This is a genomic window from Novosphingobium mississippiense (assembly GCF_044029535.1).
GTDB lineage: Bacteria > Pseudomonadota > Alphaproteobacteria > Sphingomonadales > Sphingomonadaceae > Novosphingobium.
The window spans coordinates 1,479,551-1,537,221 of the sequence record NZ_CP147001.1; the positions used below are offsets into that span (position 1 = coordinate 1,479,551).

Annotated in this window: 46 protein-coding genes, 1 tRNA gene and 1 pseudogene (2 of these 48 running past the window's edge); 20 read left to right on the plus strand and 28 right to left on the minus strand. The window is 64.6% G+C overall.

The window, feature by feature from the left end; translation table 11 throughout:
* Nucleotides 1-1,607 carry the 5' portion of a DEAD/DEAH box helicase gene (locus tag WBP06_RS06945; RefSeq protein WP_395333172.1) on the minus strand. It extends 196 nt beyond the left edge of the window, so 1,607 of the gene's 1,803 nt are visible here — the first part of the coding sequence; the start codon lies at nt 1,605-1,607; its stop codon lies off the left edge, out of view.
* A gap of 260 nt (nt 1,608-1,867) precedes the next feature.
* Between WBP06_RS06945 and WBP06_RS06950 the strand changes: the two genes are divergently transcribed.
* The 5 genes from WBP06_RS06950 to WBP06_RS06970 all read left to right on the plus strand — a co-directional run bounded on the left by WBP06_RS06950 (nt 1,868) and on the right by WBP06_RS06970 (nt 6,685).
* Nucleotides 1,868-2,656 (plus strand): DUF2334 domain-containing protein, encoded by a 789-nt coding sequence (locus WBP06_RS06950; RefSeq protein ID WP_395333174.1) that lies wholly within the window; start codon nt 1,868-1,870, stop codon nt 2,654-2,656.
* 201 nt (nt 2,657-2,857) lie between these two features.
* On the plus strand, nt 2,858-4,048 hold the full coding sequence (locus tag WBP06_RS06955) for a glycosyltransferase (protein WP_395333177.1): 1,191 nt from the start codon (nt 2,858-2,860) through the stop codon (nt 4,046-4,048).
* A 28-nt stretch (nt 4,049-4,076) separates the two neighbouring features.
* The gene (locus WBP06_RS06960; protein ID WP_395333179.1) at nt 4,077-5,003 is read left to right on the plus strand and encodes a hypothetical protein; all 927 of its coding nucleotides are present in this window, start codon (nt 4,077-4,079) and stop codon (nt 5,001-5,003) included.
* Nucleotides 5,000-5,506, plus strand: a complete 507-nt coding sequence (locus WBP06_RS06965; RefSeq protein ID WP_395333181.1) for a DUF2141 domain-containing protein — start codon at nt 5,000-5,002, stop codon at nt 5,504-5,506. The genes WBP06_RS06960 and WBP06_RS06965 overlap by 4 nt, the downstream gene beginning before the upstream one ends.
* A 27-nt stretch (nt 5,507-5,533) precedes the next feature.
* Nucleotides 5,534-6,685, plus strand: a complete 1,152-nt coding sequence (locus WBP06_RS06970; RefSeq protein ID WP_395333183.1) for a glycosyltransferase — start codon at nt 5,534-5,536, stop codon at nt 6,683-6,685.
* A gap of 96 nt (nt 6,686-6,781) precedes the next feature.
* On the opposite strand, the gene WBP06_RS06975 is transcribed toward WBP06_RS06970, so the two are convergent.
* The 5 genes from WBP06_RS06975 to WBP06_RS06995 are packed head-to-tail and all read right to left on the minus strand — an operon-like array spanning nt 6,782 to nt 11,868.
* Complete coding sequence (locus tag WBP06_RS06975; RefSeq protein ID WP_395334071.1) at nt 6,782-8,173, minus strand: efflux transporter outer membrane subunit; 1,392 nt, start codon at nt 8,171-8,173, stop codon at nt 6,782-6,784.
* 41 nt (nt 8,174-8,214) lie between these two features.
* Complete coding sequence (locus WBP06_RS06980; protein ID WP_395333185.1) at nt 8,215-9,177, minus strand: efflux RND transporter periplasmic adaptor subunit; 963 nt, start codon at nt 9,175-9,177, stop codon at nt 8,215-8,217.
* Complete coding sequence (locus tag WBP06_RS06985; RefSeq protein WP_395333188.1) at nt 9,174-9,389, minus strand: DUF1656 domain-containing protein; 216 nt, start codon at nt 9,387-9,389, stop codon at nt 9,174-9,176. The genes WBP06_RS06980 and WBP06_RS06985 overlap by 4 nt, the downstream gene beginning before the upstream one ends.
* Nucleotides 9,386-11,434 carry an FUSC family protein gene (locus WBP06_RS06990; RefSeq protein WP_395333190.1) on the minus strand — a complete coding sequence of 683 codons (2,049 nt, stop codon included), beginning with the start codon at nt 11,432-11,434 and terminating at the stop codon, nt 9,386-9,388. Before WBP06_RS06990 ends, WBP06_RS06985 begins: the two co-directional genes overlap by 4 nt.
* Nucleotides 11,431-11,868, minus strand: a complete 438-nt coding sequence (locus WBP06_RS06995; RefSeq protein WP_395333193.1) for a MarR family winged helix-turn-helix transcriptional regulator — start codon at nt 11,866-11,868, stop codon at nt 11,431-11,433. Before WBP06_RS06995 ends, WBP06_RS06990 begins: the two co-directional genes overlap by 4 nt.
* Before the next feature lie 249 nt (nt 11,869-12,117).
* Between WBP06_RS06995 and WBP06_RS07000 the strand changes: the two genes are divergently transcribed.
* The 4 genes from WBP06_RS07000 to WBP06_RS07015 all read left to right on the plus strand — a co-directional run bounded on the left by WBP06_RS07000 (nt 12,118) and on the right by WBP06_RS07015 (nt 19,527).
* Complete coding sequence (locus tag WBP06_RS07000; protein ID WP_395333195.1) at nt 12,118-13,854, plus strand: gamma-glutamyltransferase family protein; 1,737 nt, start codon at nt 12,118-12,120, stop codon at nt 13,852-13,854.
* Between the two features lie 46 nt (nt 13,855-13,900).
* Nucleotides 13,901-15,682, plus strand: coding sequence for a sulfotransferase (locus tag WBP06_RS07005; protein WP_395333197.1), 1,782 nt, complete (start codon nt 13,901-13,903; stop codon nt 15,680-15,682).
* Between the two features lie 166 nt (nt 15,683-15,848).
* Nucleotides 15,849-18,212, plus strand: a complete 2,364-nt coding sequence (locus WBP06_RS07010) for a TonB-dependent receptor (RefSeq protein ID WP_395333199.1) — start codon at nt 15,849-15,851, stop codon at nt 18,210-18,212.
* Between the two features lie 55 nt (nt 18,213-18,267).
* Complete coding sequence (locus WBP06_RS07015) at nt 18,268-19,527, plus strand: amino acid permease (protein WP_395333201.1); 1,260 nt, start codon at nt 18,268-18,270, stop codon at nt 19,525-19,527.
* Here the strand turns inward: WBP06_RS07015 and WBP06_RS07020 are convergent.
* On the minus strand, nt 19,471-20,115 hold the full coding sequence (locus WBP06_RS07020; RefSeq protein ID WP_395333204.1) for a TetR family transcriptional regulator C-terminal domain-containing protein: 645 nt from the start codon (nt 20,113-20,115) through the stop codon (nt 19,471-19,473). The genes WBP06_RS07015 and WBP06_RS07020 overlap by 57 nt on opposite strands.
* A 36-nt stretch (nt 20,116-20,151) precedes the next feature.
* On the opposite strand from WBP06_RS07020, the gene WBP06_RS07025 reads away from it, so the two are divergent.
* The 3 genes from WBP06_RS07025 to WBP06_RS07035 all read left to right on the plus strand — a co-directional run bounded on the left by WBP06_RS07025 (nt 20,152) and on the right by WBP06_RS07035 (nt 24,123).
* The gene (locus tag WBP06_RS07025) at nt 20,152-21,318 is read left to right on the plus strand and encodes an aromatic ring-hydroxylating dioxygenase subunit alpha (RefSeq protein ID WP_395333206.1); all 1,167 of its coding nucleotides are present in this window, start codon (nt 20,152-20,154) and stop codon (nt 21,316-21,318) included.
* Nucleotides 21,315-22,916 carry a phytoene desaturase family protein gene (locus WBP06_RS07030; RefSeq protein WP_395333208.1) on the plus strand — a complete coding sequence of 534 codons (1,602 nt, stop codon included), beginning with the start codon at nt 21,315-21,317 and terminating at the stop codon, nt 22,914-22,916. Before WBP06_RS07025 ends, WBP06_RS07030 begins: the two co-directional genes overlap by 4 nt.
* Nucleotides 22,917-23,040: 124 nt before the next feature.
* Complete coding sequence (locus WBP06_RS07035) at nt 23,041-24,123, plus strand: acyltransferase (protein ID WP_395333210.1); 1,083 nt, start codon at nt 23,041-23,043, stop codon at nt 24,121-24,123.
* 106 nt (nt 24,124-24,229) lie between these two features.
* Here WBP06_RS07035 and WBP06_RS07040 read toward each other — a convergent pair whose 3' ends face one another.
* The 7 genes and pseudogenes from WBP06_RS07040 to WBP06_RS07070 all read right to left on the minus strand — a co-directional run bounded on the left by WBP06_RS07040 (nt 24,230) and on the right by WBP06_RS07070 (nt 33,046).
* Nucleotides 24,230-25,516: an amidohydrolase family protein gene (locus tag WBP06_RS07040; RefSeq protein WP_395334073.1), complete on the minus strand. Its 1,287-nt coding sequence runs from the start codon at nt 25,514-25,516 to the stop codon at nt 24,230-24,232.
* A 2-nt stretch (nt 25,517-25,518) separates the two neighbouring features.
* Nucleotides 25,519-25,800 carry a M20/M25/M40 family metallo-hydrolase gene (locus WBP06_RS07045; RefSeq protein ID WP_395334075.1) on the minus strand — a complete coding sequence of 94 codons (282 nt, stop codon included), beginning with the start codon at nt 25,798-25,800 and terminating at the stop codon, nt 25,519-25,521.
* A gap of 76 nt (nt 25,801-25,876) precedes the next feature.
* A pseudogene (locus WBP06_RS07050) lies at nt 25,877-26,929 on the minus strand (M20/M25/M40 family metallo-hydrolase); the annotation flags it as partial.
* Nucleotides 26,930-27,072: 143 nt separating this feature from the next.
* Complete coding sequence (gene acpA, locus WBP06_RS07055) at nt 27,073-28,731, minus strand: acid phosphatase (RefSeq protein ID WP_395333212.1); 1,659 nt, start codon at nt 28,729-28,731, stop codon at nt 27,073-27,075.
* 106 nt (nt 28,732-28,837) lie between these two features.
* The gene (locus WBP06_RS07060; protein ID WP_395333214.1) at nt 28,838-30,457 is read right to left on the minus strand and encodes an alkaline phosphatase D family protein; all 1,620 of its coding nucleotides are present in this window, start codon (nt 30,455-30,457) and stop codon (nt 28,838-28,840) included.
* Nucleotides 30,458-30,483: 26 nt separating this feature from the next.
* Entirely contained in the window at nt 30,484-32,784 is a 2,301-nt protein-coding gene (locus WBP06_RS07065) for a TonB-dependent receptor (RefSeq protein ID WP_395333217.1), read from the minus strand.
* 115 nt (nt 32,785-32,899) lie between these two features.
* Nucleotides 32,900-33,046 (minus strand): hypothetical protein, encoded by a 147-nt coding sequence (locus WBP06_RS07070; protein ID WP_395333219.1) that lies wholly within the window; start codon nt 33,044-33,046, stop codon nt 32,900-32,902.
* Nucleotides 33,047-33,130: 84 nt separating this feature from the next.
* Between WBP06_RS07070 and WBP06_RS07075 the strand changes: the two genes are divergently transcribed.
* From WBP06_RS07075 to WBP06_RS07090, 4 genes are all read left to right on the plus strand, one after another.
* A complete protein-coding gene (locus tag WBP06_RS07075) occupies nt 33,131-33,952 on the plus strand; it encodes an alpha/beta hydrolase (RefSeq protein ID WP_395333221.1) in 822 nt (273 codons plus the stop codon).
* 165 nt (nt 33,953-34,117) lie between these two features.
* Complete coding sequence (locus WBP06_RS07080; protein ID WP_395333223.1) at nt 34,118-34,888, plus strand: ImuA family protein; 771 nt, start codon at nt 34,118-34,120, stop codon at nt 34,886-34,888.
* Nucleotides 34,788-36,323, plus strand: a complete 1,536-nt coding sequence (locus WBP06_RS07085; protein ID WP_395333225.1) for a Y-family DNA polymerase — start codon at nt 34,788-34,790, stop codon at nt 36,321-36,323. The genes WBP06_RS07080 and WBP06_RS07085 overlap by 101 nt, the downstream gene beginning before the upstream one ends.
* Nucleotides 36,320-39,547, plus strand: a complete 3,228-nt coding sequence (locus WBP06_RS07090; RefSeq protein ID WP_395333227.1) for an error-prone DNA polymerase — start codon at nt 36,320-36,322, stop codon at nt 39,545-39,547. Before WBP06_RS07085 ends, WBP06_RS07090 begins: the two co-directional genes overlap by 4 nt.
* Before the next feature lie 82 nt (nt 39,548-39,629).
* Here the strand turns inward: WBP06_RS07090 and WBP06_RS07095 are convergent, their stop codons facing one another.
* Nucleotides 39,630-39,818 (minus strand): hypothetical protein, encoded by a 189-nt coding sequence (locus WBP06_RS07095; RefSeq protein ID WP_395333230.1) that lies wholly within the window; start codon nt 39,816-39,818, stop codon nt 39,630-39,632.
* 71 nt (nt 39,819-39,889) lie between these two features.
* Nucleotides 39,890-40,441 (minus strand): winged helix DNA-binding protein, encoded by a 552-nt coding sequence (locus WBP06_RS07100; RefSeq protein WP_395333233.1) that lies wholly within the window; start codon nt 40,439-40,441, stop codon nt 39,890-39,892.
* A gap of 495 nt (nt 40,442-40,936) precedes the next feature.
* On the opposite strand from WBP06_RS07100, the gene WBP06_RS07105 reads away from it, so the two are divergent.
* Nucleotides 40,937-41,013 (plus strand) — tRNA-Arg (locus tag WBP06_RS07105).
* 97 nt (nt 41,014-41,110) lie between these two features.
* Here the strand turns inward: WBP06_RS07105 and acs are convergent.
* Nucleotides 41,111-43,060, minus strand: coding sequence for an acetate--CoA ligase (gene acs / locus WBP06_RS07110; protein WP_395333235.1), 1,950 nt, complete (start codon nt 43,058-43,060; stop codon nt 41,111-41,113).
* 383 nt (nt 43,061-43,443) lie between these two features.
* Between acs and WBP06_RS07115 the strand changes: the two genes are divergently transcribed.
* Both WBP06_RS07115 and WBP06_RS07120 read left to right on the plus strand, forming a co-directional pair.
* On the plus strand, nt 43,444-43,959 hold the full coding sequence (locus tag WBP06_RS07115) for a GNAT family N-acetyltransferase (protein WP_395333237.1): 516 nt from the start codon (nt 43,444-43,446) through the stop codon (nt 43,957-43,959).
* A 95-nt stretch (nt 43,960-44,054) separates the two neighbouring features.
* Entirely contained in the window at nt 44,055-44,366 is a 312-nt protein-coding gene (locus tag WBP06_RS07120; protein ID WP_395333239.1) for a PilZ domain-containing protein, read from the plus strand.
* A gap of 73 nt (nt 44,367-44,439) precedes the next feature.
* Here the strand turns inward: WBP06_RS07120 and lpdA are convergent, their stop codons facing one another.
* From lpdA to WBP06_RS07135, 3 genes are read right to left on the minus strand one after another with little or no spacing between them, the layout of a single operon-like run.
* The gene (gene lpdA, locus WBP06_RS07125; RefSeq protein ID WP_395333241.1) at nt 44,440-45,855 is read right to left on the minus strand and encodes a dihydrolipoyl dehydrogenase; all 1,416 of its coding nucleotides are present in this window, start codon (nt 45,853-45,855) and stop codon (nt 44,440-44,442) included.
* A gap of 4 nt (nt 45,856-45,859) precedes the next feature.
* Nucleotides 45,860-46,252, minus strand: a complete 393-nt coding sequence (locus WBP06_RS07130) for an acyl-CoA thioesterase (protein ID WP_395333243.1) — start codon at nt 46,250-46,252, stop codon at nt 45,860-45,862.
* A gap of 1 nt (nt 46,253) precedes the next feature.
* A complete protein-coding gene (locus WBP06_RS07135; protein ID WP_395333245.1) occupies nt 46,254-47,576 on the minus strand; it encodes a pyruvate dehydrogenase complex dihydrolipoamide acetyltransferase in 1,323 nt (440 codons plus the stop codon).
* Nucleotides 47,577-47,761: 185 nt separating this feature from the next.
* Between WBP06_RS07135 and WBP06_RS07140 the strand changes: the two genes are divergently transcribed.
* Nucleotides 47,762-48,217, plus strand: a complete 456-nt coding sequence (locus WBP06_RS07140; protein WP_395333247.1) for a universal stress protein — start codon at nt 47,762-47,764, stop codon at nt 48,215-48,217.
* A 52-nt stretch (nt 48,218-48,269) separates the two neighbouring features.
* On the opposite strand, the gene rnr is transcribed toward WBP06_RS07140, so the two are convergent.
* The 8 genes from rnr to WBP06_RS07180 all read right to left on the minus strand — a co-directional run.
* Nucleotides 48,270-50,537 carry a ribonuclease R gene (rnr, locus tag WBP06_RS07145; RefSeq protein WP_395333249.1) on the minus strand — a complete coding sequence of 756 codons (2,268 nt, stop codon included), beginning with the start codon at nt 50,535-50,537 and terminating at the stop codon, nt 48,270-48,272.
* Between the two features lie 115 nt (nt 50,538-50,652).
* On the minus strand, nt 50,653-51,498 hold the full coding sequence (locus WBP06_RS07150; RefSeq protein WP_395333251.1) for a sulfite exporter TauE/SafE family protein: 846 nt from the start codon (nt 51,496-51,498) through the stop codon (nt 50,653-50,655).
* Nucleotides 51,499-51,685: 187 nt separating this feature from the next.
* On the minus strand, nt 51,686-53,041 hold the full coding sequence (locus WBP06_RS07155) for a M20/M25/M40 family metallo-hydrolase (RefSeq protein ID WP_395333253.1): 1,356 nt from the start codon (nt 53,039-53,041) through the stop codon (nt 51,686-51,688).
* Nucleotides 53,042-53,091: 50 nt separating this feature from the next.
* The gene (locus WBP06_RS07160) at nt 53,092-53,676 is read right to left on the minus strand and encodes a DUF805 domain-containing protein (RefSeq protein ID WP_395333255.1); all 585 of its coding nucleotides are present in this window, start codon (nt 53,674-53,676) and stop codon (nt 53,092-53,094) included.
* Nucleotides 53,677-53,710: 34 nt separating this feature from the next.
* Nucleotides 53,711-55,249, minus strand: a complete 1,539-nt coding sequence (gene proS / locus WBP06_RS07165; RefSeq protein ID WP_395333257.1) for a proline--tRNA ligase — start codon at nt 55,247-55,249, stop codon at nt 53,711-53,713.
* A 99-nt stretch (nt 55,250-55,348) separates the two neighbouring features.
* Entirely contained in the window at nt 55,349-55,906 is a 558-nt protein-coding gene (gene phaR / locus WBP06_RS07170; protein WP_395333259.1) for a polyhydroxyalkanoate synthesis repressor PhaR, read from the minus strand.
* A 107-nt stretch (nt 55,907-56,013) separates the two neighbouring features.
* Complete coding sequence (alr, locus tag WBP06_RS07175) at nt 56,014-57,072, minus strand: alanine racemase (protein WP_395333261.1); 1,059 nt, start codon at nt 57,070-57,072, stop codon at nt 56,014-56,016.
* Nucleotides 57,047-57,671, minus strand: the 3' end of a protein-coding gene (locus WBP06_RS07180; protein ID WP_395333263.1) for an MFS transporter. 1,022 nt of this gene lie beyond the right edge of the window; 625 of the gene's 1,647 nt are visible here — the last part of the coding sequence; its start codon lies beyond the right edge, outside the window; the stop codon is at nt 57,047-57,049. Before WBP06_RS07180 ends, alr begins: the two co-directional genes overlap by 26 nt.

The following is a 57,671-nucleotide window of genomic DNA, read 5'->3' on the forward strand; positions in this document are numbered from 1 at the left end:
TCGCGCGGGGTGTCCTGCGCCTGCACGATGCGGATGGTGTTCTCCACATCGCCGCTGTCGTCATGCGCGGTGCGTTCCACGGCGCGGACGAACTGTTCGGCCTGCGCGCGCGGGATCTGGAAGTAGGTTTCGTTGGCCATGATGCGGATCTGGCCAACCGCGTTGCGGGTGACGTGACCGCGGCGGCACAGCAGCGGCAGGATCCAGCGCGGATCGGCGTTCTGCTGGCGACCCACGTCCATGGTGAACCACACGACATCGTCGAAGCCCGGACGCTGGCGCGCTTCGCGTGCTTCGGGGCTGTTGCCGATGAGTTCCTCCGGCTGCGGCATCGCGGCGCGATGCGCCTTGACCAGAGCCGCGGCCAGATCCTCCGCACTCACCTTCTCAAGGATTTCGCGTGCGATCTCGCGATCTTCCTCGTCAGCCTCGACCGGGGCGAGCAGCTTTTCCATCAGGCGGCCACGGTCGGCCGCGCGAATGACTTCGGGGGTCGGTGCAGCAACCCATTCGGCCTCGATCCGCGCACCGCGCAACATGCCTTCCACGCGGCGACGACGCGGGAACGGCACGACGATGACGGCGGTGCCCTTCTTGCCCGCGCGGCCGGTGCGGCCCGAACGGTGCTGCAGGGTTTCCGCATCGCGCGGGATTTCCACGTGGATGACGAGGCTGAGCGACGGAAGGTCGATGCCGCGCGCGGCCACGTCGGTGGCGACGCAGACGCGGGCGCGTTTGTCGCGCAGCGCCTGAAGCGCGTTGTTGCGCTCGTTCTGCGAATGCTCGCCCGACAGCGCGACGGCGGAGAAGCCGCGCTCGGTCAGGGTCGAGTGCAGGTGCTTCACATTGTCGCGCGTGGCGCAGAACAGGATCGCCGTTTCGGCATCGTGAAGACGCAGCAGGTTGACCACCGCGTTCTCGACATCTGCCGGGGCAACGGTGACGGCCTGATAGGAAATGTCGCCGTGGCCGCGATTCTCGCTGATCGTCGAGATGCGCAGCGCGTCGGTCTGGTAACGGCGGGCCAGCGCCTCGATCGGGCGCGGCATCGTGGCCGAGAACAGCAGCGTGCGACGGCTCTGCGGCATCGCGTCGAGCATTTCTTCCAGGTCTTCGCGGAAGCCCATGTCGAGCATTTCGTCGGCTTCGTCGAGCACGACGACGCGCAGTGCCGAAAGGTCGAGCTTGCCGCGTTCCAGGTGGTCACGCAGGCGACCGGGGGTGCCGACGACGATCGTCGCACCGCGTTCCAGCGCCTTGCGTTCGCGCACCGGGTCCATGCCGCCGACGCAGGTGACGATGCGCGCGCCGGTCTTGCCGTAGAGCCATTCAAGCTCGCGGCTGACCTGCTGCGCCAGTTCACGCGTCGGCGCGATGGCAAGGGCCAGCGGCGCTTCGGCGTAGGGAATCGAACCATCCGCCAGCAGTTCGTCGCTCATGGCGATGCCGAAGGCGACGGTCTTGCCCGAACCGGTCTGCGCGGAAACCACGAGATCGCGTCCGCGTGCCTCGGCTTCCGAAACGGCAGCCTGCACGGGGGTGAGGGACTCGTAGCCTTGCGCCGTCAACGCGTCGGCAAGGGGCTGGGGGAGCTGTGAAAAAGTCATGAGTTTGTCGAATCTGTCCTGTGCCGCTTGCGCGGTCTCTTGGGGGGTAAGTTGCCGTGGGGTTTTTGGCGACCAAGGGTCTTTGAGCGGCCCATAGCTGAAAAATCACGGTTTGGCGCGCTCCAATTTCACATTGGTAATTCCGCGCACCGCAAGACTGCGGAATTTCACCGTGGGCGGCGTCATTCCACAGTCACGCGGTGCGCATAGTCGGCGCCGAAGTGGCAAAGCGCCGCAACCATGGGAACAGCCCGAAGCCGATGCCCTCTCGATCCCAGCCCCTGCCTGCCAACCGCCCTGCCAAACGCCTGCTGGCCTCTATCCATGACGTCGGCCCGGGCAGCGAACGCGCGGTGCTGCAACTGGCGGACATTCTGGAAACGCGTCTTGGCGGCCCGAATTTCGCGATGCTGGTGGTGCCCGATCATTGGGGGCAGCACGCCTTGGTGAAGGACCGGGCATTTCAGGCGCGCCTGCGCCACTGGTCCGATCGCGGCATCGAGATGTTCGTCCATGGCTGGTTTCACAAGGACATGGCCCAGCACGTCGACGCCGCCGCTCGCTTCAAGGCGAAGCACATGACGGCCGGCGAAGGCGAATTCCTGGGGCTGGACGATGCCACCGCGCTGGATCGCATGCTGGAAGGCAAGGCACTGGTGGAGGATGTGATCGGGCGCGAGAGTGCCGGCTTCATCGCGCCGGCCTGGCTCTATGGCGCAGGCGCGCGCGCCGCATTGCGCAAGGCGGACTTCGCGCTGGCCGAAGATCACTGGCGGGTCTGGGATGCGACGACGGACCAGGTACTGGCGAAGGGGCCGGTGATCACCTGGGCCAGTCGATCGACCATGCGCACGGCTTCATCCCTGTTCTTCGCCGGTCTGGCCCGGGCGGCGCTGGGTCCGCTGGAAACCGTGCGAATCGCGGTGCACCCCGGCGATGTCACGAAAACATCGCTGCTGGACAGCATCGACGCCACGCTGCGCCGCTTCGCCGCGACGCATCGGCCAGCCCGTTATGCCGAACTAAGGGCAACCCCCTTGGCTGGATGACTCTTTGAATACGGTTTTCCGTCCGCTGCGTGACCGCTGCGCGGCCGTCACCAACCCGACATGAATTCCGAACACTACCACCATCGCTGAACAATCGGCCGCGCGCAGTGCTGCGGCCACGGGTCGCAACCGATGAATTTTACCAACGGATTTTGCACGCACCAACTGCGGATCGAAGCTGGCGGTGTCGTCGGGGGGAATATGAAGGACAAGCTCAGGATCCTGATACCGATCCACAGCCTCGATCCGGGTGGCGTGGAGCGCGTGGCCCTGGGGCTGGCGATGCAATGGGATCGCGCGGGTCACAAGGTCACCATCGTGCTGGGCCGTTCGGGCAGCAGCCATCTCACCAGTGCGCCGCCGCTGGACTACTGGCAGCTTCCCGCCCCCTTCCCCACCGCGTCGTGGGAAACGCCGTGGATGATCCACTGCCTGCAGAGCTACCTGCTGGAACATTCCACCGACGTGCTGTTCCTTCCCGGGAATACCTATGCCGTGGTCGGCGCGGCGATGCGGGTCCTGCTGGGCGAGCAGACACCGCCCATGGTGCTGAAAGTCAGCAATGCCCTGCACCGGCCCGACATGCCGGCGCTGTTACGCCATGGCTATGGCGCATGGCTGCGGGCCCAGGGGCGCATGTTCGACCGGCTTGTCGCGCTGTCCGACCCGATGGCGCGTGAAATTCGTGAGATCACGCTGGCGAACGCGCGCCAGGTGGCGGTCATTGCCAACCCGATCCTCTCGCGCCGGCGCCTTGGCGATCTTGGCCGGATCGATCGCAAGCCCGCGTCGGTCTGGGGAACCCGCTATCTCACGGCCGGCCGTCTGGTTGCGCAGAAGAACCATTCGCTGATGCTGCGCGCCTTTGCCCGGGCGGCGCGGCCGGGCGATACGCTGACGATCGCCGGCGAAGGCCCCGAACGCGGCGCCATCGAACGGCTTGCGGCGGAACTCGGCATTGCCGCGCAAGTCCGCCTATCCGGCCATCTGGCCAGCATCGATCCGCTGTTGGCAGAGGCGGACGCCTTCGTGCTCAGCTCCGACTACGAAGGCCTGCCCGGCGTCGTGGTGGAGGCGCTGGCGAGCGGGCTTCCCGTGCTTTCGACCGACTGCTGCGTGTCGATGGCGTGCCTGCTGGAAAGCGGGCGAACCGGATTGCTCGTCCCCACCGGCGACGAGACTGCATTTGCCGATGGGCTGGCACGCATCCGCGATCTGCCGGGCGATCCCGCCCGCGCGCGGAACGTCGCTGCCCGCTACGAAATCGAGGGTGCCGCAAGCCGATACATAGAACTCATGGAAAGGTTGCGCCGCGAGAACGAACGCAGCCGCCAGCGCATGCTCGACGAGAGCGCCTGGCTGCCGCCTTCGAACTGGCAGCGAACCTTCTGATCTCCCGCGCCCACTCCCGGAGAACTTCGTGACAGAAACCGTCGCTGCCCTGGCATCCCCAGCCCCGGCAATTCAGCTAACCCCGCAGGACCGCTCCCCCAATCGGGGGCGACAGGCCCTGTTCTCGATCGCGCTGTCGCTCGCGGTCATCATTGCCGTGATCCACGAGATGGGCGGTCTCGAAATCGCGAAGATGCAGGCGCTGATGCCGACCAGCATCGGCTTCTGGCTGGTGTTCGTGACGTCTTACCTTGTGACCCCGGCCAGCGAGTGGCTGATCTTCCACCGCCTCTGGGCGATCCCGCCGGGGGGCATGCTCGCTCTCCTGCGCAAGAAGGTCTACAACGAACTGCTGCTCGGCTATCTGGGCGAGGCGTACTTCTACACTTGGGCGCGCAAGCGCGTTTCGCTGGCCGCAGCGCCTTTCGGTGCAGTGAAGGATGTGGCGATCCTGTCGGCCATGACCGGCAACGGCGTGACCATGCTGCTGGTGGCGATCATGCTGCCGATCGTCGGCATGACGCGACTGGGCCTCGATTCCAGGATGCTGACGTATTCGCTGGCGATCCTGCTGGCGATTTCCGCCGGGGCCATGGTGTTCCGCCGCAAGGTCTTCACGCTGCCGCGCGCGGATCTGGTGATGATCACCCAGATCCATCTTGCCCGCATCGCCTTCACCACCGTGTCGAACGCGGTGATGTGGCACATCGTCCTGCCGCAGGTTCCGCTGAGCTGGTGGCTGTTCCTGGCAACGCTGCGCCTGCTGGTTTCGCGCCTGCCGCTGATGCCGAACAAGGACCTGCTGTTCGCCGGTTTCGCCGTGCTGGCGCTGGGCCATGAAGGCGACATCGGCGCGCTGATGACGCTGATGGCCGGCCTGCTGCTGGCCGCCCACCTGCTGCTGGGCGGGCTGCTGGCGATCCGCGACCTTGCCACGCCGGAGGCCCGCGCATGACGTTCCCCCTGCTCCTCACGCTTGCGGCCACGGCCCTGATCCCTTCCACGCCGGACTTGGGCAAGGCCGAAGGGCAATGCCGCACGAACGAGCGCGGCCCCGCCTTCGAGGTGGATGTCGAAGGGCTGAAGGACCGCATCGGCAAGCTGAAACTGGAAGTCTACCCGGCGAACGACAAGGACTTCCTGGCCGACGACAACGTGCTGGTCAGCGCGGGCAAGACGTTCCGCCGCGTGGAAGTGCCGGTGCCTGCCAGCGGCACGCCAAGGCTCTGCGTGCGCCTGCCCGGGCCGGGCACTTACGCCGTCAGCCTGCTGCATGACCGCGACAACGACCGCAAGTTCAACTGGCGGGTGGACGGCATCGGCTTTTCCGGAAATCCCAAGCTGGGCTGGGGCAAGCCGAGCGTGCGCAACGTCGCCACTTCGGCGGGCAGCGGCATGACGCCGCTGCGCATCGTGATGAACTATCGCAGTGGGCTGGGCGTCGCCCCGCTCAAGTAAGATAATCAAGGCTAGGGTCGTACCTGCATGAAGATCGTCGATGTCTGCGCCTTCTATTCGCCCCAAGGCGGGGGCGTGCGCACTTATGTCGAACAGAAGCTGCGCATCGGGCCGGCGCTGGGTCACGAGATCGTGATCCTTGCACCGGGTGACGAGGATGCCGTGATCGAGCGTGGCCCCAATGCGCGCATCGTCACGCTGAAAAGCCCGCGCTTCCCGCTCGACCGCAAATACTGGTATTTCAACGAGGCACCGCGCCTCCACGCCGCGCTGGACGCGCTGGCCCCGGATTTCGTGGAGGCGACCTCCCCCTGGCGCAGCGCCGGGCTTGTCGCCGACTGGGATTCGCCGACGCCGCGAAGCCTGGTCATGCATGCCGACCCGCTTTCGGCCTACGCCTATCGCTGGCTAGGTGACGTGTTCTCTCGCCAGACGATAGACCGCCAGTTCTCCGTGTTCTGGCAGCACCTGCGCCGCAATTCGCGCCGTTACGACTATGTGGTCTGCGCCAATAGCGACCTTTCCCGCCGGCTTGCCGAAGGTGGCGTGCAGCACACCGTGACCATCCCGATGGGGGTGGAGGCCCGGCGCTTCTCCCCCGCCCATCGCGACCCTGCCTTGCGCGCGCGGCTTCTGGCCGATTGCGATTTGCCGGAAAGCGCCGCCCTGCTGCTCGGCATCGGTCGTCTTGCCCCGGAAAAGCGCTGGCCGATGGTGATCGACGCGGTCAGCATGGCCAGCCAGCAAAGCCCGATCGGTCTCGTCATGCTGGGTGAAGGGCGCGAACATCGCACGATCCTGCGCCACATCGCGGGCAATCCGCATGTGCGCCTGTTCGAACCGGAGCGTGACCGTGCCGCCTTCGCCCGGATCATGGCCAGCGCCGATGCCCTGGTCCACGGTTGCGAGGCGGAGACATTCTGCATGACCGCGGCCGAAGCGCGGGCCAGCGGCGTGCCGGTGATCGTGCCCGATGCCGGCGGCGCCGCCGACCACGCGCGGGACGGCGCCGGGCGGGTTTACTCCGCTGCAGACGTCCATTCCGCAGCGGGCGCGATCCGGGAGGTGATGCGTGACCGTCCGCGTCCGACAGCGATGGCGCGCACGATGGACGAGCATTTCGTCGATCTCTTCGCGGCTTATGAAGCCAGCCTGATCACGCGCCGCCGGGCTGCGTGATCGCGAACGGAAGCATGCGACGACAGGCAAAAGCGGTTCTTCGACGGCAGGGCGCATAAGCCCTGCCGCACAAGCCCCGCCAGCGCCGCGATCCCCCTACTTCGGCGGCTGCGCTTCCCAGCCGCCGCCCAGTGCCAGGAATACCGAAATCTGATCGTCCACCAACGCCGCCTCGGCAGTGGCGTGGGCGACTTCGGCATTGGCCAGATTGGCCTGCGTGGTCAGCAGGGACAGCAGATCGCTGCGGCCGAAACGGAACAACTTGGCCGCCTGTGCCTGCGAAACGCCGGCGCTGCGGGTCGCACTGCCGAGGGCGGCGGCGCGATCGGTGTCGCGGGCATAGGTTTCCAGCGCCGTCTCGGTGCCGCGCAGGGCTTCCAGCACGGTGGCATCGAACTTGGCCAGATCGACATCCACTTGCGCATTGGCGGCATCGATGCGCGCTTTCACCAGCGGGCGGTTCGGGAAGTTCCAGGTCAGCAGCGGGCCGAAGCTGAAACCGAAGCTGTGCGTCTTGCCCAGGTTCTCCAGCTTGCCGTCGTTGATGATGCCGCCGCCGATGCTGACGGTGGGATAGAGGTCCGCCGTGGCGACGCCGATGCGGGCCGTGTCCCCGGCGATCGTGCGTTCGGCCTGCCGGATGTCCGGACGGCGACGGATCATCGCCGCGCCGTCGCCGATCGGCATCGGACTGCGCAGCGAAGGCAATTGCGCACAGCTTTCCACTTCGGCCGGATAGTCGGCCGGCGGTTTGCCCAGCAGCGTCGCCAGCAGATAGAGCGCCGCCTTGCGCTTGGCGGCGAAAGCCGGAAGGCTGGCCTTGCTGGTTTCCACGGCCGTGCGGGACCGGCTGACGTCGAACGCGGTGCCGCGTCCGCCGCGCTGCAGGCGGGTCGTGGCGTCCAGCGTCTGCTGCTGCAGCGCGATCACCTTCTCCACCGTTGCCTGCTGGTAATTTGCGGCGCAGACATCGGCGTAGGCCTTGGCCGTCGCGGCGGCGACGCTGATGCGCACGGCATCGCGTGCGGCCTCTACCGCCTCACGGTCGGCAAGGCTGCTTTCGATGGCACGCTTCAGCTTGCCGTTGAGGTCCAGCGGATAACTGACCGAAAAGCCAAGATCGTAGGTGAGGACGCCCGGCATGTTGGTGCCGGCCGACGTGCTGGTGTAGTCACGCTCAAGATCGGCGTCGGCCAGCACCGAAGTGCTGAGCGCCTTTTGCCCCACGTATTCGCGCACAACCGCATCGGCCTTGCGCAAGTTGGCATCGGCGGCGCGCAAGTTGGCGTTGGCTTCCAGCGCCTGCTCGATCAACCCGTCCAGGCGCGGATCGTCATAGAGCCGCCACCAGCGGTCGGGCAGTGGATCCTGCGAGAAGTAGGAACCCTGCCCCGACGCGAATGCGCCGTTGGCTGAGGGTTCCGTTGCCGCCGAATGTTCGGGCGGCTTGTAGTTCGGCCCGGCAACGCAACCGGTCAGCAGCGCCATCGCCCCGAGCGAGGCAGCGCCAAGAAGTTGGGCGGATCGGATCACTTCGCCGGCTCCGCAGAAGCGTTAGCGGTCGGGGTGGCGGCAGGAGTTGCGACGGCTGCAGCAGGCTGCTGGCGCCTTCCCCTTACGGGCTGATCATGTTCCTCGATCGTTACCGTGGCGGTGCGGCCGGCGATCAGGCGCACATCCTTGGGCACATCGGTCAGGCGCACCCGCACCGGAATGCGCTGGGCCAGACGCACCCAGGTGAACGTGGGATCGACGCTGGGCAGCAGATTGCGGGAATCGCTGCGCGTGGTGTCGTTGATGCCGGCGGCGATGCTTTCCACCACGCCCTTCAGCGGGCGGGATTCACCCATCAGCACCACGGTGACTTTCGCGCCGACATGGATGTGCGGCAGCTTGGTTTCCTCGAAATAACCTTCCACGCGGACGGAATCCCGATCGATCAGCGCCATCGCCTGGCTGCCCGGCGCCACGTAGTCGCCGGGGTGCAGGTCAAGGTTGGTGACCGTGCCATTGACCGAGGCGCGGACGTTGGTTCGCTCAAGGTCCAACTTGGCCTTGTCCAGCGCGCTCAAGGCCTGGTCCACCGCCGCGCGGGCCGTGGCGACGGCGGCCACGTTCTGCTCGTGGCTTTCGGTGGCGACCAGATCGCCCAGCGCAAGGTCGCGCTTGGCTTCGCGCTGGGCCTGCCCCAGCTTCGCCTGCGCGCTGGCCACGGCGGCCTGCGCAGCCTGCATCGCCAGCGTGTAGCGGGGCCGGTCGATCACGAAGAGCAGCTCACCCGCCCTTACTTCCTGATTGTCCCGCACTTCCACCGAAGTGACCAGGCCGCCGATATCCGGCGTGACGCGCACCACATCGGCGCGCACGCGGCCGTCACGGGTCCACGGCCGGTTCTCGTAATGGTTCCAGAGCCAGATCGCCACGAGGGCGGCGATGACGACAAGCAAAAGGGTTGCGAGGCTCGGGGCTATCCGGGCAAGCAGGTTCTTCATTGGCGGAAACCGATCAGCGGAGCGGCCCAGACCAGAAGCCCGAGCACAAGGACATAGAGGCACAGGTCAACCGCCGCACGATACGCGAAAAGGCGGTAAAAACCCACGAGATTGGCAATGCGCATCAGCGCGAGCGTGATGATGGAGGCGATCACGGCCAGCACCAGCAGCGTCGGCACGAACACCCCGTCGAAGGACATTTCCCCGTTCATGCGGCCAGCCTTTCGATCGGTGCGGCTTCGGGGAAGATGTTGCGCCGCAGGCTCACCAGCGCCAGCGCGCCGGAGCGTGCCGCCTCACGGTCACCGTCACGCAGGACGGCGTCCAGCGCGACATCGATGTCCTGCAGCAGTTCAGGGTCTGCCGGCGCGGGGCGATCCGGCACCAGGCTGCGATAGTATTCGCCCACGCGGCGCAGCACGGCGGTAAGCGGGGCGCTGCGTTCGGGCGACATGCCAAGGCGCAGTTCGCGCAGTTCGCCGATGGCGATGCCTGTGCGCAGATCGCGCAAGGCATCGTAGAGCGGCTTTCCGGGCGAACGGCCGGCCATCGCAAGGCGCGGGGCAAGTTGGGCGATACGGTCGAGCATACGGTTGATCCAGGCACGCACATCGGGCGGCGCCATCAGGTTGGAGCGTTCGGCAATGTCCACCCAGCCCGCGCGCAGCGTGCGCCGGATTGCGCTTTCCGCCCCGGTCGAGCTGAGCAGGCGGATCATGACGATGGCGTAGAGAATGCCGGTAAGCTGGGCGAGCGACCCGTTCATGTAGCTGGCAAAGCCGCCGATGTACTGGTCTGCCACCAGAACCGGCGACCCCAGCCCCAGCAGCAGCGGCACGGCGATGCCGCCATAGCGGGGCGACTGCATCAACATGCCCAGCATCAGCAGCATCGGCGCCATGGCGGCGGCGAACTGGAGGTAGCCGTCAAGCCGCGGCAGCAGGACGAAGCCGTAGAGCAGGCCCAGCAGAGTGGCGATGAACGTGCCGACGAAGAATGAGCGCAGCGGCGCCAGCGGATCGGGTGCGGCGGCGAACAGCGCGGTGAACACGCCTGCCAGCATGATCGCGGTGCCGCCATCGTGCCAGCCGCTGAAAATCCACATGGCACAGCCGACGACGATGGTGATGAAGGCACTGAGCGCGCCGCGAATGGCGCCGCCATAATCCAGATGAAGCTCTCGCCCGCGCCTGCCTTCCACCAGCGCCGCCGCGCGGCTGCTCACCGGGCGGATCGATGGCGATGCAAGCTGGTCCGCCAGATCGCGGCAATCGCGATGCGCACCGATCAGGGTCGCCAGCCGCGACAGAAGGCTGAGCAGGATGAGGTCATGCCAGGAAGCGCCCTCTCCCACTTGCGGCTCCAGCGCCTTGCAACGCGTGCGCAGGGCCTCCGCCTCTTCGCTGCGCTGTTCGATCGGCATCGTGCCAAGCCGGGCGAACCAGTCGCGCGTGTCGGCCAGCAGGGTCACCGCTTCGGGCGGCCCGCCGCCGGCTTCGTGAAGCTGGGCGATGCGATCGGCCACGGCGGCGCCCAGCGGCATGATCATCGAAAGCTGGTCCTGCAGGGCGCGCACGGTGCGGATACGCGGCGCGATCCGCGTGCTTTCGTAAGGCAGGTGGGTGGAAAGCTGGTGCAGTTCGGTCACGTCCAGCGCCAGGCGGCGACGCTCGCGATCGACTGCGGGATCGACGTCGATATGCAGCGAATCCTTCGACCAGCGCTCCGCATCCGCAAGGATCGTGGAAACGCGCTGGAGCATGAAGGCGGAAACCGACTGCGGGAACACCAGCGCGTGCACGAAGCTGCCGCAGAGGATGCCGATCGTGATCTCCTGCACGCGCAGCGCCGCGGTGGTGAAGATCAATTGCGGCGTATCGACGCTGGGCAGCACGATCAGCACCGCCGTATAGCCGGCAAGGACAGAGGCGTAGGAGCGCGGCGTGCGGTCCAGCAGCGAGATGAACACGCAGATCGCCAGCCAGCCGCCGATCGCCAAGGTCAGCAATTCGGGCGAATTGACCAGCGGCGGCACCATCAGAACCGCCACGGCCGCACCGATGAAGGTGCCGACCACGCGGAACATGGCCTTCGATACTACCGCGCCGGCGAGCGGCTGTGCGACGATGTAGGAGGTAAGGAACGCCCAGTAGGGCCGGTCCAGCCCGATCGACAGCGCGATGTAGACGGCCAGCATCGCGGCGATGTACGCCTTCACCGAGAACAGCGCTGCATCGAATCCAAAGCGCTTGGTCATGGCTTGCCGCCGCTTTCGGCCACGCGAGCAGCGATCCGATCGAGAACCGCCATCGTGGTTTCAAGGTCCGCGTCAGGAATGCCATCAAGCAGGTTGGCGCGCAATGCGTTGAGACGCGTGTCTATTCTTCCTGCCAGCGCCTCTCCCTCCGCCGTCAGCGCAAGGTGCTTGGCGCGGCGGTCGGTTTCGTCCGCGATACGTTCGATCAGGCCGGCGCCCTCAAGCAGGTTCAGGGTGCGCACCAGCGAGGGTTCGGTAACGCCGACCACGCGCGCAAGTTCGCTTTGCCGCACCGTCTTGCCGAGACGCAGCAAGTGCACCAGCGCCCAGCCGGAGGAATTCGATATCCCCAGCGATGAAAGCGCATCATCCGCCAGTTGTCGCCATGATCGCGACACCGGCAGCAGCCTTTCGGCCAATGCCCGCTCGCGCAATCGTCGTTCCTGCATGATCGGGTAATTAGCACGCTAACTAATGCCTGCAAGTCACCCGAACGGAGATATTATTGCAAGTAACGCAAGCCAATCGGCAATTGCGTCTGCTGCGATCGCGAAGCGCGAAGCCCGGTGAATCGACCGCATGGCGGCCAATTGCGCGGATCGCTGGACTTGCGGGGCTGGTGCAACGCCGAAAGGCTGTTTAAGCCACGGGAAAATCGGTCGCTCCCAGACAGGAGAACGCGCTTGCGTCGCCCCACCGCCTTTCATCGAATCACTGCACTTGCCCTGGCCCTTGCTCTGACCGTTCCTTCGGTCGTTCAGGCCGAAGCGCCGGCAAATGTTGCCGCTGCGAAGGCGCGTCCCCAGCAATGGGGGCTGGCGCGCCACGCAATGGTCGCGGCGGCCAACCCGCTGGCGGTTGAGGCCGGGGTGGAGGTGTTGCGCAAGGGTGGATCGGCGGTCGATGCGGCAGTCGCGATCCAGGCCGTGCTGGGTCTGGTGGAGCCGCAAAGCTCTGGCCTGGGCGGCGGCGGCTTCATGATCTATTACGACGCGAAGACGCGCAAGGTCACCGCCTACGACGGGCGCGAAATGGCGCCTTCCGGTGCCACCAATCGCCTTTTCGTGGATGATGGCGGCAAGCCGCTGGCCTTCTTCGATGCCGTGCTGGGCGGCATATCGACCGGGGTGCCCGGTGCCATCGCCATGCTGAACATGGCCCACCGCGATCACGGCAAGCTGGAATGGGGCACCCTGTTCGACAAGGCGCATGGCCTGGCGGAGGAAGGCTTCATCGTCAGCCCGCGCCTTGCCGGCATGATCCAGTCCCGCGCGCCGCAGGCCTCGTCTCCCGACGCCGTGCGCTATTTCACCAAGGCAGACGGCACGCGCTATGTCGCCGGCGATCGCCTGCGCAATCCCGCCTATGCCCGGACGCTGGAACGGATCGCCCAGTTCGGCGCCTCCGGCCTGCTGACCGGACCGGTCGCGCAGGACATCATTGCCCGCCTGCACGAAGGCCCACGCCCCAGCACGATGACGCTGGCGGACCTTGCAGCCTATCAGCCCCGCTCCGGCCCGGCCCTGTGCAATCCCTACCGCACGTACGTGGTCTGCACGCCGCAGGCTCCCTCCGGCGGCCCCGGCCTGCAGATCGCGCTGGGCGTGCTGGCGCATACGGACATCGACAAGCGCTCTGCCAAGGACGAGAAGGCCTGGTTCCAGTTCGCGCAGGCCAGCCGCCTCGCCTATGCCGACCGCGATCGTTACGTCGGCGATCCGGCTTTCGTGAAAGTGCCGGTGGAAGGCTTGCTCGATCCCGAATATCTTGGCGATCGCGCGGCGCTGATCGGGGAGAAGGCAGGACCGGTCTCGTTCGGGATGCCGAAGGGTGCCCCGGTCAATGGACCCGATGCCACGGCGGAACCGGGCGGCACCAGCCACTTCGTCATCATCGACGCGCAGGGCAATGTCGTCTCGATGACCACCACGGTCGAAAGCATCTTCGGTTCGGGCCGCATGGTGGACGGGTTCTTCCTGAACAACCAACTGACCGACTTCTCGTTCTCTCCCAACGATGCCGATGGCGCGCCTGCCGCCAACGCACCTGCCGCCGGCAAACGCCCGCGCTCCAGCATGGGGCCGGCCATCGTGCTGACACCGCAGGGCAAGTTCGTGGCGGCGGCGGGATCGCCCGGCGGATCCGCCATCCAGGCCTACAATCTGAAGGTGCTGGTCGCGCTGCTCGACTGGAAGATGAGCCCGCAGGACGCGGTTTCGCTGCCCAATCTCGTCGCCAAGGGTGACAGCTACAGCGCGGACGTGTTCCCCGATCCGATCATGACGGGCCTTGCCGCGCGCGGCATGGTGCTTTCGACCAGCCGTGGCGAGGAATCCGGACTTCAGGCCGTGATCGTGACGCCCAAGGGCTATCTCGGCGGCGCCGATCCGCGTCGCGAAGGGGTGGCGCGCGGGTTTTGATGGACCGGCTTGAGCGGCGCGCATCGGCCCCGCATAGTCGGCGCCGATGAATCAGACCGCTCCTGCCGTTCCGCTCGGCCAACTCGTTGCCACCGATCCCGCGCGTGCCGTGCCCTTGCTGCGCGAGGCGCTGGTGCGGAAGGGAGAGGATCCGCGCGTGCTTCGCCTGCTGGGGCAGGCACTGCGCAAGCTGGGCCAGATCCGCGACGCGGAACTGGCGGAGAACGCGGCGATCCGCGCTTCGGTGCGTGATCCGGAACTGATCGCCATTGCCCAGGCCCTGCTGGCGAACGACCTGCCGACTGCCGAAACGGCTTTGCGCCAGCGCCTGTCCGCGCAACCGCGCGACGTTGCCGCGATCCGCATGATGGCGGAACTCGCCGGGCGGATCGGCCGCTATCGCGATGCCGAAGCCTTGCTGCAACGCGCCCTGGAACTTGCGCCGGGCTTCGCTGCGGCACGCGCCAATCTGGCGACCGTGCTGTACAAGCAGAACCGTTTCGCGGATGCCGTTGCCATGCTGGATACCGTGCTGGCCGCCGATGCCGCCAGTGCCGGCGATCTCAACCTTCGCGCCGCCGCGCTGGGCCGGATCGGCGAGTACGAAGAATCGCGCCGGATCTACCGTGAGTTGCTCGACAGTTTCCCGCAACATGCGAAGCTCTGGATGAGCTACGGCCATATCCTGAAGACCCTGGGCGAACAGGCCGAGGCAATCACGGCCTATCGCCATTGCATCGCCATCGAACCGGGATTGGGAGAAGCATGGTGGAGCCTTGCCAACCTGAAGACCGTGCGCTTCGACGATGCCGATCTTGCGGCGATGCAGGCCGCGCTGGCGAATGAGGATCGGCTTGCGCAGGACGATCGCCTCCACCTTCATTTCGCACTCGCCAAAGCGCTGGAAGAACGGGGGGCGGCGGAAGCAGCCTTCTCACACTATGCGCAAGGCAATGCACTGCGCAGCCAGGAATTGCTGCACGACCCCGATGCGGTGGCCGAACAGGTCGATGCCGTGATCGAGACGTTCACCCCCTCCTTCCTGTCCACGCATCCGGATGGCGGCGAACCTTCGGCCGATGCGATCTTCATCCTGGGGATGCCGCGCGCCGGTTCCACGCTGATCGAACAGATCCTTGCCAGCCACTCGCAAATCGAAGGCACGATGGAACTGCCGGACATTCCCGCACTCGCCATGCGGGAGGCGCAGGCTTTCGGTGGCCTGCCGCGCGACTGGCCGCAGGCGCTTGCCGCGATGACGCCGGAAAGGCGCGCCCAACTCGGTGCCGAATTCCTTGAACGCACGCGGGTGCAGCGCAAGACGGACAAGCCGTTCTATATCGACAAACTGCCCAACAATTGGGCCTATCTTGGCTTCATCGCCCTGATCCTGCCGAACGCGAAGATCATCGATGCGCGGCGCGATCCGCTGGACTGCTGCGTATCGAATTTCCGCCAGAACTACGCCAAGGGTCAGGCTTTTTCCTATGACCTGACGCACATGGGCCGCTATTACGGCGACTATGTCAGGGCCATGCGACACTATGACGCAGTGATGCCCGGCCGGGTCCATCGGGTGATCCACGAACACCTGCTGGACGATCCCGAGACCGAGGTACGCGCCCTGCTCGGTCATCTTGGCCTGCCGTTCGAACAGGCCTGCCTGGAATTTCACACCAACACCCGCGCGGTGCGCACGGCATCCAGTGAGCAGGTGCGCCGCCCGATCAACCGCGATGGCGTGAGCCAGTGGCGGATTTTCGCCGAATGGCTCTCTCCCCTTCGCGCAGCATTGGGTGATTTGCCTGAGACTTACGCGCAATTCTGAACATTCGTTCATGTGGCAGAAATGTCATATTTGCACTGCAACATGATCGTCATCCGAAAGCCCTATTGCCCGGCACTAAAAATTATGGAGACCTACCCAGGCACAACATAATGGGGGTCTTCGGGTGGTCGCTTCCGGTATATCCTTTCGTCGTGGCATGGCTGCCATGTTGCTCGGCTCGTCGGCAATTGCTGCAGTGCAACCAGCGCAGGCGCAGGACGCCAAGCCCGCCACGCCCCCTGCTGCCGACAGCGGCGTCATCTACGTCACGGCGCAAAAGCGGGTAGAGAACCTGCAGGACGTACCGATCGCGATCACCGCGATCGGCGCCGAAAAGCTGAAGGACCTTCAGGTCAAGGAACTGCAGGACGTTGTGAAGTTCCTGCCCTCCGTCACGATCCAGACGGTGCAGCCGGGCTTCAGCCAGGTCTATTTCCGCGGCGTCGCCTCGGGCGAGAATGCCAACCACTCCGGCCCGCTGCCCACCGTCGGCACTTATCTCGACGAAATGCCGATCACGACCATCCAGGGCGCGCTCGACATCCATGCCTACGACATCGCCCGCGTGGAGGCGCTGGCCGGGCCGCAGGGCACGCTCTACGGCGCCAGTTCGATGGCCGGCACGATCAAGATCGTCACCAATGCCCCGGATACATCGGGCACTTACGGCGCCGTCGATGCCGAGCTGAACACCGTCTCTCACGGCGATATCGGCGGCGTGATGCAGGGCTTCATCAACTACAAGATATCGGACTCCATCGCTGCCCGACTGGTCGGCTGGTATCGCCATGACGGCGGCTATATCGACAATGTCCACGGCAGCCGCACTTTCGCCGTTTCCGGCATCACGCAGGACAATGCCGATCTGGTGGAGGACAATTACAACGACGTCGACACCTACGGCGGCCGCCTGGCGCTGGGCATCGATCTGGACGGCAACTGGACGGTGAAGCCCACGATCATGGGGCAAGTCCAGAAGACCAACGGCAGCTTCGCGCAGGAACGTTCCACCGCCGTTTCGGGCAAGCTCCAGACCGTTCAGTACAACCCCGAAAAGAGCAAGGACGAATGGATCCAGGCCGCCCTCACCATCGAGGGCAAGATCGGCAACTGGGATCTTACCGCCACCGGCGGCATCCTGAACCGCAAGGATTGGACCCAGTCCGACTATTCGGACTATTCGTACTTCTATGACGCGCTGTTCGGATCGGGCGCCTATCTCACAGACAATGCCGGCGATCTGATCAGCCCGAACCAGTACATCAAGGGCAAGGACACCTATCACCGCCAGTTCGGCGAAGTGCGCATCAGTTCGCCGCAGGACAATCCGCTGCGCTTTATCGGCGGCCTGTTCTACCAGCGGCAGCAGCACCACATCGAACAGAACTATATCATCGATGGCCTGGCAGACGATCTGAAGGTTCCGGGCACCGCCAGCGACATCTGGCTGACCCAGCAGAAGCGGGTGGACCGCGACTATGCGGCCTTCGGTGAACTGACTTACGACATTACCGACAAGCTGAGCGCCACCGGCGGCGTGCGCCTCTACCGCTACAAGAATTCGTTGGTCGGCTTCTATGGCTACGGCGCCGGCTATTCGAGCAAGACCGGCGTTGCCGCCTGCTTTGCCGATGCCGTGGTCAGCGGATCGCCCTGCACCAATCTCGACAAGTCGACGTCCAAGACCGACGCGATCTACAAGGCGAACCTGACGTACAAGATCACGCCCGATGCGCTGGTCTACGCCACGTGGTCGCGCGGGTTCCGTCCGGGCGGGATCAACCGTCGCGGCACGCTGCCGCCTTACAAGCCGGACCAGCTCGATAACTACGAACTGGGCTGGAAGACCATGTGGGGCCCGGTCCGCTTCAACGGCGCGGTCTATCAGCAGATGTGGGACGACATTCAGCTGTCGTTCCTGGGCGCGAACGGCCTGACCGAGATCCGCAACGCCGGCAAGGCGCGCATCCGCGGCGTGGAGTTCGATCTTGGCTACAACAAGAACGGCCTCTCGATGGACTTTTCGGGCAGCTATAACGACGCGACGATCCGCAAGGATTTCTGCCTGATCGCCAACAGCGCCTTCGACTGCTCCCTGCCGGGTACGGACGGGGCCGAAAACGCATTGCTCGCGCCGACCGGAACCCATTTGCCGATCACTGCGAAGTTCAAGGGCAATGCCGTTGCCCGTTACGAATTCCTGGTCGGCGGGTGGGATGGCCACATCCAGTTCGCCGCCAACTACATCGGCAAGCGCCGCAGCGACCTGCGCACGCTGGAAAACCAGATCAAGGGCAATCTGGGCGCCTATACCACCGCCGACGTCAGCATCGGCGTGAAGCGGGACGGTTACCGCGTCGAACTCTATGCAACCAACCTGTTCAACAGCAATGGCGTGGTCAACACCAGCGTCCAGTGCCTGGAGACGACTTGCGGCGATCCCGATGGCGTCAGCAGCACGGGCGGCGTGTTCTACGACTACGTGATCCGGCCCCGCGTGATCGGCCTAAAATTCGGCGCCGATTTCTGATACCTACGCTGGCGTGACAGAACAAACTCCGAAAACCGCAGGCCCGGGCGGAAGCTTGGGCCTTGTGGCCGCCACCGCGCTGGTCATGGGCAACATGATCGGATCGGGCGTGTTCCTGCTGCCCGCCAGCCTGGCGCCATTCGGCTGGAACGGCGTGATCGGCTGGGTGGTGACGATCAGCGGTGCGCTGATCCTGGCCTACGTCCTCAGCCGATTGACCAAGGCCTGTCCGCAGGCTGGTGGGCCGGCCGGGTTCGTGACGGACGCTTTCGGCCATACGGCCGGGTTCTTCATCAGCTGGATCTACCTCGTTTCCATCTGGACTTCGGTGGTGGCCATCGCCGTCGCCGCCGTCAGCTATCTGTCGGATATCTTTCCGGTGCTGGGTGTGGGGGAGCACATTCCCGCCCTCGCCGCGATGGCCCTGCTCTGGCTGATGGCGCTGATCAACCTACGCGGCACCCGCGCGGCAGGCGGTTTTCAGGTGGTGACGCTGGGCCTGAAGGTGATCCCCCTGATCGTGGTCGTCGTCATTGCGGTGATCGTTCTGAACGAGGGGCGCGCCCAGATCGCACCGCCCGCGCCGGGCAGCGTCAGCTTCGGCGCCGTCAACGGAGCCGCAAGCCTGACGCTTTGGGCCCTGCTCGGCTTCGAAAGCGCCAGTGTGGCGGCGGCGCGGGTGCGCAATCCGGAAGTGAACATCGCCCGCGCCACGCTGTGGGGCACCGGGCTTACCGGCATTCTCTACCTGATGGTCTGCTCGGCGATCGCGCTGTTGCTGCCGGTCACTCTCGCTTCGCATTCCGCCGCACCTTTCGCGACGTTCGTGAGCTATTTCTGGCGATCCGACGCGGCCACCTTGATCGCGATCTTCGCGGTGATCAGCTGCGTCGGTGCGCTCAACGGATGGACGCTGCTGGAAGCGGAAATGGTGCGAGACATGGCGCATCGCCGTCTGCTGCCGGCATGGTTCGCGGAGACCGACGCGCGCGGCGTCGCCCGTCGCGCGCTGCTGATTTCCACGGTGATCGCCAGCCTCTTCGCGGCGATGAACGCCAGCCGGTCGATGCAGTCGCTGTTCGAGTATCTGCTGCTGCTCTCCACATCGGCAACCTTATGGCTGTATCTCGCCTGCGCCTTGTCGGCCCTCAAGCTTGGCATCGGTCGGCCCGCCGCCGTGCTTGGCGCTGCCTATGCGCTATGGACGCTGTGGGGCGCGGGGATCGGCGCCAGCGGCCTCAGCTTCGTGCTGATGGCGCTAGGGCTGCCGATCTGGCTGCTGGTTCGCCGCAAGGCTGCCGAGCAGCGCGTCTAGCCACGTCTCCACCAGGCCTTCGGCCTCTTCCGGTGTGAACGGCGCCTTGCCCAGGCTGAGTTCGAGCCAGAGCCCGTCGATCAGCGCCGTCAATGCAACGCCGATCAGTCGCGTATCCGCCATGTCCGGCTTGCAGGCGCGGATCAGCGCGTCCATGCCGCTGCGGAATTCGCCGTAGATGTCCGCATGCAGCCGGCCGATGGCGGGGTCCTGCGGCGTCATCGCCCAGAACGCCAGCCACGTGGCCAGCAGTTCCGGATCGGCGATCGGCGGCCGGAAACTTGCGGCCAGATAGGCGAGCAGCCGGGAACGCGGATTGTCGTCCGCCGCCGTCACAGCCTCATCCAGAGCGCGCGCCACCCGGTGGCCGGTCCAGCGATAGGCCTCGGCAATCGCGTCGGATACGCCGCCGAAATAGTGCCGCAGCAATCCCGGTGAAACGCCAGCCATCGCACAGATGGAGCGGACCGAAGTCCCGCTCACACCGTGCACGGCAAGGCACCGTGCGGTCGCCTCGATCAGGCTCTGTCGCCGCTCGTCGGGATCACCCCGAGTATAGGCGGGCGTGTAGGATTGCTTGGTCGTCATGGCCTTGTTATACGATCGTACAACAAGGAGTCGCCCATGGCAACGCAGCTCAAGGATTTCGCGGAAAACGATCCGCTCGATGGTTGGAGCCTGCCGGCCTGGACTTATTCCGACCCCGAATTCATGGCGGTGGAGAAGGAGCGCGTCTTCGCCCCAAGCTGGCAGGTCGTCTGTCACGAGAGCGATGTGCCCAATGTCGGCGACTGGCACACACTGGAGTATATCGGCGAAAGCGTGATCGTCGTGCGCGGCAACGACCGCCAGTTGCGCGCCTTCGCCAATGTCTGCCGGCATCGCGGATCGCGCGTGGTAGACGGTGCAAGCGGTTGCGCGAAGAAGCTGGTCTGCCCTTATCACGCCTGGGTCTACGATCTCGACGGCCGCCTGACCGGCGTGCCCGACAGCCAGAGCTATCCCGATTTCGACAAGGCCAGCCACGGCCTTTCCCCGGTGGACATCGAAGTCTGGCGCGGCTTCATCTTCGTGCGCCTGGTGGATGACGGCGGCCCCTCGATCGCGCAGATGATGGCCCCTTACGAGGAGATGGTCGCCCCCTACCGGTTCGAGGATCTGAAGGCCCTTGGCCGCGTGACCATGCGCCCGCGCGCGGTGAACTGGAAGAACGTGGGCGACAACTATTCGGACGGCCTGCACATCCCCGTGGCCCATCCCGGCCTCACCCGCCTGTTCGGCCGCAGCTACGGCGTGGAGGCAGAGCGCCATGTCGATCGCATGTGGGGCGATCTGATGGACGCGCCCTCGTCCAACTGGTCCGAACGGATGTACCAGCGCCTGCTGCCGCCGGTGCCGCACCTGCCCGAAGACCGGCAACGCCACTGGCTCTATTTCAAGCTCTGGCCCGGCGTCGCCTTCGACATCTACCCCGATCAGGTCGATTTCATGCAGTGGCTGCCGACCGGGCCGGAAACCTGCATGATCCGCGAAATCAGCTACGTCCTGCCCGATGATCGCCGCGAGATGCGCGCCGCGCGTTATCTCAACTGGCGGATCAATCGGCAGGTCAATGCCGAGGATACGCAGCTCATCACCCGCGTGCAGGCGGGCATGGCCTCCCGCACATTCTCCGTCGGGCCGCTGTCCGACAAGGAAGTGTGCCTGCGCCACTTCTGCAAGCGCATCCGCGAACTGATCCCAGAGGCCCGCCAGAGTGAGCGGCCCGCATCCGGCTGGAGCCAAAAATGACCCAGAAATACGATGCAGTCATCATCGGCGGCGGCCACAACGGCCTCGTCTGTGCGTTCTATCTCGCCCGTGCCGGGCTGAAGGTTCGCATCCTGGAACGCCGCGACGTGGTGGGCGGCGCGGCGGTGACGGAAGAATTCCACCCCGGTTTCCGCAACTCGGTGGCCAGCTACACCGTCAGTTTGCTCCAGCCCAAGGTGATCGCCGACATGCGGTTGGCCGAGCATGGCTACCGCGTGATCGAACGGCCGATCTCCAACTTGCTGCCGCAGGAAGACGGTGGCTATCTGAAGCTGGGCGGCGGGCTGGAGCGTACGCAGGCCGAATTCCGCCGCTTCTCCGCGCACGATGCCGAAGTGCTGCCGGCTTATTACGATTCGCTGGAAGTCGTGGCCGAAGTGCTGCGAGATCTGGCCCTGAAGTCGCCGCCCAATGCGGGCGACGGCTGGCGCGGACTGATCGACGCGGCGCTTCAGGGCCGCAAGCTGGCCGGCCTCTCGATCGAGGCACAGCGCGATGTGCTGGACCTCTTCACCAAGTCCGCCCGATCGCTGCTGGACGGCTGGTTCGAGAGCGAGGCAGTGAAGGCCGCTTTCGGTTTCGACGCGGTAGTCGGCAACTATGCCTCGCCCGATACGCCGGGCAGTGCCTATGTCCTGCTGCACCACGTCTTCGGCGAAGTGAACGGCAAGAAGGGCGCCTGGGGTCATTCGGTCGGTGGCATGGGCAATATCACCCGGATCATGGGCGAAGTCTGCCGCAAACTGGGCGTGGAGATCAGCCTGGAAAGCCCGGTGGATCAGGTGCTGGTCGATGGCGGCAAGGTTGCCGGCGTGCGACTGGAAAGCGGCGAGGAGATTGCGGCAACGCGCGTCATCGCCAATGTCGGGCCCAAGCTGCTCTACGGCAAGATGATCGCGCAGAGCGACCTCAATCCCGATTTCCAGCGGCGCATGAAAGGCTTCAAGGCAGGCAGCGGCACCTTCCGCATGAACGTGGCGCTTTCCGAACTGCCGAAGTTCACCTGCCTGCCGGAGCCGGGGGAGCATCACCAGTCCGGCATCATCATTGCGCCGACGCTCGATTACATGGACCGCGCCTTCCTGGACGCGAAGACCCATGGCTGGTCGAAGAAGCCGATCGTGGAGATGCTGATCCCCTCCACCGTGGACGACAGCCTTGCGCCCGAAGGCCAGCATGTCGCCAGTCTGTTCTGCCAGCAATTCGCACCGGAACTGCCAGACGGCCGCGACTGGGATGCCGAAGAGGACAAGGCGGCCGACACCATCATCGCTACGGTGGAGGAATATGCGCCCGGCTTCCGTGCCTCGATCCTTGGCCGGCAGGTGCTCAGCCCGAAGGGGCTGGAGCGCAAGTTCGGCCTTGTCGGCGGTGACATCATGCACGGCAACCTGACGTTGGACCAGATGTGGTCGGCACGGCCGGTGCTGGGCCACGGCGCCTATCGCGGGCCGATCAAGGGCCTTTACATGTGCGGGTCCGGCAGCCACCCCGGCGGCGGCGTGACGGGTGCCCCCGGGCACAACTGCGCGCATGAGGTAATTGCGGACAAGGGCCGTTTCGGCCGCTTCCATTGATGGTGGAACTGCCCTCGAAGCCCGACCCGTCCGGCTTCGAGGGCAGTTCACCCCCTATTCGGTTGGCATTGCCGGCGAACACCCTCAGGTAACCGGCAAGGTCGCCAACTGCCCGGATTAGCGTTTGTCCAGAACCTTCATCGCCGATGCGTCGCGCAAGTCCGCCGCGATTTCGATCGCTCGGGTCATCTGCATCCTCGGCGTCGTCTACGTCCATGCATGGACCGGCTTGACCGGTTACGATCTGCAACTGGCCAAGGGCAGCCCGCAGGAAGACTTGCGCTGGGTGCTGATGGATGTGTTCGGGCGCAGCGCGGTTCCGTTGCTGGGCCTGATATCCGGCTGGCTGGTCGCTTCATCCAACCGCACGCGGGACTGGCCTTCGCACGTGGCGCGCAAGGCGCGGACGATCCTGCTGCCGATGGTGTTGTGGAACGTGCTGGCCCTGTTGTTCGTATCGGGCACCGCGTGGCTGCTGAACCTGCCCGCCCCTACACCGCATTCGCTGGGCTGGGTGTTCGAGGAAGTCTTCGTCGCCAGCCGCAATCCGGACGTGAACGTGCAGATGCCATTCCTGCGCGACCTGTTCGTCTGCATGCTGGCCGCGCCGCTGCTGGTGCGCCTTGCCAATCCCTGGCTGATCGCCCTCGCCTCGATTGCCGCGATCTGCCAGATCCTGGGCCTGGGGGCGCCGGTGTTCATGCGCGCGTCGATCCCGTTCTTCTTCCTTCTCGGCATTCTGGCGCGCCGGGGCCACGTGGCCGATCGCATTGCCGCATGGCCGCTGGCCATGGCCATTGTCCCGTTCGCGGCGCTGACCTGCATCCAGCTCTATGGCACGCTTCACCTGGACATCGATCCGGCTACGCCTTCGGCCACCACGCTGGACCTCGCCGTCAGGATTGCCGCGGCGGTGACGTACTGGCGCCTGTCATGGGCCTTGTCTGACAGCCCCGCCCGCGCGTTCCTGTTGCGGATCGAGCCGTTCGCGTTCTTCCTGTTCTGCTCTCACCTGATCCTGATCTGGCTGGGCGGGCCGCTGCTGGGCGCACTGTTCGGCAAATTGGGCACGCCGCTCTACCCGCTCTATCTGCTGGCCCAGCCGCTGATCGTGCTGCTGGCGGTGATCCTGATCGGCACCGCCATGGTGCGGGCGGCGCCCGGCCCGGCCCGCGTGCTGAGCGGCGGGCGCCTGATGGCAGCCTAGAGCAGTTGATCCAATTGCATTGGATCAACTGCTCTAAGTTTTTGGTTTATCGCGTTTTCCGAGTCATCAGGTGATTCCACCTGATTAGAAAACGCTCAGACCTCAGCTACTTTTCGAGCACACCCGCTTTCATCACGTGGGAGACGTTTTCCAGCACGCTGATGTCGCGCAGGGGATCGCCCTGGACCGCGATCATGTCTCCATACTTGCCCAGCGCGATCGACCCCAATTCGTTTTCGTGGCCGATCAACGTCGCCGCGTCGATGGTGGCGGCACGGATCGCCTGCATGGGCGTCATGCCGTATTTCACCATGTAGGCGAACTGGCGGGCGTTCAGGCCGTGCGGATAGACGCCGGCATCGGTTCCAAAGCCCAGCTTCACGCCCATCTTCACGGCTTTCTCGAACCCGTCGCGCTGGGTCTGCGTGGTCTCCCGGTTCTTGCGCAGATATTCGGCGGGCCAGCCTTCCTTGGTGCCCTGCTGGTCGATCCAGTCACCGTCGTAGATGTCCATCACCAGCCAGACGCCGGCATCCTTGGCCATCTGCAGCCCCTCGTCATCGATCAGGCTGGCATGTTCGATCGAATGGACGCCCGAGCGGATCGCCGCCTTGATCCCTTCCGCGCCGTGGGCATGGGCCGTCGCGTAGGAGTGATGCTCCTTGGCCACGGCCACCGCCGCCCGCATCTCGTCCTCGGTCAGTTCCACCTGCCCCGGCTCGGTGCCGATGGCGAGGACCGCGCCGGTGGCGATCATCTTGATGAAATCGGCGCCCTGCTGGAACAGGAACTCGGCCTTGTCATGCGCGTCCTGCGCGTTGCGCACCACGCCGTAGCGCATGTCGGCCGGAAGCTGATCGTTGGGGATCACGCCGTTGAGTTCGCCGCCGCCGCCCGGCTTGGTGATATAGGCACCCGCCACGAACATCCGCGGCCCCGGCACGTCGCCCGCCGCAATGGCATCGCGCAGGGCGACATCGGTGAGCCCGCGATAGGTGCCGACATCGCGCACGGTGGTGAAGCCAGCCTCCAGCGTTACCTTGGCATTACGCGCGCCGATCAGCGCGGTAAGCTGGGGCGAAGTGCGGTAGGGCGCCGCCACGTCCGCGCTCTGCCCGGCATCGGCAAGATGCGTGTGCAAGTCGATCAGCCCCGGCAGCACCGTGTAGTTCGACCAGTCCACGTCCTTCGCGCCCGAAGGCGTCTTGCCGCAGGCTTCGATGCGCGTGACGCGGCCGTCGGTCACCGTCACGCACTGGCCGGTGCGCGTGGTCTGGTAGTCAACGTCGATCAACCGCCCGGCACGGACGTAGAGCGTGTCCGCGATGGCGGGCGTTGCCAGAACGCCCGCCATGATACCTGCCAGAAGCGCGCCGCGCTTCGCCCCGTTCATGCTCACTTGCTCGCCAGATCCTTGTACATCGACAGGTAGTAGGTAAGGCCGGGGCGGATGTTGATCAGCGAGATCCGCTCGTTCAGGCCATGCGCGAACTCGTCCGAATCCTTCATCATCGAGGCGCTGGCACCATAGCTGGGCACGCCGACCGCGCGATACCACATCGAATCCGATGCGCCCGACGCCTGCGAGGGGATGATCGGCACCGGCCCCCAGGCCGCCGTCACCGCCTTGCGCGCGGCGGCCACGAAATCGGGCCGCATCGGCGAGGCCGGGGCCATGGTGGAAATCGTCACCCGTCACGTCGCTGAACTTGGCGGCGGGCATCGCGGCCACCTTTTCCAGTTCGGCCATGATCTCCTCACGCGTGTGGCCGGGGAAGATGCGGCAGTTGATGTTGGCGGTGGCGCGCTGCGGCAGGGCGTTGCGCGCGTGACCGCCCGACAGCATGGTCGGCACGCAAGTCGTGCTGACGCGGCCCACGGTTGCCGGATCGGCGCGCAGCACTTCCAGCGCGGCGGGATCGTTGGGATTGGCCGCGAAATCGCGCATCGCCTTGGCTTTCTTCGGATCGGCTTCCAGCTTGGCCGCCTCGGTCCAGTAGGCGCGGGTCACGTCGTTGAGTTCGGGCTTGAACTTGTAGGCGCCGATGCGCGTCAGCACTTCGGAAAGCTGGACGATGGCATTGTCCGGACGCGGGGCCGAGCTGTGGCCGCCGGGGTTGGTCACTTCGATCTGGTAATCGATGTAGGTCTTCTCGGCGCCTTGCCAGGTCCAGTAGAGCGGCTTGCCGGTCTCTTCGGACAGGGTGCCCGATGAGCCATCGACATTGAGCACGAGTTCGGCGTTCTTCAGCTTATCCGCGATCAGCTTGGAGGTCGCCATCGTGGTTTCCTCATCGCCCGAATAGGCGATGACCAGCGAACGCTTGGGCTTGAAGCCTTCCTTGCGCAGCTGGATCATCGATTCCATCGCCAGCACCGCTTCGAACTTGGTGTCGCTGGCGCCGCGCCCGAAGAGGTAGCCGTTTTCCACCACCGGGGTGAAGGGATCGCGCTGCCAATCGGCCGCCTTGGCTTCCACCACATCCATGTGCGCGGAAACGACCAGCGGCTTCAGCGACGGATCGCTGCCCTTCCAGGTGGCGATCAGATAGGCGGTGTCCTTGTAGGGCACGATCTCGATATCGCTGGCGCTCCAGCCCGCTTCGATCAGGCGCTGCTTGAACAGTTCGGCCACTTGCGGGGTCTGGTTGCCCTCCCCTTCCACCGAACGCAGGGCGATGGCCTTCTTGGCCATGTCAAGCACGTGCGCCTCGGCATCGGGATACGCCTTGGGCGCGGCCTGTGCGGAAGTCGAAGTTAGCGCGATGGCGCCGAGCGACGCCACGGTAAGAAGGATATGCCTCATGGAAACTGCCCTGCCCTGAATGCGATTTTGCCCGAAGGTTCTGTTGCCGAGGACGACGAGAATCGCCCCCGATGTCAACACTCTGTCGCATTCGCAGGGGCGGCGCACCTGTTTTGGTGCGCCGCCGAAAAGTTCAGGCGCCCTCAGGCAATATCAAGCGCACCGGTCAGGTCTCCCGGTGCCACACCACCCGCTGCCAGCATCGCATCCTCGCGCATCTTCAGGCCTTCCAACTTCTCCAGACCGAAGCGGCGGGTGATGAAACGGGCGATGGAGCCGGTATCATAGATCGTGTGATCGACGGTGCCTTTCTTCGCGTGAGGCGAAACGATCACGGCAGGAATGCGCGTACCCGGTCCCCAGCGGTCGCCCTTCGGCGGGGCGACGTGATCCCACCAGCCGCCGTTCTCGTCGAAAGTCACGACGATCAGCATCTTGTCCCACTGCGGGCTTTCGCGCAGGGCATCGATGACGGCGGCGATATGCCGGTCACCCGCGTCGATGTCCGAATAGCCGGCATGCATGTTGAGGTTGCCCTGCGGCTTGTAATAGCTGACCGCCGGAAGCTTGCCCGCCGCAGCATCGGCCAGGAACTTGTTGGTGCGCGCGGTGCTGCCCTCGCCACCGTCACGCAGGAATTTCGCGCGGTCGGCCGTGCCGGGGGCGAAGCGGTCGTAATAGTTGAAGGGCTGGTGATGCGGCTGGAAGTTAGGGCGCGATGGGAACGAGGCATCGTTCATGTGCCCTTCCTGCGCGGCATTCCAGCCGCCGGCGTACCAGGCCCAGTCCACGCCCTTGGCCGAGAGCATGTCGCCGATGGTCTTGTGCTTCTGCGGCACCAGCGTGCTGCCGCTGGCGGCGTTGGCATAACCCGGCTTGTCCGGGTCCAGCTCATACGTCGGCGCGTAAGGCGGCAGCATCGTGTTGACCGCCCAGAAGTCGGGCGAAAGCGTGCTGGGGCCGAATACCGGCGGGCCGTCGATGGCGCTGGCGGGGGTCTTGGGATCGCGCTTCAGGCGCGTGCCCTTGGGGTCGCTGCCTTCCAGCTTGGCGATCTTCTTCGCGGCCGGGCTCTTGTCCGCATCGGGATAGAACGGCGGCTGCGCGCAGATCAGGTATTGGTGGTTGAGGAACGAACCACCGAAGGCACCCATGAAGAAGTTGTCGCAGAGCGTGAACTCCCGCGCGATCTGCCAGAGGCGAAGCTGGGCGCGCATGTCGCCGTAATGGCCCATGACCAGTGCGCCGCTGTCCCCCCAGGCGACGAACTGATCGTTGGCGCCGCCGTTGATCTGCATCTGGTTGTGGTAGAACGCGTGGACCAGATCGCGGGTGACGAGGCCATGCGGCAGCGGATCGCCTTCCGGCGTCTTCAGCGCGAAGGGGCCATTCGGGATCGGCGCAAGATCGTCCGGCCCGATCTGGTATTCGGTGTGCTCCACCACTTGCTTGGAGGGCACCAGGCCTTCCCAGACCTTGGGCAGCTTTTCCATCACCGATCCGTCACGGTCCCGCTGGCGGGTGCGCTCGGCCGGCACTTGCGACAGCGGTTGCTGAAGGCCCGGGAAGTCTGCGAAGAGGTTGTTGAAACTGCGGTTCTCCGCGAAGATCACCACCACCGTGTCGATCGCCGCATGCAGCTTGGCATCGCTGACCGGGCGCGCGGACGATCCCTTGGCGGGTTTCGCTTCGGCGGTTTCAGTCGCGCTGCCGGCAACGGCAGCAGCGCCCAGCGCGGCGGCAAGGCCACCCAGGAAATCGCGGCGGTCGGGATTGCCGGACTTCGGATCGGAATCGGACATGTGGGGGATCCTTGCGGGAATTGGAAAACCGGCACTCTGTGGGACGGTGACTGCCCCCGCGTCAACCGTCCCGCTCGGTAAATTTCAGGCCGTTTCGGCGGAGTTTTCAGGCCTTGGCAAAGCGCCGCTCGCCCCATTTGACGGCCAGCGTGGTGCTGTCGGTGTTGGCGGTCGTCCGCTCTGCAATGGTCGACATGAAGTGCCAGGTGCCGCGCACATGATCGGGCGTAACGTCCAGCGAGACATAGCCGCGGCGGCTGACATCGGTGAATGCCAGCCCCGGATTGGCCTGACGCATCGCCCCGGCCAGCGCGCTGGGTGCGGCGCCGGGCAGATAAGCTTCGTAGCCCGGCGAAGTGACCGAGTGCCCGGCATATTCCACGCCCACGGCCGCGCCGCTGCTGGAAAGTTCGTTACCCCAGGCGTTGTGGCTGTCGCCCGAAAGCACGACAAGGTTGCAGTCGGCCTCCCGTGCGGCTTTCAGCAGGCGTTCGCGTGCAGCCGGATAGCCATCCCACGAATCCATGTTGAATGGCAGGCCCACCTTGGCAGCGGCCGCGGCCGCCATCAGTGCGCCGCGCACCTTCGGATCGCCGCCAGCGGGAACGAAATCGGCCAGAGCGGCGGGTGATTTCAGCGAACCCATGACGATCTGCTGGGCCAAAATCTGCCAGCGCTTGCCCGCCTTGGCCGACGCGGCAAAGCCCTTGTAGAGCCAGTCCTCCTGCGTCGCGCCCATCAGCGTGCGGTCGGCCGACATCCAGGGCCCATCGCGGAACGCCAGCAATGCCTTGGCCACATCCTGCTGGCCCACGAAGGCAGAGCCAAGGTCCAGCTGCTTCATGCGTGAGGAGACGCGCGTTTCCGGCCGGAACAGCGTGGCCAGCGAACCGATCTCATAGCTGCTCCAGTCCGCGTCGGAGATCGGCATCCATTCGCGATAGGCCTTCTCCGCCGCCGCCTTGCGCACGGACCACGGGCCTTCGGTTTCCGGCTGGTGGTTTTCGGCACCGTCCTTGTAGGCGTCGTTGGCGAATTCGTGATCGTCCCACTGCGCGATCATCGGGAAACGGCGATGGAGCGCGCGCAAGTCCGGATCGAGGCGATAGCTGGCATAGCGCAGGCGATAGTCGGCCAGGCTGACGATCTCGTTCGCCGGTTCGATCGGGCGGCCCGCCATCGGATGATCGGGATATTCGCCCAGCTTGTATTCGTAGAAGTAGTCGCCGACGTGGACCATCAGGTCCAGATCGTCCCGCGCGGCGGCGTGGGCATAGGCGTTGAACCAGCCGAACGGCATGTTCGAGCAGGAGAACAGGCCGATGCCGAAGCGGTTCACTTCGCCCACCGGCAAGGTGCGGGTGCGGCCAACCTCGCTCATCGTACCATCGGGCGCGATGAAGCGGTAGAAGTACCACCTGCCCGGCTGCAATCCGGCCACCACCAGCTTGGCGCAGTTGTCGCGGGCGGGCGAGGCCACAACCTCACCCCCGCTCACTACCTTGCGAAAGCCATCGTCCTCCGCAAGTTCGCAGCGCAGCTTGGTTTCAGCACTGCCGACATAGCGCGTCCACAGCAGCACGGAGTTCGCGGAAGGCTCACCGCTGGCAACGCCATGGGTGAAACCGCGCGCGGTCAGGATCTGGGCAACGCCGGGCGTCGAAAGCGCGGCAAGGCCAAGGGCGCCGGCCTTGATCAGAAGGCGGCGGTCAAGTGCGAAGGTCATCGGGGGTATGTCCTGTCGGCTGAAGGTCAGTAACGCGCGGTGAATTCGATGCCGTAAGTACGCGGCTCGGCGGGAATGAAGGTCGGGTGGCCGAACGAACCGCCGGTGTTGCCGGCATCCAGCAGGTACTTCTCGTTGCCCAAGTTGCGCGCAAAGCCCGCGACCTGGAAGCGCCCGTCCATGAACGAGACGCCGCCGCGCACGTTCACCAAGGTCACCGCATCCTGGCTGATGAGTTCCGTGTTCGGGATTTCGAAGTAGATCTTGCTGCGGTAGGTCACGCTGGGCGTCAGGAACACGCTGGTGTTCTGGGTGACCGGCACGTTCAGGTTGAAGCCCGCCGCCCACTGCCACTTGGGCTGAAGGCGGAACTGGTCGCCCGCGTAGGCGCCATTGGAGGCATTGTCGTCGATGCCGCCGCTGATGAAGCCCACGTTGCCGAAGGCGCTCAGCCAATCGGTGAACTTCGCTTCCAGTTCGGCTTCTACGCCCAGGTTCGATGCCGAACCTGCGCTGCGGGTAACGGCCTGCCCGTTCTCGATCACCGAGACCTGGAAGTTGCTGTAATCGTCATAGTAGACGCCCAGCGATCCGGAGAAGATGCCCGCCGAACCCTTGATGCCCGCTTCGTAGTTCCACACCGTCTCCGCCCGGATCAGGTCGAGATCGGCAACCGGCCCGGCAGCGGCCGAAAGCTGCACCACCGGTGAGCGGCGACCTTCGGAGATCGTGGCGTAGAGGTTGAAGTTCGGCGTCAGGTGATAAAGCGCGTTGAAGCGCGGCAGCACGGCGGCATAGGAGCGCTGCGCATAGTAGGTCTGGCCATCGGTATCGACCAGCGGCAGCAGCGGCTGGCCATAGACCGGGGCGTCGGGCTGGTAGGCGGCATAGCCCGAACGGCGCTTCTCGATCAGCAGACGCGCGCCGGCGGTCAGTTCAAGCTGCGGCACCGGCTTGAAGGTAACGTCTCCGAACATCGACCACGACTGGTTGCGACCCTTGTTCTCATACCAGCTGGTATAGGGAACAGCGGCATAGGCGCCGCCCGTCAGGTAGGAGGTGGCCAGCGATCCGGTGGCCACGTTGGACGAATTCACGCAACCCAGCGCCGGGATGAGGTTCGCCGTGCACTGAAGGTAAGTGCCCACTTCCGAGGAGAACGGCACGTACTGGTAGCTGTCCTCGATGAAATAGTTCCACCCGAACGAGGCCCGCCACTGGTCGTCGCTGTAAGTGAAGCGGCCTTCGTGGCTTGCCTGCCAGCCCTTGGCGCGTTCGGCGAATTCCAGATACCACGCGGCCGATCCGTCGGCATCGAACACTTCCAGTGCGTCGAAATGGCGATAGCCGTTGACGGTAGTGAAGTTCCAGCCGTCCGCAAAATCCCAGCTGGCGGTGAGGTTCACGTCATAGACGTCGCGGTGGAGGCCCAGCTTGTCGCTGCCCAGAACCTGCGCCGAATAGGGCGATCCGCCAAGGTAGGCGGGGCCATAGAGGCCATCCACGGCCGTAGAGCCCAGATCTTTCGACAGGAACGGCGTGCCCGAATTGCGCTGGCGATCGTACGTGAAGACAAGATCGGTGGTGAAGTTGCTGGTGGGCGTGAAGCGCAGCGATCCGCGCAGGCCAAGCTGGTCCTGCGCATAGAGATCGTCCTGATCCGGTGCCAGGTTCTTCACATAGCCGTCACGCTTCTTCCACTGCCAGGCGATGCGCCCGGCGATCACGTCATTGCCGGCGTTGACGAAGCCTTCCAGGCGATAGGCGTTCAGGTTGCCGTAGCCGCCCGTCACTTCCGCCGAAAGGCCGGGCTGCGGCTTGGCGGAAACCAGGCTGATCGCGCCGATCGTGGCGGCCGTGCCGAACAGCGTCGCCTGCGGCCCCTTCACCACTTCGATGCGGTCAAGATCGTAGTTGCCCTGATAGGCCCCGCGCGAGCGGGAGATGTCTATGCCGTTGTAATACAGCGTCACGCGCGGCCCCTGCTGCGCCGATCCGCTGTCGGACGTGATGCCGCGGATCACGAAGCCGGGGTTATTGGCGCTCTGGATCTGGATGTTCAGACCGGGAACATAGGCCGAAAGCTCGCCCAGATCGGTCACGCCAAGCTGGCGCATGCGCTCTCCGCTGGCGACGGACAGGGTGATCGGCACGTCCACCGCGCGCTGTTCCACTTTCTGTGCGGTGACGACGATCTGGTTCGAATTGCCGTCGGCAGCATTCGCGGCATCTGCCGGTGCGGCAGCCTCTTCGGCAAACGCCGCGCCCGGAATGCCGGCCAGTGCCGTGCCCGCCATCAATGTCGCGATGCAAATACCGAATTTCATTGCCATTTCCCCTGAGCCCTGAAGCGATTTCACGATCGGGGCGTTAACGGCTGGAAATGAAGCTTCAATGGCGATCCATCCCATACGGCGCAATCATGGGTGCATGTGATGCAAGTCACACAATTTCGCCGCCGCGCGACCTATCGACATTTCCCGGCAGATCACCTCCAAAGGCTTGTTGTTGCGAATGACTTGCATTAGCATACCATCCGAGATCAAAGCCGAGGGGAATCATGACCATGAAAGCCAAGACTGTCATCACGCCCCTTTCCCTCGCGCATGCAGTCCTTTCGTGCTGCCACCAGACCATCATCCTGCAACAGCACCCGCAACCGGGGGCGTCAAAATGAAGCCCAGCCTTGGCCTGGAGCCGCTGCTCGCCCTGCTGTCGGCCGGCCCGCTCGGCACCGCCGAATGGACATTGCCGCATTCCGACGTGCAGATCGTTCCCGCCCCCGATGGCCATCTTTACCGCCTGCTGGTCTCCTGGCCCGTGGGCGAGCCGCCCGCACAAGGGTGGCCGGTGCTCTGGCTGCTGGACGGGGAAGACAACTTCGCCATCGCCACGATGACGGCCCGGCGCTTTGCCGACGTGCATCCGGAAATCGGCAAGGGCGTGATCGTCGCCATCGAATCCGGCCACCGCGATCGGCGTGTGGAAGACTACACACCGCCCTCTCCCGGCTACGCGATCCCTAACGGCTTTCCTGCATGCGGACTTCCAACCGGTGGGGCGGAGCGCTTCCTCGATCTGATCGATGAGGTGTTCCGCCCACTGGTAGAGGGCCGCTGGCATCTCGATCCCGCGCGCCAGACGCTGGCGGGGCATGGCTTCGGCGGGCTACTGGCGCTGCACGCCATGTTCACCGGCAGGCCCTACTCGACGGTCGTCGCGGTAAGCCCCTCGCTCTGGTATGGCGGCGGCAGCCTGGCTGCTGGCGAGCGCAGGGCCGATCCCTGCCTGAAGGCGCGGCTGCTGGTGGTCAACGGCATGCAGGGCAATGACTTCGACGATCATGGCGGGGCTGCGGCGGAAGCGCTCGTCACCCGCTGGCAGAGGCGCGGCGCGGAGGCGGAGCACCTCTCGCTGGATGGAAAGAGCCATGGATCGACGATGCTGGCCGCGATGGGCGCCACCGTCACCACGGCATTCTCGGCAGGGCGCTGACGCCTGCTGGCGACAGCGCCCAAGGCCATCCATCAAATAACGCGTCTTTCCAGAACGATGGCGGCCGCCAGCGGGAATTTCCCGGGCAGACAGGGACGCCCCCGTTTGGCAAGCCGCGCATGTTGGAGTATGGAACATATAGTGAACAATTGAGCGATTCGGATCATGGCGGTCAAGACCTTCAAACTGGCCGAAAAGGTCATCGAACGCCTCCCGCAGGCCGATGGCGGCGCCTTGCCCGCGCTGGACGCGGGCCACTTGCACGAAATCCACGCAGGCGGAAACGACCGGGCGACCGCCCTCGCCTTTGCATTGAACCGCAGCGGCCTTGATCCGAACGGCGCGGTCGTACTTGTGCGCATGTCGCGCACATCGCCGCGCGCCGTGCCCAATGGACAGGGATTGGCTCTGCTGGGGATGCGGCCTGCCCGCCTGCTTCTGGTGGAAACCGAAAACGAACTCGACCTCCTGCGCGCCGGACTTGAAGCCGCCCGCTGCCCGGGGGTGGAACTGGTCCTGCTGGAAACGCAGGGGACTTTCGCGAAGTACGACCTGACTGCCAGCCGAAGGCTCGCCCTGGCGGCGGAACAATCGCGCAATCGGGTGATCGTGCTGCGCCAGGATGCCGAGCCGCGATCCAGCGCCGCGCAGACGCGCTGGTCCATCTCCAGCGCTCCTTCCATCCCGCTGGAAGCCGATGCGCCCGGATGGCCCGCGATGGAGGCACGGCTGCTGCGCTGGCGTGGAGGGGCCGCAGGCCGCAGTTGGCGGCTGGAATGGAATACGGATCATGGAACATTCCGGAATACGGACGAAGGCAGGGACAGGGACGAAAATGGAGGCGACGTCGCGCCAGTGCCTGGCGCTGTGGTTCCCCTATTTCGCGTGCGAGAGGGTGCGGATGGCGGCGGGCCTGACTATCCTCGCGCCGCCTGACCCACTCGCCCTCGTATCGCGCACCGGCAATGCCCTGCGCCTATCCGCCGTGGATGCCTTCGCCGTAAAGGCGGGGCTGGAAACCGGCATGACGCTTGCCGACGCGCGGGCGCGCTGCCCCACGCTCGTGACCAAGCCGGCCGATCCGGTGCTCGACGCGCGGGAGCTTGACCGGCTGGTCAGGGCGATGGTGCGCTTCACCCCGATGGTCGCGGCCGATCCGCCCGACGGCATCGTGCTGGACGTAACCGGCTGCACGCATCTGTTCGGCGGAGAAGGCGAGCTGGCGCGACAGGCCATGGCGCTGGCGGGCCATACCGCGCGCTACGCCGCCGGCCCGAACGCCACGGCCGCCCGAGCATTGGCACGACATGGCGGCGGGAATGGTGCCAGGAACGGAGACGTGCAGGCGCTTCCGGTCTCGGCTCTGGAACTGCCCGAGGATGCCCTGGCCGCCCTCCGCCGCGCGGGGCTGCAGCGGATCGGCGATCTCTCCCGCCGTCCGATGCAGACGCTGGCCGCGCGCTTCGGGGAGGAGATGGTTACCCGCCTGCGCCAGATCCTGGGCGAGGCTGCCAGCCCGATCGCTCCGCGCCGCATCTCCGCGCCGATCCGGCTGGAAACCCGCTTTCCCGAACCGCTCATCCGCACCGACGACGCGCTCGATGCCGTGGAGGATTTGCTGGAACAGGCCGCACGGGACATGGAGGCGCGCCAGCTTGGCGGCCGCCGTTTCGCCGTCACCCTATGCCGCAGCGACAATGCGCGGCGTCGGCTGGTGGTCGATACCGGCCGGCCCGAACGCGATCCGGCAATCGTCCTGCGGCTGCTGCATGAGCGGATCGACACCCTGTCGGACCCGCTCGATCCCGGTTTCGGCTTCGATTCGATCGAACTGGCGGTCTCCCGCACCGAGCCGCTGGCCGCCCGGCAGATGGCGCTGGAAGGTTCGCGCGAGGAAGCGAGCGACGACCTTTCCGCGCTGATCGACCGGCTCAGCGTCCGCCTCGGCCCCAATCGCGTCCTCCGCTTGACGTCTTGCGACCGGCATTTGCCCGAAGTCGCGCAAAGACTGCTGCCCGCAAGAGAGGCAAAGGCAGCGGACTGGCCCGTAGAGGAAGTTCTGTTGCCGCGCCCGGCGCTGCTGCTCGATCCACCGCAGCCGGTGGATGTGATCGCCGGCGTGCCCGATGGCCCGCCGCAGCGCTTCCGCTGGAAGGGTAAACTCCATGAAGTCCGCCTGGCCGAAGGGCCGGAGCGGATCGGCGCGGAATGGTGGCGCAAGCGGACCGGCCACCTTGTCGAAGGCAAACAGCCGACCCGCGACTACTATCGGATCGAGGATGCGCAGGGCCGGCGCTACTGGCTCTTCCGCCATGGCCTGTTCGAAGAGACGCCCAACCCGAAGTGGTATCTTCACGGCCTGTTCCCATGATCGATCCGCCGCTTTTCATGGAACCGGTGGCCGCCAGCAACTTCAGCTTCCTGCGCGGCGCATCGCATGCCGAAGCTATGGTGGCCCGCGCCCATGCGCTGGGCATGACCGGCATCGGCATCGCCGATCGCAACACCGTGGCTGGCGTCGCCCGCGCGCAAAGGGCGTGGAAGGAACTGGGCGGCCTTTGCAGCGGGTTCCGGCTGATCGTCGGCGCCCGGCTGGTCTTTGCCGATGGCACGCCCGATATCGTCGCCTATCCCATGACCCGCCATGGCTGGGGCCGGCTGACGCGCCTGCTCACCAAGGGCAATCTGCGCGCGGAAAAGGGCAATTGCATCCTGAACCTGCCGGACCTGCTGGCCCATGCGCAGGGCATGGCGCTGATCGCGATGGATGGCGACGCCGCCCTGCTCGAATCCCTGCGCGCAGCGGCGCCTAGGCTCTGGCTTGCCGCCGGCATGCCGCGCGGGGGAAGCGATGCCCGACGTCTGGCCCAGCGCATGGCGCTTTCCGCACAAACCGGAGTGCCGTTGATCGCCACCAATGATGCCCTCTACGCCTTTCCCGACGACAGGCCGATGCAGGACGTTCTCACCTGCATCCGCGAGGGTGTGACGATCCAGACTGCCGGTCGCCGCCTTGCCCCCAATGCAGAGCGGCACCTGAAGCCCCCGGTGGAAATCGCGCGCCTGTTTCGCGCCTGCCCCGATGCGCTGACGGCCACGCAGGATCTGCAGGACTGCATCGCCTTCACGCTGGACCAGCTTGTCTACGAATACCCGCACGAGCCTGTGCCCGAAGGCTGGCAGCCGCAGGACTGGCTCGAACAGCTCGTGACCGAGGGCGCGAAGGCCCGTTTCCCGGAGGGGTTGCCACAGGAATACCGGGCCGTCCTTGATGAGGAATTCCGGCTGATCCGGAGCAAGAACTACGCCTGTTACTTCCTGACCGTCCACGACATCGTGCGCTATGCCCGCAGCCTGGAGCCGCCGATCCTCTGCCAGGGTCGCGGATCGGCGGCCAATTCGCTGGTCTGCTACCTGCTGGGCGTAACCCCCATCGATCCGGTGCGGGAAAAGCTGCTGTTCTCCCGCTTCCTGTCCGAAGAGCGCGACGAGCCACCGGATATTGACGTCGATTTCGAGCATCAACGGCGCGAGGAAGTCATCCAGTATATCTACGACCGATACGGCCGCCATCGGGCGGGTATCGCCGCCACCGTAATCCGCTATCGCCAACGCAGCGCCATTCGTGAGGTTGGCAAGGCGCTCGGCCTGACGGAGGACGTGACGAGCCGCCTTTCCGGCACGATCTGGGGAAGCTGGGGCGGAGAGGAACTGCCCGAAAGCCGTCTTGCCGAGGCCGGATACGATCCTGACAACCCCGAACTCGCACGCCTGCGCGACATGGTCGGCCAATTGCTCGAATTCCCGCGCCATCTCTCCCAGCATGTCGGCGGCTTCGTGTTGAGCGAGGGACCGCTGGAGGAACTGGTCCCGATCCACAATGCCGCGATGGAAGACCGCACATTCATCGAGTGGGACAAGGATGACCTCGAATCCCTTGGCCTGATGAAAGTCGACGTGCTGGCGCTCGGCATGTTGACCGCGATCCGCAAGAGCTTCGACCTGCTGCGCGATCATCGCCTGCAAGACCTGACGCTGGCCACCGTCCCGCAGGAAGATGAGGGCACCTACAAGATGCTCCAGAAGGGAGACAGCATCGGCACCTTCCAGGTCGAAAGCCGCGCCCAGATATCCATGCTGCCGCGCATGAAACCGGCCGAACTCTACGATCTGGTCATTCAGGTCGCCATCGTCCGCCCCGGCCCGATCCAGGGCGGCATGGTCCACCCCTACCTACGGCGCCGCAATAAGGAGGAAGAGGTCGTTTTTCCGGGCCCGAAGGGTGAGATGGAGAGCGTTCTCGAAAGAACGCTGGGCGTACCGCTGTTCCAGGAACAGGCGATGAAACTGGCCATGGTCGCGGCCGGGTTCACCCCGGCCGAAGCGGACGGGTTGCGCCGCGCCATGGCCACGTTCCGCCACAACGGCACCGTCCATCATTATCAACCCCGGCTGATCGAGGGCATGGTGAGCCGAGGCTACCCCCGCGAATTTGCCGAACGCTGCTTCGAACAGATCAAGGGCTTCGGCGAATACGGCTTTCCCGAAAGCCACGCGCAGGCCTTTGCCTGGCTGGCCTATGTCTCGTCATGGCTGAAGTGCCATTATCCGGCGGTGTTCACCTGCGCCCTGCTCAACAGCCAGCCCATGGGCTTCTACGCCCCCGCCCAACTGGTGCGCGACGCGCAGGAGCATGGCGTCGAAGTGCGCCCGATCGACGTCAACGCCAGCGAATGGGACAACACGCTGGAAGGCGAACGCATCCTGCGCCTGGGGCTGCGGCAGATCGACGGTTTCCGAGAGGAATGGGCGGAAAAGCTGAAAGCGAAACGCGCCGAACGCCCCATCTCCTCCATGGAGGACATCGCCCGCCGCGCGGAACTGCCCGCCCGCGCGCTTCGCCTGCTGGCGGATGGCGATGCACTGGGGTCGCTGGGGCAGAGCCGGCGCGAGGCGGGTTGGGAAAGCCGCCGCGTCCCCCCCATGCAATTGCCGCTGTTCGCCGCGCTGGACAGCCCCGAACTGGGCAAGGAACCGGAAGCCCCGCTTCCCGCGATGTCGCCATCGGAAGAGGTTCTTGCCGATTACCAGACGCAGCGGCTTTCGCTGAAAGGCCACCCGATGCAATTCCTGCGCGATCATTTCGCGCGTCGGGGCGTGGCGAATTGCGCCACGGTCAATGCCGCGCGCGACGGCACGAAAGTGCAGGTGGCCGGCGTGGTGCTGGTGCGCCAGCGGCCGGGCAAGGGCAATGCCATCTTCATCACGATCGAGGATGAGACCGGCGTGGTCAACGCGCTGCTCTGGGCGCGCGAAATGGAACCGCAGCGCCGCGCCCTGATGGCGGCCCGCCTGATGGTGATCGAGGGGGAAGTGCAACGCAGCAAGGAGGACGTCGTTCACCTGATCGTCAAGACCATCACCGACGCCACCGATACCCTGGACATGCTGTCGCACACCCAAAAAGCCAAGTTCGACCACGAACGCGGCGACGAGATCGACCATCCAAGCCACCCGCGCGAGAAGGGCCCCGGCTCTACCGCCCGCCATCCCCGAAACGTGCGGATCCTGCCGCGATCACGCGATTTTCATTGAATGCGCAAACAAATTCGAAATGTCGCTGGATAAGGGATCCCGGTGCGCAGCATAGGGTGTCTGATAGCGGAGTGAGCCGCGATCAAGGGACGATCGGCGCCGTTCCATTCGGCGCCGCTTCTATAGCGACGGATCCCTGCAAGAGATCGATAGCCATCTGGACGTGGACGGCAATGCGCTGCTGTCCGGCGAAATCCAGTAGGGCCAGGGCTTTCTCCAAATGTTCCAGAATATCTCGCGCACCATCCAGCGAGATTTTTTGCCCACCCATTGTCACCCTCCATCTGCGTGCCGGAGGCTAACATGCATACCGCGGGAATACGACCCACACCCGTGGTATATTTAGATATTCAGACAATTCCGAATATATTCGGCCATCATGGAATATCCTTTTGGGGTAAGGTTCACGAAGGTGCGCCTGCCATCCTTCTGATCCCCGCTCCGGACGACCATGCCCGCGTCAATCAGGATCCCGATCCATCGCAGCGCTGTCGTGGAGGGGACCGAAGACGCGACGCAAGCGGATGTGACCGAGATCCGGCGCCCCTCGCAAGTGGAAGCGAAAAGATCCAGCAGAAGATCCCAGGCCGGCTCACCGAATAGATGGCTGGGCATCAACGCATCCCGTTTGCGACGGCTGCGATAGATCTGCCGGGCAGCCTTGCCCAGTTGCGCGCGGCTCAATCCATCGACATTGATCGGAAACCCTACAATGTCTGGAACATATTGCTCGCTATCAGGTTCATGATGCGTCGGCACCAAGAACTGCAATCCACCGACAAGGCTGGAAAGCCTTTCCTCGATCGCATCAAGCCTATGATGAAAAACGCTCTCACTGATGTAAGCCGCGCCATCATCGTGATTACCATACCGGTTTTTATCTAGTGAGCCCACCACATTTGTCCCGAATGCCGCACTAACGAATGCAAGGCGAGATTGCACACAAGCTACAACGTTCAGAAGTTAAACCGGATGCAAAGTTGCAAAAACTTAATCGGTTAAGCTTCGCTGGTGACCAACAATCCGCCGTCTCAGGTCGTCCCGACCGCTTGCCGTCATGCCGTTGATTGCATTTTTGGCACCAGCAGGCGCGATGATCATGGCCGTCAGACTGACTGAAATCAAGATACATCCCAACCTATGGAACGCGATCCTAAAACAGCGCAGGAGCGGGACGAAAACTGCTCCAGGCGCGCCCGATCAGCCTCCTCCACCGTCACATCAACCCAACTGCACACCAAAAATCGCATGGCACGGCATCAATTGTGCAATCCGGGATTGATCGGAAGGGGGTGGGTAGTTATCGGAATGCCCAAGGAATTCGGCCGCCCCCCGATTTTCCCATCAAGGGAGGGGTAGCCATTTTCCATATGCGGCCAAAACCGCAGTGGCCCCGTAGCTCAGCCGGATAGAGCGACAGATTCCTAATCTGTAGGCCGCGCGTTCGAATCGCGCCGGGGTCACCACTTCCTTCACATTGCAGATCGCGCCGCGACCCGCTCTTCGGGCGGCGCCTTGCCCATGCCCCGGAACGACCGGAACATGGGCATGAAGCGGCGCGACTTATGCCGTGGCCGGCTGCGGGCGATTGGCGATCAGGTTTTCGACCACCGAGGGATCGGCCAGCGTCGAGATATCGCCCAGGTTCGAAAAATCGTTCTCGCCGATCTTGCGCAGGATGCGGCGCATGATCTTGCCGGAACGGGTCTTGGGCAGGCCCGGCGCGAACTGGATCACGTCCGGCGTGGCGATCGGGCCGATCTCGTGGCGGACCCACTGGATCAGTTCCTTGCGCAGCGCCTCGTCCGGCTCGATTTCGGCATTGCAGGTGACGAAGGCATAGATGCCCTGCCCCTTGATCTCATGCGGCATCCCCACCACCGCCGCTTCGGCAACGGCGGGATGCGCAACGAGGGCGGATTCGATCTCCGCCGTGCCCATGCGGTGGCCGGAAACGTTGATCACGTCATCGATGCGGCCGGTGATCCAGTAGTAATCGTCCTCATCGCGGCGGCACCCGTCGCCGGTGAAGTAATAGCCGGCGAAAGTGGTGAAATAGGTCTGAAAGAAGCGATCGTGATCGCCCCAGACGGTGCGCATCTGACCCGGCCAGCTGTCGGCGATGACCAGGCAACCGTCGGTCGCCCCCTCCAGTACGGTGCCGTCGTTGTCCAGCAGCATCGGCTTCACGCCGAAGAGCGGCTTGCTGGCGGAACCGGGCTTCAGCGCGGTGGCACCGGGCAGCGGAGTGATCATGGCGCCGCCGGTCTCGGTCTGCCACCAGGTGTCGACGATCGGGCAGCGGCCCTCACCCACCACCTTGTGATACCATTCCCAAGCCTCGGGATTGATCGGTTCGCCCACGGAACCCAGCAGGCGCAGGCTTTTGCGGCTGGTCTTCTTCACGAAGTCGTCGCCCTCGCGCATCAGCGCACGCAGCGCGGTGGGGGCGCCGTAGAAGATCTCCACCTGGAACTTGTCGACCACCTGCCAGAAACGGCTGGCGTCCGGGAAATTCGGCACGCCTTCGAACATCACCGTGGTCGCGCCGTTCATCAGCGGGCCGTAGACGACGTAGGAATGGCCGGTCACCCAACCGACATCGGCGGCGCACCAGTAGACCTGACCAGGGCGATAATCGAAAACGTACTCATGCGTCATCGAGGCCCAGACCGAATAGCCGCCGGTGGTGTGCAGCACCCCCTTCGGCTTGCCGGTGGAGCCGGAGGTGTAGAGGATGAACAGCGGATCTTCCGCATTCATCTCCTCGGGCGGGCAATCGGCGGACTGTTCGGCGACGGCGGCAGCCCAGTCGATATCGCGGCCCTCCACCTTCGGCACGTCGGCGCCGGTATGGGCAAGGACGATCACGTTCTCCACACCGGGGCAGGCCTTCAGCGCTTCATCGACATTGGCCTTGAGGGCAACCTTCTTGCCGCCACGCAGCCCCTCGTCGCTGGTAAGGACGATGCGGCTGTCGCAGTCCTGGATGCGGCCGGCGAGTGCGTCGGGAGAGAAGCCGGCGAAGACGATCGAATGGATCGCGCCGATGCGGGCGCAGGCCAACATGGCGACGGCAGCCTCGGGCACCATCGGCAGGTAGATGGTGACGCGATCGCCCTTCTTCACGTCCCGCGCCTTCAGCAGGTTGGCGAAACGGCAGACCGATTCGTGCAGCTGGCGATAGGTGATGCGGCGTTCCGGATTTTTCGGATCGTCCGGCTCCCAAAGGATCGCAATGTCATCGCCACGTGCACTTAGGTGCCGGTCGAGACAGTTGGCGGAAAGGTTCAGCGTGCCGTCGGTGAACCAGGAAATTCCGAAGTCCGCCTCGTAAAAGCTGGTCTGCTTTACGACGCTGAACGGCTTGATCCAGTCGAGCCGCTGGGCTTCCTCGCGCCAGAAACCATCGGGATCATCGATGGAGCGCTGGTACATCTCAACATAGCGCGCCTCGTCGATCAGGGCGTTCTTCGCCCATTCCGCGGGCACGGGATAGATGGCCTCGGCCATGATGTATTTCTCCTCTCCGGTGGAGCTTTTCCGGCAATTGCGGACCTTCTGCCAGCATCTGGCAGGCGCGCGCAATCGCTTCGACAACAGACATTAGAGATTGGCGGAACGAGTGCCAGTTGCAACGGGCCAATTCGGCATTTCCGTCCGCCCAACGGTGTCCCGCAGTCGAGACGAAACGCAGCGCATTCGCGCACTTGCAAGCGCGCCTGCGAGGCCATGGGCGACATGCGACGGGGCCTGTGCTATCCCGGGCCCGCGCCGCGATCACGGCGGCGGGATTATGAGGGGAATGGAACTGATCCATATCAAGGCCACGCCCCTCGCCACGATCCAAGGTACCGGCACTTCTCGACCCAGCACTTTTCTGCGGAGTCTCGTCCATGTCCCTCAATGACGTCATCACCCTTTCCACCCGTTCCGGCATTGAACTCGAAGTCCGTCCCGCCAATGAGGGCGACGAAGCGGATCTGACATCCTTTTTCGAACAGGTGACCGATGAAGACCGGCGCTTCCGCTTCTTCGCGGCAGCCGACCGGGTGAGCGCACAGCAGATCGCGCCGCTGGTCACGGCCGATCACTTCCGCACCGAATCGTGGCTGGGGGTGAACAAGGCCAGTGGAGAGATCGTGGCGTCCGGCGTGCTTGCCTACGATGATTCGCTGGAAACCGCCGAAGTGGCGATTTCCGTGCGCGCCGATCACAAGGGCAAGGGCGTGGGCTGGGCCATGCTCGATTTCCTGGGCAAGCAGGCGCAGACCCGCGGCTGCCGGAAGGTGATGTCCATCGAAAGCCGTGAGAACAGCGCCGCGATCGAAGTTGAGCGTGACAAGGGCTTCACGCCCGAATCGTTCCCCGGAGACCCCACGCTGGTGGTGCTTTCCAAGACTTTCGGCTGATGGGTTCGCTCCGGTTCGGCGCTATTTGCCGGCCGTGCTAACCCCTTGGTAAGCCTGGAACTTGCAAGACAGCCGTCCATTTGGCGGAGGTTGTCTTGCAAATCGTTTCCCCCCACGACGTGGATCAGCTTGAACGCGGCGCACGCGTGGATCTTTCGCTGCTATGCGAAGTGCGCCAGGGCACCCGGCCCTGGAAAGTCGCCCGGTTGGAAGATCTTTCGCCCGGCGGCTTCCGCATCGCCTGGCTGCCCGATGCGCGCGAAGACATGCCGCTGCGCATCCGCATTCCCGGCCTTCAGATGCTGAACGCGCGAATCTGCTGGACCAGCGGCAACACCATCGGCTGCGCCTTTGCAGAGCCGCTCCATACCGCCGTCTTCGAACACATCGCCCGCGCTGCCGCTTGAGCATCTCACCTGCAAACGAAAAGGGCGGGCCCTTTCAGGCCCGCCCTTCGCATTTTCGCAGTAGGCCGCTGCCTCAGATGTGAATCGCGCGGCCGTAAGCTGCCAGAACCGATTCGTGCATCGCTTCCGAGATCGTCGGGTGCGGGAACACGGTCTGCATCAGTTCGGCTTCGGTCGTCTCCAGCGTCTTGCCGACGACATAGCCCTGGATCATTTCGGTCACTTCCGCGCCGATCATGTGGGCGCCCAGTAGTTCACCGGTCTTCGCATCGAACACCGTCTTCACGAAGCCCTCGGGCTCGCCCAGCGCGATGGCCTTGCCGTTGCCGATGAACGGGAAGGTGCCGGCCTTCACTTCGTAGCCCGCTTCCTTCGCCTTCGCTTCGGTCATGCCGACCGAGGCGATCTGCGGGTGGCAGTAGGTGCAGCCCGGAATGTTGTTGCGGTCAAGCGCGTGCGGATGGACGTCCTTGTTGCCCAGTTCCTGAGCAATCGCCTCAGCCGCGGTGACGCCTTCGTGGCTTGCCTTGTGGGCCAGCCATGGGCCTTCGACGCAGTCGCCAATGGCCCAGACGCCCTTGACGTTGGTGCGGCCGTAATCGTCGGTCTTGATGTGGAAGCGCTTGTCGGGCTCGATGCCCAGGTCTTCCAGGCCGATGTTCTCGACGTTCGGCACGATGCCGATGGCGACGATCATGTGGCTGAATTCCGCCGTCTCGGCCTTGCCGGCCTTGTCGGTGATGGTGACCTTCACGCCGTCCTTGCCAACGACCATGTCGCTGGTCTTGGCGGCGGTCTTGATCTTCATGCCCTGCTTGGTCAGCTGCTTTTCGAGGAACGCCGAAACGTCGGCATCCTCGACCGGCACGATGCGATCCATCATCTCCACGACGGTGACGTCAACGCCCATGTCGTTGTAGAAGCTGGCGAATTCGATGCCGATCGCGCCCGATCCAATGACCAGAAGCTTGGTCGGCATTTCCTTCGGCGTCATCGCGTGGCGATAGGTCCACACGCGGTTGCCGTCCGCCTTGGCGTTGGGCAGATCGCGGGCGCGGGCGCCGGTGGCGATGATGATGTGCTTGGCGGAGAGGGTTTCGGTGCCCTTCTCGCCCGTCACTTCCAGCTTGCCGGGGGCCACAAGCTTGCCGGTGCCCATGTGCACGGCGATCTTGTTCTTCTTCATCAGGTGCGTGACGCCCTGATTCAGCTGCTTGGCAACGCCGCGCGAACGCTGGACGACCGCGTTCAGGTCGGCCGTGATGTTGTCGGCCGCAAGGCCATAGTTCTTGGCGTGCTTCATCTGGTGGAACACCTCGGCCGAGCGCAGCAGCGCCTTGGTCGGGATGCAGCCCCAGTTGAGGCAGATGCCGCCGAGCAGTTCACGCTCGACGATGGCGGTCTTCAGGCCAAGCTGCGCGGAACGGATCGCCGCGACATAGCCACCGGGGCCCGAGCCGAGGACGATGACGTCATAGGTATCAGCCACTGTCTTACTTCTCCTGATCGATGACGCGCGGTTTGCCGAATTCGTTCACCGCGACGAAGGTGAACACGGCCTGCGTCACCTTCACTTCTTCTTCTTCGTGCCGATGGCGGCGCCATGCCTCGATGGCGATCGTCATCGAAGTGCGGCCAAGCCGCTTGATCTCGCCATAGACCGACACTTCGTCACCTACCTTTACAGGGAGATGAAACTGCATGCCGTCCATGGCAACGGTGACCGCGCGGCCGCGCGAACGACGGGCGGCGATCAGACCGGCGCCCATGTCCATCTGGCTCATCAGCCAGCCGCCGAAGATGTCGCCATAGGCGTTGGCATCGGCCGGCATCGCCGTGACCCGGATCACCGGGTCACGCGGGCAGCCACTGGTCTCGTCGTTCATTTCAGGCAACCATGCCCAGCGGCGTTTCGATGTATTCGCGGAAGGCGGCCATCAGGCGGGCACCGTCGGCACCGTCCACCGCGCGGTGGTCGAAGCTGCCGGTCGCGCTCATGACGGTGGCGACGCCCAGCGAATCGTCGGGCATGACCCACGGGCGCTTCTCGCCCGCGCCGACGGCGATGATCGTCGCCTGCGGGGGGTTGATCACGGCCGTGAACTGCTTGATGCCCATCATGCCCATGTTCGAGATCGAGGCGGTGCCGCCCTGATACTCGCCCGGCTGCAGCTTGCCTTCCTTGGCGCGCTTGCCAAGGTCCTTGGTCGCCTTCGCGATTTCGGAGAACGACTTGCCGTTGGCGTTCTGGACGATCGGGGTGATCAGGCCGCCGGGGATCGATACGGCAACTGAAACGTCGGCGCGCGCATATTTGATCAGCTCGTTACCGGCGAAGGTCACGTTGCATTCCGGCACATCGATCAGCGCGCGGCCCAGGGCCTTGATCAGCATGTCGTTGACCGAAACCTTCACGCCCTGCTTTTCGAGCATGGAGTTAATCTCGGCACGCAGGGCCATCAGCTTGTCGAGGCGCACGTCCACCGTGAGGTAGATGTGTGGCGCTTCCTGCATCGACTGGGTGAGGCGACGCGCAATGGTCTTGCGCATGCCCGACAGCTTTTCGACGGTGTGCGGAATGCGATCGTCCAGCAGAGCGCGGGTTTCCGGTGCCATTTCCACCGAAGCGGGCTTGGCTTCGCCAGCGGCGGCAACGGGCGCTGCGGCAGGAGCCGGAGCGGCAGCCTTCGGCGCGGCGGTGCCGGGCTGAGCGGCTTCGACGTCGGCCTTGACGATGCGGCCCTTGGGGCCGGTGCCGGTGACGGCGGCAAGGTCAACGCCCTTGGCAGTGGCAACGCGCTTGGCCAGCGGCGAGGCCACCACGCGGCCGTCCTTCGACGCCGGAGCGGCCGCAGGTGCCGAAGCGGCGGGAGCCGAGGCAGCAGCGGGAGCGGCGGCAGGCGCAGCAGCCGGGGCCGAGGCAGGCGCAGCCGCCTTGGGCGCGGCTGCAACGGCGCTGGCGTCTTCGCCTTCACCGGCGATCACGGCGATCACCGTGCCGACCTTCACGCCTTCGGTACCTTCGGGCACCAGAATCTTGCCGACGACGCCTTCGTCGACGGCTTCGAATTCCATCGTGGCCTTGTCGGTTTCGATTTCGGCCATGATGTCGCCGGAGTTGACGGTATCGCCTTCCTTAACCAGCCATTTCGCCAGTTTCCCCTCTTCCATCGTGGGGGACAGGGCGGGCATCTTGATCTCGATGGGCATGGAAGCTTGTGAGTCCCTTGTTATCCTGGGGAGGTGTGCGGGGTTGGCCTTTCCTTGGACAAGTTGCGCGCAGCATACAAGCGCCTTCGCAATCCTTTCGCCATTCGTGATCTCTTGCACGGAGACCTGAATGGCCCGATAAGCACCCTCCAAGGGGATCGAGGCAGGATCGGGGCGAAAAAACCATGCGCGTCTATCTGGTTATTGTAGACGAGACCGAGGAGGCGCTGGTCGCCCTTCAGTTCGCCGCCCGCCGCGCCGCGAAGACCGACGGCGTGCTTCACCTGCTGGCATTGGTACCCCCGCAGCCCTTCAATGCCTTTGGCGGCGTACAGGCCACGATCGAGGAAGAAGCGCGTGCCCGCGCCGAAACGCTGGTGACGGCGGCAGCCGGCAACCTGCTGTCGCAAGGCGCAAAAATGCCGGTGATCTCCGTCCGCATGGGCGAGGATATCAAGATCGTGCGCGAATATCTGAAGGAGCATCCGGAAGTGTCCGCGCTGGTCCTTGGCGCAGCGAAGGAAGGCGGGCCGGGGCCGCTGGTGGCGCACTTCACCGGGGCGGGCCTTGGCCACATGCCCTGCCCCGTCTTCGTGATACCCGGAACGCTCGATGCCGAAGCGATCGAGCGCCTGAGTTAGCACCCTTGGGCTAACCCCCGGATGTATCGGCTCCGGATCGGAGCCGATTGCCTCACTTCTTCTTGCGGCCCTGATGGCGGATGTTGTTCGGACGGCCACGCTGGCCGACGAAATGCTTGCCCTTCTTCTTGAGCGGCTGCGGTTTCCCGCGCTGCTCGATGCGACCGCCACCTTCTTCCAGCTCGAACTTCAGCGCGCCGGTCAGCGGATTCGCCTCGGCCAGCCGCAGACGCAGAATCTGGCCGACGGCATAGCTGGTTCCAGTGCTCTCGCCCTCAAGGACCTGCGCCTTCTCGTCATAGGCGAAGCGCTCATCGCCCAGGGTTGAGACCGGGACGAGGCCGTCACCGCCAAGGCCGATGATCGTTGCGAAGAAGCCGAACTTCTGCACGCCGGTAATGCGCGTATCGAATACGTCCCCCACACGGGCCGAGAGCCATGCGGCGACATAGCGATCGATCGTCTCGCGCTCTGCCTCCATCGCGCGGCGTTCAAAATTGCTGATCGCCTCGCTGACGCGGCCGAGATCGTCGCGATCACGCTCGGACAAGCCGGACAGCGCGGGAATATCGCCTTCCGGCTTCGGCTGTTCCAACCCATAGGCATCGACCAGCGCGCGGTGGACCAGAAGGTCGGCATAGCGGCGGATCGGCGAGGTGAAGTGCGCATAGGAGCCCAGCGCCAGGCCGAAATGGCCTTCGTTGCGCGGACCGTAATAGGCCTGCGTCTGGCTGCGCAGCACCGCTTCCATGATCAGCGCCTTCTCGCTCTCGTCCGCGATGTCCTTCAACATGCGGTTGAACAGGCCCGGCGTGATCACCTGACCCATCGCCAGCTTGCGGCCGAAAGTGGCGAGATAATCCTTCAGCGAAGTCAGCTTCTCCCGGCTCGGCGTCTCGTGGACGCGATAGACGACCGGCGCGACCTTGGCCTCCAGCGCCTTGGCGGCGGCGACGTTGGCGGAGATCATGAAGTCTTCGACCACGCGGTGCGCGTCGAGCCGTTCGCGGATGGCGATTTCGGCGATGCGGCCCTGATCGTCCAGCTTCACGCGGCGTTCGGGCAGTTCCAGTTCCAGCGGATCGCGCGCCTCACGCGCCTTGGCCAGCAGTTTCCAGCACGCCCAAAGCTGCTGGAGATGATCGGCGGCCCGGCCCTCATCGATGCGGGCCTGCGCCTCTTCGTAGGCGATCACTTCATCGATGCGAACGATCGCGCGCGTGAAGCGCCATTCGGTGACTTTGCCCTGCCCGTCGATCTTCAGGTGGCAGGCCATCGCCGCGCGGTCCTCGCCTGAACGCAGCGAGCAGACGTCGGCGCTCAAGACTTCGGGCAGCATCGGCACTACGCGGTCCGGGAAATAGACCGAGTTGCCGCGCCGCCGCGCCTCGCGATCGATATGCCCGCCGGGGCGAACGTAGAAAGAGACGTCGGCAATGGCGACGAGCGCGTCGAAACCACCCTGATCGTTCGGGGCCGCCCAGATCGCGTCGTCATGGTCGCGTGCGTCGGACGGATCGATGGCGACGATGGGCAGATGCCGCAGATCTTCACGCTTTTCGATGCTGAGTGGCATCTTCGCAGCGCGCTCCGCCTCGGAGATGGTATCTCCGTCGAAATGGTTGGGAATGCCGTGCTTGTGGATCGCGATCAGGCTGAAGGCCTTGGGCGCCAGCGGCTCGCCCAGCACTTCGGTAACCTTGACCGAAGGCCGCGCGGAACGACCGATCGGTTCGGCCAGCACCAGTTCGCCCTTCTCCGCACCGCCAAGGTCCGAGATGGGCGAGGAGTTGCGGATTCGCTTGTCGACCGGGGCCAGCCAGGCCTTGCCGCCGCCATCGATCTCGACCACGCCCAGCATCTGCTCCGAGCGAAGCATCAGCTTTTTCATCGGATAGGCACGCCATCCGGTGGGAGTCTCTTCGGTGCGCGCCAGCACGCGATCACCCTTCTTCAGCGCGGAACGGCCCTTCTCGATCAGGCGAATCCGTGGCGGCGGCGTGGCATCGTCCGGCGTCCACGTATCCGGAATGGCGATGGGTTCCCCCTCCTCCACCTCGACGATGCGCAGCACGGTCACCTTGGGAAGGCCGCCCATGCGGTGGAAAGCCGTGCGCTTGCCGTCGATCAGGCCTTCCTCGGCCATGTCCTTCAACAACGCCTTGAGCTGGATCTTCTCCTGCCCCTTCAACCCGAAAGCACGCGCGATCTCTCGCTTGCCGGCGGGTTCGGTGGCGTTCTGGATGAAATCGAGCACCTGCTGGCGCGTGGGCAGACCGGGCTCATGGCGCGGTTTCGACGTCTTGGGCGTCTTGTTCATGGGGCGAGGCATAGCATCGCACTTGGCGGCAAACGAAGGCAATTACAATATCAGGTTTGGCCGTACCAGTTTGGCCGCGCCCGCATCGGTAGCTCGGCCAGCGTTACGCTTCGCCTCAGTGCACGGCCTCTTTCGCCACCGCCTCGATCGGCGAATTCACCTTCTCCGCCATCTGGGACTTGATCATCAGCTGCCAGGAAGAAACGGCCAGCACACAAGCCAGCAGCGGCTGCAGCACCTTGTCCGGCGCGTGGGACGAAAGATAGCTGCCCACGATCACGCCGGGGATGGAACCGATCAGCAGATTGCCCAGCAGCACCAGATTGACGTCGCCGATGATCCAGTGGCCCGCGCCCGCGATCAGCGCCAGCGGCACGGCATGGGCGATGTCGGATCCGACCAGCCGCGAAACCTGCAGGCGGGGATAGAGCACCAGCAATACGGTAACGCCGATGGCCCCCGCGCCGACCGAGGAAATCGACACGGCAAGACCGATCACCGCACCCAGAATGATGGTTCCGGTGGCAACCTTCCCGGCGGGAACGGGCGGCTTGTTTTGCGAGATGAAACGCATCAGCCACTTGCGCGATGCCACGGCCACGGCGGTGACGAACAGCAGCAGCGCCAGCGAAAACAGGATCACGTTCTCGGTCGATTTGCCGATCTTGCCGACATAGGCCAGCACCAGCAGCGTCACGATCGCGGTTGGGATGCTGCCGGTCGCCAGGCGACGCACGATGGTCCAGTCCACCGTTTCGCGCTTTCCGTGAACGACGGAACCGCCGATCTTGGTAATCGCGGCGAACAGCAGGTCCGTACCCACCGCCGTCTGCGGATTGACGCCGAACATCAACACCAGCAGCGGGGTCATCAACGAGCCGCCGCCAACGCCGGTCAGACCCACGAGCACGCCGACCAGCAGGCCTGCAACCGCGTGCATCATGTCAAAAGGGTGGGTCATAGGCCGTTAACTCTTTCCAATGCCCTGCAAGGCACGTGTCGGGCATTGTGCCGACCATGATGCGCAAGGAAAGCCGCGGCTCTCCGGAACGCACCACAAGTCGCTACCCTCTCAAAATCGGATTTTCTACTCATTCACTAGAGAATGACAATAGGCGCAGGATAACCATCTTGATCCGGATTGATGCCTATTCCGGAGAGCCAAGAGGAGTATAGCCGCCGCCCGGTACGGCAGCGGCGACCGGGCTTTCGCTGCCGTCAGCAGCTATCGAATTCACGCCCAGAATCCAGTCGTCGCCACGCAACCCGTCGAGTTTAACGCTCGTCGCAGCGGTTTTTGCCACGACCGGCTGCGCTTCCCACTCGCTCGCGTCCGTCCTGCGGCGCCAGACCGAATAGGCGACCGCACCCTCTACAGGCTTCCAGGTGACGTCGGTCCAGGTCTTCACGGCGGCGTCGGCAGTGGGGATCGGCGGCATCGGCGCCTTGGCCAGCGCAGCCAGCGCGGCGATGTTCAGACGCGTGACGCGGGCAAGGTAGGGGAAATCCATCTCATCAATGGTGTCGCCGTACTTCTTGCCGTTTTCAACGCGCAGATCCTGATGCTGATGATCGTAATCCTCGATCGCGACCGAGAAGCGCACAGCAGGATTGCCCTGTTCCAGGAAGGGAAGCTGATCGCCACCCCTGCCCATGCGATCGGTGCGCCACACCTGCCGGACTTCCATCTTGTACTGCACGCCGCCGGAAAGGCCCGCGATGAAGCGCGAGATGTTGCGCGAAGGGCTGTCGTTCTCGCCCCCGAACCGACGCGCGTCGGCGCGGGTCTTGTCAGTGGCATCGGCACGCGGGCCTTCGGAGAACAGACGTACGTGGGTATCGTCCACCAGCCCGTCAGCACCGCGCGTACCGCCGACGATGTCGTTGTTCAGCACGGCCTTGACCGTCCAGCCCTGCTTCTTCGCATAGTCTGCCAGCAGCTTGCCGCCGTAGAGCCCCTGCTCCTCGCCCGAAAGCGCGGCATAGACGATGGTACCGGCAAACTTGCGCTTGGACAGCACTCGCGCGGCTTCCAGCACCAGGGCGGTGCCCGAACCATCGTCGTTGGCGCCGGGCGCGTCGCTCTTGATATCCATCACATCGGTCACGCGGCTGTCGATATGGGCCTCGACGATCACCACCTCGTTAGGGCGTTCGGTACCGCGCTGGATGGCGACGACATCGACCATCTTCACCGGCGACGGGATGCGCGTGCCGCTGACCATGCTTTCGGGCATCACCACTTCCAGGCAGCCGCCGCAGGCCTTGGAGGTCTTGCGGAACTCATCCGCCGCCCAGCGGCGCGCCGCGCCAATGCCGCGCTTGGGGTCGGTGTCCGACGACAGCGTATGGCGGGTGCCGAAAGAGACCAGCTTCTCCACATCCGCATGCATCCGGGCTTCCGAAACGTCCGCCGTCGATGCCGGAGCGTCAGCCGCCATCGCGGCGATCGGACTGAAAATGCTGGATGAAAGCGAAAGCGCGACCAGGATCTTATTGTTCATGACGCGCTTTTCGGGCCTTGCGCCCCGCTTGGCAAGACCCGAGCCTGCGATCAGAACCGAACTGGCGCTGCTCCATAGCGATTGGCGCTGGGCGTCGAAGGCCACACGCCGAAGACGATCACGATCAGAAGCGCCGCCCATCCCATCAGGCTGGCGCCGACGAACTTGGACTGAAACCCAAGAATTCCGGCCGGATCGGCTTCCGACATCCGGCTCATCGCGCCGATGATTTCGTCCATCTTAGACCAGATGAGCGCCTTGGAGGCAAAGGACAGAGCCAGGGCAATCAGTGCGATCCAGCCCGGCCGGTTCGAATCGTGCAGCCTGCGCATGAAGGCCGCAAGCAGCAGAAGACCGGCAATGACCGACACCACCGCGCTCAACGTCATCGAAGTGCGCATATAGCCGGCCATCTGTGCCATCATGCGGGCCTGAAGCTCCGTTTCCGATGCACCCTGCTGCGCCGCGCTGAAGGCCCCGCGCATCATGCCGCCCATCATCGGCATGGAGATCAGCATGCCGGCGGCATACTGGATGATGAACAGGAAGAGGACGTAGAACCAGAAGGTCTGCCGCGCATCGCGGCCCTTGAAGTTCAGCAGGTTCGACAGGTTGTACTTGATCGATCCCAGCACGCCCTCTTCCTTTCAGTTCATGGATTGAATCGCATCAGTAGGAACGCGCCACGTAGATGCGCTCCACCGAGGGGCGCCCGGTGAACACGCAAGTGCCGCTAACCGGCTCCTCACCCAGCGGCGTGTTGCGCATGGTCAGCTTCAGCGTCTTCAGCTTCTGCACCACGGCTTCCAGTTCCGCGCCGGTGGGGCGCGCCCATTCGACTTCGACCCAACCCGGATAGCGCTTGTCTTCCGAAAAGAACGCCGCAAGCTCGTCAAAGCTGCCAAGGCGGGTGACGTTGGCGTCGCGACGGTTCTTGGCTTCCGCATAGAGCGATGCCTGGAAGTCCTCGATCTCTGCCGCGGCGCGGGCGATGAAATCGTCCTTCGCCATGCCGACGAAGTTGGCCTTGGCCGCATCGTTCCACAGCTTGTCGCGGCGCAGCATCGAAACCTGCCCGCCCGCAGCATCGCGGCCGCCGATTTCGAGGATGAGCGGCACGCCCTTCTTCACCCAGGCCCAGCGCTTCTGCGTGGCCTTGCCCGGGCGCTTGTCCAGCAGGACGCGCACGGATTCGCCGAGGGCCGACTGCTTGACCAGCGCCTTGCGCAGTTCCTCGCAATAGGCGAGCAGCGCGGCGTCTTCATCGTTGTCGCGCAACATCGGCAGGATCACGATCTGGTGCGGCGCCACCATCGGCGGCACGCGCAGACCATCATCGTCGCCATGGACCATGATCATGCCGCCCACCATGCGGGTGGACGTGCCCCAGCTGGTGGTGTGCGCGTACTGCTGGGTGCCTTCCTTGTCCTGGTACTGGATGCCCGAAGCCTTGGCGAAGCCGGTGCCCAGATAGTGCGAGGTGCCGGCCTGCAGCGCCTTGCCATCCTGCATCATGGCTTCGATCGAGTAGGTCGACACCGCGCCGGGGAAGCGTTCGTTCTCCGGCTTTTCACCCGCGATCACCGGCATCGCCAGCTCGGTCTCGGCAAAGTCGCGATACATTTCGAGCGCGCGCAGCGTCTCTTCCACCGCGTCTTCGCGATTGGCGTGGGCGGTGTGCCCCTCCTGCCAGAGGAATTCGCTGGTGCGCAGGAACATGCGGGTGCGCATTTCCCAGCGCACGACGTTGGCCCACTGGTTCACCATCAGCGGCAGATCGCGCCACGACTGGACCCAGCGCGCCATGGCGGCACCGATCACCGTTTCCGAAGTCGGGCGGACGATTAGCGGCTCTTCCAGCTTGGCTTCGGGATCGGGCACGAGGCCACCTTTGCCGTCACCGATCAGGCGGTGATGGGTGACGACCGCCATTTCCTTGGCAAAGCCTTCGACGTGCTCAGCTTCTTTGGAAAAGAACGAAAGCGGGATGAACAGCGGGAAGTAACAGTTGGTGACGCCCGCTTCCTTGATGCGGTCATCCATCAGGCGCTGGATGCGTTCCCAGATGCCGTAACCCCATGGCTTGATGACCATGCACCCGCGAACACCGGATTCCTCAGCCATTTCAGCTTCGGAAATCACTTCCTGGTACCACTGGGCGAAATCGTCCTCGCGCTTGACGGAGAGGGCGTGGCGAATGGCGGACACTGGGGCTCTTCCTGCTTGCATCGATGCGGGCGGACCATCCGCCGCATTCGGGCCCGTCGCACCGGAAATCACCGGCGCATCGGGCCCTTGCGCAGACCCTTATTTGCCCAGCGCGTCAAGCCTCTTCTGGATTTCGGCCATCTGGTCGCGCAGCGCGGCAAGGTCACCCTTGTCTTCGGTGGGCGCAGCCTTGGGTTCCGGCTTTTCGGCGCCGGGCATGAAAGCGGCAGCGGCGGCCTTGAACATCGCCATGTTCTGTTCGGCCAGCTTGGCCAGCGGATTGTTGCCCAGGCTATCTTCGAAAGCCTTGTGCAGCTTGGTCTGATTGGCGCGAAAATTGTCCATCGACGCTTCGAGGTAGTGCGGCACCAGCGACTGCATGGAATTGCCGTACATGCTGATCAGTTCGCGCAGGAAGTTGACGGGCAGCATCTGCTCGCCGTTCGATTCTTCTTCCATGATGATCTGCGTCAGGATCGTGTGGGTGATGTCGGTCCCGGTCTTGGCGTCGAGAACTTTGTAGTTCACGCCTTCGCGAGTCATTTTCGCAAGATGGTCAAGCGTGATATAGCTTGAAGACCGAGTGTTATAGAGGCGCCGGTTAGCGTATTTTTTGATTATTACGGTATCGTCTTCGTGCGAACCCGCTTCTGGCATGACCAATCCCCGATTATCCTGGGCCAACCCCCAATTGATTTAGGGCTACACGATACCACTTAGCATTGTCGCAACGCAACACAATTTGCTGCGCAGCAAAATCCGAATCAGCGTCCGAAACGGCGGCCAAGCATGGTCAACAGTTCGTACTGGGACAGGCCCGACACCGCAGCGGCGTCGGGCAGCGCGTATTCCGCGGTCACCCAATCACCCTCCCTGATATTCGGCGCGGCGGAAAGGTCGATGACCGTCATGTCCATGCTGACGCGGCCCAACACGGGCAGATGCAGGCCATCGGCATGGAAGACACCCTTGCCCGACCAGCAGCGCAGATAACCGTCGGCATAGCCGATCGCGATCGTGCCCACCCGCATGGCATGGGGTGCGACGAAGGTGGCGTTATACCCCACGGTTTCGCCCGCCGGGACTTCGTGCACTTGCAGCACGGCTGCCTGCGGGCGGACGACCTGCCGCAGCAATGGCGCCATCTCGCTGCGCGGGACACCGCCGTAAAGCGCGATGCCGGGGCGCGTCAGATCGCCGTGATAATCGGGGCCGAGTGCAATGCCGCCGCTGTTGGCCAGGCTGGCGCGGAGATGCCGCACCGCGCCGCGCGCCTCGTTCCAGCGGGCGCACTGGCGGGCATTGAGATCGGTTTCCTCTTCGGCGGAGACGAGGTGCGAAAGCAGCACGTCGATATCGAGCGCCTGCACCGCCTCGTTGCCCAGTTCGGTCAGCGATACGCCCAGACGGTTCATGCCGGTATCAACCATCAGGTGGCAGCGCCCGCCGCCTGCCTCCGCCCAGCGCTTGGCCTGCGCCAGCGAATTGAGCACCGGCACCACGCCCGATGCGTGCGCAAATGCCACGTCGCCGTCGTTCAGGGGACCATGCAGCACGGCGATGCTGGCAGGATCGGCAAGATCGGCCAACTCGGCCGCCTCACGCCAATGGGCGACAAAGAAATCCCGGCAGCCCGCCTCATGCAGCAGCGGCACGACCTGCCGCGCACCAAGCCCATAGGCGTTGGCCTTCACCGCCGCTCCAGCCCGTGCCGCGCCCGACAGATCGTTCAGCGCACGCCAGTTGGCGATCAGCGCATCGCGATCGATGTCGAGACGAAGGGCAGGCGTGGGAAGGTCAGGAAACCCAGGAACTTTTAGCATGGTCACCGTAATCGCGCGGGGGGCCGCCCCGCAGGCCCCAGAGCGAGACCACGAGGGCGAGAGCGACCACCCCCCAGGTGTACCAGAGGCCCTGATAGGGGTTGCCGCTGCTGGCGACCATGTAGCTGGAAATCAGCGGAAGGAAACCGCCAAAGTACCCCGTGCCGATATGATAGGGGATCGACATGGAACTGTAGCGGATCCGTGGCGGAAACATTTCCGACAGCAGTGCGGCCACCGGGCCATAGGTCGCGCCGGAAAGCGCCATCAGCACCAGCAACACACTGCCGATGATCAGCGCTTCGCCGATGCCGGGCCGAACCTTGGCGAAATCGTATCCGGATTGGGCCAGCCAGTGCTGCAGCATCTTGCCACGCGCTGCCTTGTCTGCCCACGGATACTGTTCGAGAGGAAGCGGCCTTTCGCCGACCAGAATCTTCAGTTCCGGCGCTGCCGTCAGCTGGTACGATACGCCCGTGCCGGCAAGATCGCCGAGCAGTCTGGCGCAGGGCGTGGACTGTTCGGATCTGAAGGGGTTGTAGCTGCAATTGGGCCCGGAGACGAAGACCGGGGCCTGCTCCGCCGCATTGGCAAGGCCG

What these genes read in the sequence shown, in the direction of transcription:
- WBP06_RS06950 (WP_395333174.1), top strand. Translation starts at nt 1,868, where the DNA reads ATGCCCTCTCGATCCCAGCCCCTGCCTGCCAACCGCCCTGCCAAACGC.
- WBP06_RS06955 (WP_395333177.1), top strand. Translation starts at nt 2,858, where the DNA reads ATGAAGGACAAGCTCAGGATCCTGATACCGATCCACAGCCTCGATCCG.
- WBP06_RS06965 (WP_395333181.1), top strand. Translation starts at nt 5,000, where the DNA reads ATGACGTTCCCCCTGCTCCTCACGCTTGCGGCCACGGCCCTGATCCCT.
- WBP06_RS06970 (WP_395333183.1), top strand. Translation starts at nt 5,534, where the DNA reads ATGAAGATCGTCGATGTCTGCGCCTTCTATTCGCCCCAAGGCGGGGGC.
- WBP06_RS06975 (WP_395334071.1), bottom strand. Translation starts at nt 8,173, where the DNA reads ATGGCGCTGCTGACCGGTTGCGTTGCCGGGCCGAACTACAAGCCGCCC.
- WBP06_RS06980 (WP_395333185.1), bottom strand. Translation starts at nt 9,177, where the DNA reads ATGAAGAACCTGCTTGCCCGGATAGCCCCGAGCCTCGCAACCCTTTTG.
- WBP06_RS06985 (WP_395333188.1), bottom strand. Translation starts at nt 9,389, where the DNA reads ATGAACGGGGAAATGTCCTTCGACGGGGTGTTCGTGCCGACGCTGCTG.
- WBP06_RS06990 (WP_395333190.1), bottom strand. Translation starts at nt 11,434, where the DNA reads ATGACCAAGCGCTTTGGATTCGATGCAGCGCTGTTCTCGGTGAAGGCG.
- WBP06_RS07005 (WP_395333197.1), top strand. Translation starts at nt 13,901, where the DNA reads ATGAATCAGACCGCTCCTGCCGTTCCGCTCGGCCAACTCGTTGCCACC.
- WBP06_RS07010 (WP_395333199.1), top strand. Translation starts at nt 15,849, where the DNA reads ATGTTGCTCGGCTCGTCGGCAATTGCTGCAGTGCAACCAGCGCAGGCG.
- WBP06_RS07020 (WP_395333204.1), bottom strand. Translation starts at nt 20,115, where the DNA reads ATGACGACCAAGCAATCCTACACGCCCGCCTATACTCGGGGTGATCCC.
- WBP06_RS07025 (WP_395333206.1), top strand. Translation starts at nt 20,152, where the DNA reads ATGGCAACGCAGCTCAAGGATTTCGCGGAAAACGATCCGCTCGATGGT.
- WBP06_RS07030 (WP_395333208.1), top strand. Translation starts at nt 21,315, where the DNA reads ATGACCCAGAAATACGATGCAGTCATCATCGGCGGCGGCCACAACGGC.
- WBP06_RS07040 (WP_395334073.1), bottom strand. Translation starts at nt 25,516, where the DNA reads ATGAACGGGGCGAAGCGCGGCGCGCTTCTGGCAGGTATCATGGCGGGC.
- WBP06_RS07045 (WP_395334075.1), bottom strand. Translation starts at nt 25,800, where the DNA reads ATGGCCCCGGCCTCGCCGATGCGGCCCGATTTCGTGGCCGCCGCGCGC.
- acpA (WP_395333212.1), bottom strand. Translation starts at nt 28,731, where the DNA reads ATGTCCGATTCCGATCCGAAGTCCGGCAATCCCGACCGCCGCGATTTC.
- WBP06_RS07060 (WP_395333214.1), bottom strand. Translation starts at nt 30,457, where the DNA reads ATGACCTTCGCACTTGACCGCCGCCTTCTGATCAAGGCCGGCGCCCTT.
- WBP06_RS07065 (WP_395333217.1), bottom strand. Translation starts at nt 32,784, where the DNA reads ATGAAATTCGGTATTTGCATCGCGACATTGATGGCGGGCACGGCACTG.
- WBP06_RS07075 (WP_395333221.1), top strand. Translation starts at nt 33,131, where the DNA reads ATGAAGCCCAGCCTTGGCCTGGAGCCGCTGCTCGCCCTGCTGTCGGCC.
- WBP06_RS07080 (WP_395333223.1), top strand. Translation starts at nt 34,118, where the DNA reads ATGGCGGTCAAGACCTTCAAACTGGCCGAAAAGGTCATCGAACGCCTC.
- WBP06_RS07085 (WP_395333225.1), top strand. Translation starts at nt 34,788, where the DNA reads ATGGAGGCGACGTCGCGCCAGTGCCTGGCGCTGTGGTTCCCCTATTTC.
- WBP06_RS07090 (WP_395333227.1), top strand. Translation starts at nt 36,320, where the DNA reads ATGATCGATCCGCCGCTTTTCATGGAACCGGTGGCCGCCAGCAACTTC.
- WBP06_RS07095 (WP_395333230.1), bottom strand. Translation starts at nt 39,818, where the DNA reads ATGGGTGGGCAAAAAATCTCGCTGGATGGTGCGCGAGATATTCTGGAA.
- acs (WP_395333235.1), bottom strand. Translation starts at nt 43,060, where the DNA reads ATGGCCGAGGCCATCTATCCCGTGCCCGCGGAATGGGCGAAGAACGCC.
- WBP06_RS07115 (WP_395333237.1), top strand. Translation starts at nt 43,444, where the DNA reads ATGTCCCTCAATGACGTCATCACCCTTTCCACCCGTTCCGGCATTGAA.
- WBP06_RS07130 (WP_395333243.1), bottom strand. Translation starts at nt 46,252, where the DNA reads ATGAACGACGAGACCAGTGGCTGCCCGCGTGACCCGGTGATCCGGGTC.
- WBP06_RS07135 (WP_395333245.1), bottom strand. Translation starts at nt 47,576, where the DNA reads ATGCCCATCGAGATCAAGATGCCCGCCCTGTCCCCCACGATGGAAGAG.
- WBP06_RS07140 (WP_395333247.1), top strand. Translation starts at nt 47,762, where the DNA reads ATGCGCGTCTATCTGGTTATTGTAGACGAGACCGAGGAGGCGCTGGTC.
- rnr (WP_395333249.1), bottom strand. Translation starts at nt 50,537, where the DNA reads ATGAACAAGACGCCCAAGACGTCGAAACCGCGCCATGAGCCCGGTCTG.
- WBP06_RS07150 (WP_395333251.1), bottom strand. Translation starts at nt 51,498, where the DNA reads ATGACCCACCCTTTTGACATGATGCACGCGGTTGCAGGCCTGCTGGTC.
- WBP06_RS07155 (WP_395333253.1), bottom strand. Translation starts at nt 53,041, where the DNA reads ATGAACAATAAGATCCTGGTCGCGCTTTCGCTTTCATCCAGCATTTTC.
- phaR (WP_395333259.1), bottom strand. Translation starts at nt 55,906, where the DNA reads ATGCCAGAAGCGGGTTCGCACGAAGACGATACCGTAATAATCAAAAAA.
- alr (WP_395333261.1), bottom strand. Translation starts at nt 57,072, where the DNA reads ATGCTAAAAGTTCCTGGGTTTCCTGACCTTCCCACGCCTGCCCTTCGT.